We start from the raw sequence: 57,671 nt of genomic DNA, 5'->3' as shown, positions 1-57,671 counted from the left end.
CACCGCTTGGGCAGGAGAAAAGTACAGTAATGACGAAATCGCTCAGCAGCATGACTTTTATGATGCTGGCTGCTATTGCACAGGCCTATGGTCATCATCAAGCCTTGCAGCAGCTAGAGACAGTTTTACAGTCTAATGCAGCCATCGTTACACTGGCAGACAATGCGGCACGCAAATGGGTAGAATCCAATTCTTTTACGAAGACAATCTATTTAGGAATGGGTTCTATGTATGGTTTGGCGCTGGAGGCTTGTTTGAAGCTAAAAGAAATGACATATACATGGACGGAAGCTTATGGCACACTTGAATTTCGTCATGGTCCCAAATCGATAGTGGATGCAGATACGCAAGTCATCTTGCTTTTATCGGAACAGGCTCGTCATTATGAACTAAAAGTTGCCAAAGAAATGAAGCAGTACGGAGCTACTATAGTTCTCGTTGCAGCACAGGAAAGCGAAGATACACAATTTGCAGACTACGTAATAAATATCGGTCATGCCGAACTGATGGATGAGGCAAGATCCGTTTTGTATTTGCCATTTGTGCAGTACAATGGGTATTATACAGCGGTTGCACGCGGATTAAACCCAGATGATCCTCGCAACTTGACGCAATTTGTATCACTTTAGATCATAAATCGAAGCAAGACCAGAATAGGAGAGAACAGGAAGAATGAATGACTCTATGTCTAAGGGCGAACTCCGCCGTCATCAGATCATGCAGGAATTGAAACAGCACGGCCGCATTTCAATTGCAGAAATCATTACGCAATTTGATTGCTCTGAGGCGACGGCAAGAAGAGACTTGGACCTGCTAGAGCGAAACGGTGAGCTTATTCGCACGATTGGCGGTGCATTATATGAAAGTGGCAGCTCTGTTCGGGAAGTGACATTTCAGGAGAAAAAGAACATGCTTTGGCTGGAGAAAGAAGCTATTGCCAAACGTGCTGTAGATTATATTGAAGAAGGCGACAGTATTTGTTTAACAGGCGGCACTACGACGTATTTAATTGCCAAGCTATTAAAGCAGCGGCGAGGGATTACGGTTGTAACTAACGCGGTTAATATTGCGATGGAGCTTTCTGACAGTGAGGGACTACAAGTTGTTGTGATTGGTGGTGTAATGCGCAACAATTCGTTTGAGCTGTGTGGACCACTTGCTGAGCGGACAATCGAGCATTTGAACATCGAGAAGTTGTTTATGGGGATAGATGGATTCTCCATAACGAAAGGGATAACCACTTACTCGGAGTTGGAAGCACAGACCGCACGTATGTTGATGAGACAGGCTGAAGCTACTTATGCGGTGTTTGACCATACGAAGGTTGGACGCACCTCTTTGTTTTCAGTTGCAGGTGTGGGGGAGTTAACGGGAATAGTTACGGATCGTAGTTTGCCGGCAGAAATGAACACAAAGCTGGTGGCGGATGGCGTGCAGTTAGCTTACGCAGTTATGTGATTACAGAATGCCATACTAGACTAAATACATTACTGGATGAAGGCGAGATGGATTAGGTCATTATGTGCTGTCATAAATGAGTAGATTTGAATGAGCAGCGTTAAACATTTAATAGGCACCATTTTAGCCACTCTAGTAAGTAATGTTGAATACGTAGTTTTCAATACGAAGCTACAGTATGTGCATCATTAACGAGTAGCAGCAAGTATTATAGTTGTGACATTCGAGTGTGAGTAATTAATATGGTTAATTTGGTTAAATAATCGTCGGTGAAGAAGTGCAGCCCATCTAGTGCAGTGATTAGATGAGCGCGCGGTTACTTGAATGTGTACGCTGTGGGAAGCGTAGTGCGGGCAGGATGAATAATGAGGGTTACGTGTGATACTTAGGGAACCGATGACACCAGTAGATACCTAGTGAAAACGATGAATAACTATCAATATCGTTGGATAACGATGGACAACGATGGACAATGATGGACATGAGAGAGAATGCTGGGATAAGGCGGGAAAGCGATCTTATTTTCTATCTGTGAGGAAAAACTGCGGGGGTTAAGCGAGCATTCCAGTCTTAAAGGTAGCTGATGTCACAATCATAACGTGTGCATGGGTGCAAATGAAGAACATAAGGCGGAAAAATGAGCTTAACCAACTGACACCCACGGCAATTGCGAGCAATAAGCTCGAATTTCGGCCTTAAGTTATGATAAATCCGGTAAGTTATAAACCGGTTAGGTAAATTATAAACTCGTTCGAAAAGTTATAAACCTATGCGGTAATCTAAGCGGTAATTTCGAACCGTATCTAAGCTTAATGTGTCTAAATTGCAACAGTGAGTGACGGAAAGTCGATAAATATAATCGACAACTGAATCCCATTTCGCTTCAAGTGCGTAATACAGGGTAATGAATCGTATGAATTGCACGCAACAGGAGCATCTTAGGAGTAAGTAAAGTCCGCACTGCTGTTGTGTAACTTAGCACATACTGGCAATACTTCTGTAGCCGCCTTGCTCGCTTGCATCCGCCGATTCAGCATGTTAGAATGAGTGATGAATTTTACACTGCAAGATAGCGTGTTACTAGTACGACTAGGCATGAGCTAAGCGGCTGTTCACGGGGTGGACGGCATGCTTCAGCGCATGCCTTTTTTGGTTTTGTTGTGTAGCCGCAGAAGAGAGCTTATGGCCAACATTAGATACAGCGTTGCGGACAATAATATGGACTAATCGAGGAGGAATTCTCATGTTTGGATTTGGGAAAAAGAAAAAATCGATTTCAATTACAGCACCTATTACAGGTAAAGTAGTACCATTGGAGCAAGTTCCAGACCCGGCTTTTGCTCAAAAAATTATCGGTGACGGCATTGCGATCGAGCCTGAGCAAGGCAGCTTGGTTGCACCTTTTGATGGCCACGTCATTCATTTGATCGACACACATCACTCCTTGGTGCTTGGACATGAGTCTGGCTTGGAGCTGCTGGTTCATATTGGAGTAAACACAGTTTCACTGCAAGGTAAACCGTTCACAACCTATGTGAAATCAGGTGACAAAGTGAAAAAAGGCGACAAGCTGATTGATTTTGATATCGCTCAAATTAAAGAAGCAGGATTGCCTGTCATTACACCGATCATCGTAGCAAACGGTGACATTGTAGCTGAGCTGAAAGTGAACCAAGGCCAAGCAACGGCCAACTCATCTGAATTGATGGAAATTACTTTGAAATAAATGATGCCTCACAAATGATGAACTAAGCAAATGAATGAATTGAGCAATGAATGAAGTAAGTAAATGATTGAACTGACCAAACAAATGAACTGACCAAATGCATGAAACTACACAAACAAATGAGTTCACACATAAATGAAGCGAAGCTGTACAAATGAATGAAACCGCAGCAATCATTAAAACTTCAAAAGTTAACAAAAGACATGCGGTTTCACACCTTACTAAAGAATAGGAGCAAACGATCATGGAAAAACAATTTACAATTAAAAACCCACAAGGTATTCACGCACGCCCGGCTGGCGCTATCATGAAAAAAGCAAGCGAATTTGCTAATGCACAAATTTCCTTGGAATTTAACGGACGCAAAGTTAGCGCCAAAAGTATTACTGGCGTATTGACACTAGGTATGAAAGCAGGCGATTCCGTTACCGTTATTACCGAAGGCGAGCAAGCGGCAGAAGCACTTGAAGCTGTAGGAAGCATCATTGAGTCTGTACTTGACTAATTTATGATGTGATTCAAATAGACGGGGGACTTGCGTCCTTTCGTCGATATCAGGCTTTACATGGAATTTTAGACTATAGAGATAAAAACCTTACTATATACGCGTTATGTATTATATCTTCTAAAGGAGTGGAGAAACCGACATGCAACTTAAAGGGATCGCAGCGGCATCTGGCTATGCAATTGGACCGGCATTTATTATGCAAGAGCAAACAACTGTAGTTGAACGCAAACAGATTGCAGCAGCAGACGTGGATGCGGAAGCAACACGCTTGCAACAGGCTGTAAATCAAGCAATGGCGGAATTAGAGCAGATCAAGGAAGATACCGCAGCGAAGCTTGGCGAGCACCATGCGGAGATCTTTGCGACGCATATTCTGGTGCTTCAAGATGAGGAATTTATCGGGCAAGCAATTGAAAAGGTACGTTCAGAGGCTGTAAATGCGGAATTTGCATTGCAGGAAGTGACCCAACAATTGATCGATATATTTACAAGTATGGACAATGAATATATGCGCGAGCGTGCATCCGATTTCCGTGATGTGAGCCAGCGAGTTCTCAGTGTGTTGACCGGCAAGAGAAACGCATCGCTTAGCGATTTTCATGAAGCAGTTGTGTTGTTTGCGCACGATTTGACGCCGTCCGATACCGCTACACTTGATCGCAGCAAAGTGGCTGGTTTTGCTACCAATATCGGTGGGCGCACCTCGCACTCTGCCATTATGGCGCGTTCCATGGAGATCCCAGCTGTTGTCGGTCTTCAATCCGCTACCGAAACGGTGAAAGACGGAGATATGATTATTTTGGATGGGGCAAAAGGGATAATCCTGGTCAATCCAGATGCTGAAACGTTATCGACGTATGAACAGATGAAAGCCAAGTTTGAGAAACGTCAAGAAGAAATGAAGCTGTACAAAGAAAAGCCTTCAATCACGGCTGATGGCCATGAAGTAGAGCTTGTTGCTAATATTGGCAATCCACAAGACGCGCTTGGCGCCCGCAACAACGGTGCTGAGGGTGTAGGCTTGTTCCGTACAGAATTCCTTTATATGGGGCGCGACAGCTTCCCAACCGAGGAAGAACAGTACCATAGCTACTCGACAGTAGTGGAAACGTTAGGAGCGGATAAGCCAGTCGTCATTCGCACGCTGGATATCGGTGGTGACAAAGAGCTGCCGTATTTGGAGCTGCCGAAGGAAATGAATCCATTCCTGGGCTACCGTGCCATTCGGATCTGCTTGGATCGTAAAGATCTGTTTAAGACACAACTACGGGCTATTCTACGTGCAAGTGCACACGGCAACATTAAGCTGATGTATCCGATGATTTCTACGCTTGCTGAACTGCGTGCGGCTAATGAAATTTTGAAGGAAACACAAGCAGAACTGGATGCCGAAGGCATTGCTTACAACAAAAACATGGAGGTCGGCATGATGATCGAGGTACCGGCTGCCGCTATCATTGCGGATCAGCTGGCTAAGGAAGTTGATTTCTTCTCGATTGGCACAAACGACCTTGTTCAATATACGATGGCTGCGGATCGCATGAATGAGAAGGTATCCCATCTTACACAGCCATTTAACCCAGCTGTGCTTCGTTTGATTCGTATGGTCATTGATGCAGCGCATAAGGAAGGCAAATGGGCTGGTATGTGTGGCGAGATGGCCGGCAACTTGACGGCTATTCCAGTCTTGCTTGGTCTTGGCCTCGATGAGTTCAGCATGAGTGCAAGCTCTGTTTTGCCTGCGCGTGTGTTGATCAATCGTCTGAATCGCGATGAACTGAAGCAGTTGGCTGAAGAGGCATTGATGATGGAGCATGAAGAGGATATTCAACGACTCGTTCACGAGCGTGTACCTGCGGTTCAAGAACTGATGCTGTAGCACATATAGAAGGAAGGGCGCCTATAAGCCCTTCCTCTATCACGTTTTTGACGCAAGTTATTTTAAAATTGGGTAGTTCAAAAATGGTTATTTTAGAGAAGAAGCTATATTTGGACAGGAAACAGAATATAATCATATTATGAGTTGACTTTCGAAAATGCTTGACTTAAAATGGGGTTACGTTTCGGCTGAACGCCAAGAAGCGAAAACGTTTCCACAACCAACTTCTCTTTGCATTACTCATGAGGAAGGAGCTTTATGTTGTCGGACGAGCGTCGCTTTGAGATTATACGTGCATTAAGCAACAATGTCGTATTGGCAAACGATGTGTGGTCGAACAAAGAAACTATTCTCATGGGCAAGGGAATCGGGTTTGGTGCGAAGCCAAGCGCTTCCATAGAGCATTCCGATGCTCGCATTGAGAAGAAGTTCTCGCTGGCTAGTGAGCAGCATTTATCACAGTATCAGATGATTCTGGAGCAGATTGACGCCGAAGTTATTATGGTGTCCGAGCGAATTATTTCCTTGGTATCCGAACAACTGACACCTGATCTGAATGAGCACATTCATTTGGCTCTTCCAAGCCACATTGAATATGCCTTATACCGAATCCGACATGATATTTCGATAGAGAATCCGTTTCTTTGGGAAATACGCACGTTGAATCCTAAGGAGTATGAAGTAGCAACCCAAGCAGCTGAGTTAATCGGTTCTGCATTTGGAATTGTCATTCCGGAAGACGAGATTGGCTTCCTGACCATTCATATTCAATCTGCTGTGGCTCATGTTCCCGTAGGTAATGTGGTGCAGTACAATCACTTGCTGAAAGAACTGGTCGTTCTCATTGAAGAGCGACGAGGCAGCCAGATCCCTAAGGATAGTATTGATTACTTGCGATTAATAACCCATTTACGATTTGCGATTGAACGGATTCGCCAAGGTGAACATTCACGTAATCCATTTCGGGATAAGCTGATGGATATGGTGCCGTATGAATTTGGAGTAGCGAAGGAATGCGGGGCATTAATGGCGAAGACGTTGAATATGAATGTATCAGATGATGAGGTTGCATACATTGCGATGCACCTGTACCGATTGTTTCAGAAGGATTTTGAATAATTCCACGTTACAAGCGTGTTACTAGTACGACTAGGCATGAGCTTGCGGGAATGTGTGACCTATATCCATAACGGGTATAGGTAATTACACACATGCTGCAGGCTCATGCTTTTTTTGTTCTGATACAAGAAGTAACCGCTTCATCAAGGACCTGTTCTTAGACCTCGACGGTCCCATCTTTAGAAAGTGTTAACGCTTTAATTATCATCCCTAACGGTGATGACAGGTTATCGAATAATTCTTTAACCTTTTATCCATACTTTACTTATTCACATGAAGGAGGAACATGTCATGCTAGCCTTTTTGCAAAAAATTGGTCGAGCATTGATGCTTCCGGTAGCAACTCTTCCGGCGGCGGCAATTTTACTTCGATTCGGCGCTATTGACTACGTGAAAGATTTTCACATGGGCGCTGCAGGCGAGTTTTTGAACCATTATGTAGCTCCATTTTTACTTGCAGGTGGGGATACCATCTTTAAACAATTACCGCTCATATTTGCAGTAGCTATTGCAATAGGATTAGCGGGAGATGCAGTTGCTGCACTAGCGGCAGTGCTTGCTCATATTATTCTTATGAAAATATTGGAGATCACTCCTGGTATTTTCAGCTTCATTCCGGATGACTTGAAATTGGATATGGGTGTATTAGGTGGTATATTAGCAGGGTGCTTGGCTGCCTTTATGTACAATAGGTATCATAATATCAAGTTGCCTGATTGGTTAGGATTCTTTGGCGGAAAACGATTTGTTCCGATGGTTACATCCGTTTCCATTATTATTATCGGTCTTGCTTTTGCGATTGTTTGGGGTCCTGTACAACAAGCGATTGATTCATTCGGTAACTGGGTTGTTGGTTTAGGTGCAATTGGTTCTGGTGGCTTTATGGTAGCTAACCGTTTGTTAATTCCAACGGGCTTGCATCATATCTTGAACAACATTGCGTGGTTCCAATTGGGTACATTTACAGATGCTGCAGGTGAAGTTGTGAAAGGCGATATTACTCGCTTCTTCGCAGGAGACAAATCAGCAGGTATGTTTATGACAGGCTTCTTCCCGATTATGATGTTTGCTTTGCCAGGTGCAGCGCTTGCCATTATTCACACTGCGCGTCCTGAAAAACGTAAAGCTGTAGCATCGATCTTTATGGGGGTTGCATTTGCTTCATTCCTGACAGGTGTAACAGAACCAATCGAGTTTGCGTTTATGTTTGCGGCTCCTGTATTGTTCGTAGTGCATGCTGTATTGTCCGGCCTCTCTGGTGTAATTACTGCTTTGTGGGGAATCAAGCACGGCTTTGGCTTCTCGGCCGGATTCATTGACTATGCGCTTAACTTCCCGCTTGCGACTAAGCCATTGCTGCTGATCCCAATCGGACTTGTATATTTCGTAGTTTACTACTTCTTATTCCGCTTCCTTATCGTGAAGCTGAACCTGAAGACACCTGGACGCGAAGTCGAAACAGAAGAGTCCAGTGCGGCAACAGCTAGTGCAGCTAATAGCACACTTAAAGAAAAAGCTGTTAAAGTATTGGAAAATATCGGCGGCAAAGATAACATCATTACAAACGAAGCTTGTATTACTCGTCTTCGTCTGACGCTGAAAGATGACAGCTTGGTTAACGAGTCTGGATTGAAGGCGTTGGGAGCAGCAGGTATTATGCGATTAGGCAAAGGTAACGTACAAGTGGTATTCGGTACCCAGTCTGAGCTGCTTAAAGAAGAAATTAAGAAGCTCTAACTTTAAACGTGTCTAACGTGAGAAGTGTGACAAAGCTTCATGAATAGAACACCCCGCAATGGGTTCGTTATTCCGTTGAATAACGCACATCCGTTGCGGGGTGTTTTGTTATAGATCCTAATGTTCACCTGTAAAAAACAAAACATTATTGAGTCTAATGACTCATATCGTTATAATTAGAATGGTACAGTATTCCTATTTCCATTTTCAAAAGAAGACATAATCAAGGACATTCATGTGCGGACGGGGGAATCGGAAGCATGCTGAAGTACCGCCTGATTGTATGGTGTAATTGTATAGGGGCTTTACTGTTTATTGCGTGCAGCTTACTTATAGACCTGAAGCAGGTGTGGCAGGTGATCGTAAGCTGGCTGATGGGAGCCGCTTGTATTAGTGTCGCTGTGTATTATACAGACAAGATGAATGAACAAGGATAGTTGATGATTCACAGGATTACAGGTAAGCGATTGCAGCTAACTGTTAGCGTTATCCCGAACTTAAATACCCCCGTATTCGCTAATTGCGAATACGGGGGTATTGTTGTTAAGCTCCTACGTGATCACGAAGATGAGCTAGCTTTGGGCCATTCGACGGAAGCTCTCATGTGAAGCTTCAATCGTCTTGGCGATATCCTCATCGGTATGCGCAGTGGTGAGGAACCAGGCTTCGTATTTGGACGGAGCCAAATTAATACCCTGATTCAGCATGTGTCGGAAGTAAGCGGCAAACGCTTCTGTATCCGTGTCCTGAGCATGCTCATAATTGGTAACCGGATGGTTACAGAAGTGTGTTGAAAAGGAGCCGCGAATCCGGTTAATCGTCAGCGGAATGCCGTAACGAGCAGCCCCTTCTTGGATGCCAGCAGTCAAGCGGATAGCAAGCTCTTCCATACGTTCATATACGCCTTCGCCTTGCAGCACTTCCAAACAAGCAATACCTGCCGCAATGGAGGCTGGATTGCCTGCCATTGTGCCTGCCTGATAAGCAGGCCCGAGCGGCGCGACTTGCTCCATAACGTGCTTGCGTCCACCGTAGGCACCAATTGGCAGTCCTCCACCAATAATTTTGCCAAGTGCAGTCAAGTCAGGCTCAATAGCAGCATGATCCGAAAAGACACTGTATGTCTGTGTCGATCCATAATGGAAGCGGAAGGCGCTAATAACTTCATCGTAGATGACCAATGCGCCATATTCACGTGTTAGCTTGCATAGTCCTTCCAAATATCCTTCATGGGGCATTACCATACCAAAGTTGCCAACAATAGGCTCAACCATTACGGCGGCAACATCCTCTCCCCAATGTTCGAGCGCAGCCTTGAGGCTAGGGAGATCGTTAAATGGCACCGTGATGACTTCTTGGGCGATGCTGGCAGGAATGCCGGCACTATCTGGTATACCAAGTGTCGAAGGGCCGGAGCCAGCCGCCACAAGTACTAAATCCGAATGGCCGTGGTAACAGCCGGCAAACTTAATAATCTTGTTGCGCTTCGTATAGGCACGGGCAACACGAATCGTTGTCATGACCGCTTCAGTTCCAGAATTGACGAAGCGTACTTTGTCCATTGAAGGGATAGCGGATTTGAGCATCCGCGCCAGTTGAATTTCCAGTTCCGTAGGCGTGCCGTACAGCGTACCATTTTCAGCCGCTCGTGTAATCGCCTGTGTAATGTGCGGATGGGCATGCCCAGTAATAATCGGGCCGTAGGCCGCGAGATAATCAATATATGTATTGCCGTCCACATCCCAGAAATGGGCGCCTTGCGCGCGTTTCATAAAGACAGGCGCACCACCGCCTACTGCTTTAAACGAGCGGGAAGGGCTGTTTACCCCGCCTACGATATGTTCAAGTGCTTCTTCGTATAATTGTGCGGAGCGTTCGCGAGGTTGCATCATCAAGTTTCTCCATCTCCTTATGGTGGTCGTTGAATGATTAACTTGCTGGTCTGAGCCAGATGGCTGCAAACCTGAATCCTACAAGTAACGTCAACGAGTTAAATTGTTATAGGTTATGTCAGAGGTATTCCCACTTTCGAGTATTCGCTGCTATTAGTGGGGGGCGACAGAGGTTGCAGCACCATTCTCTTCAAGCAATTGCCTAATGTACATCCGCAGCTCCTCTTCACTCTTTACCCCGAGCACTGCGGCGTTATGAATACGTTTTTCCACTATTAAATCTGTCGGCGGAAGCTGCTGACTGGGCCCCACATCGATTTGCATTCCAAGCACCCCAAGCTTGATCATGTCATCAGCTGTTAAGTTAGTCTCCACGTAGGGTGACATTTTGTGAATCAAGCTCGGAAATGTCAAAATTGACCAAGCGGATTTCATCTTCTGGGCGACTGCGGAGAGCATTTCACGCTGACGCTTCGTACGCGAGTAATCGGACAATGCATCGTGCCGGAAGCGAACGTATTGGAGCGCGCTGCTGCCGTCAAGCAGCTGCCTGCCTTTTTTAAGATGAATATCGTACTGGTGTTTGTCAGCTTTGCTTGTGTAGTCCATATCTTTCTCGACGTCCATCTCAATGCCTCCCAGAGCATCGATAAGCGCAATAAAGCCCTCAAAGTCGGTATAGACATAATATTGAATATCGAGACCTGTCCATCTGCCGATCGTCTGCATCACAAGCTGGGGACCACCCGCCTGAAGCACAGTGTTGGCGCGATCTTGCCCTATGTTCGGAATATCCACGACAGTATCTCGCATGACAGACATCAGGTGAGCTTTCTTCGTTAACGGATCAATGGAAGCTATAATCATGGAATCGGTGCGCGGGCTGTCCGTCTTCTGAAGACCGCGTGTATCGGCACCCAATAACAAAATGTTAACACGCTCTTCGCCTTCCCACTTTGGTGGTTCAGGAGCAGGCTTCGTGCCCATTGTGGCAACGCTTGAGGTCGGGAACCGAGTGTGCTGTTGATCCTTGCTCAAGCTGTTCAAGCTGTCATAAAGCCACCATACATACGAACCTGTACCCGCTATAAGTATCAAGGTAAAGGTGAGTAAAAGAGGTTTCCATTTCCTGTAGATCCATTTCATGTTATAGTCTCCGTCCTTTCCGCAGTCGGAAATAAGGAAGCGGGTACCAGATGTCGGTTCCGATGCATTCATACCAGGTCGATATCATGATATATTAGACATTGTGGGTTAACCCCATAACCATATCTCTCCTATTATACGAGTTTTGAACCGTGATTATCAATGAAATGGGTATACTGACGGAAGAGAATTGGCAAGACATTAAGGGGAGAAAGGTGGACACAACTTAAATGAATGCAATCGAAGTGGAACTGCTGCGCAAGACGTTTCAGGTACAGCGGAACCGTGAGGGCTTAAAGGGTGCTTTTAAGGATCTATTTAAGCGTGAATATAACGAAGTGGCTGCCGTAAAGGATATCTCGTTTTCGATTCCTCAAGGAGAAATTTGTGGGTATATCGGAGAGAATGGGGCAGGCAAATCAACGACGATCAAGATGCTTACGGGCATACTGGTACCTACGTCAGGATCAATTCATGTGCAGGGATACGTGCCTCATAAGGAGAGGGAGGCTTTTGTGAAGCACATTGGCGTTGTGTTCGGACAACGCAGCCAATTATGGTGGGACATCGGTGTGATCGAGTCATTCCGGCTGCTGCGCAAAGTGTATCGCGTATCAGAAGAAGACTTTAAGCGCAGATTGGATGAATTAATTGAGCGGCTGCAATTGCAGGATCTGCTGCATCGACCTGTCCGCAAGCTTAGTCTTGGACAGCGAATGCGCTGTGAGCTGGTAGCGGCATTGCTGCACCAACCGGAAGTATTGTTTTTGGATGAGCCTACGATCGGTCTTGATATTGTCGTGAAGACCGAAATTCGGGAATTTTTACTACATTTGAACAAGGAATACGGCACGACGATTTTATTGACGACACATGATCTGCAAGATATTGAAGCCTTATGCTCGCGGGTTATAATGTTGGATGATGGCAATATCATCTATGACGGCGGATTGGATACGTTACGAGCGACGTGGGGCAAAGGCAGGGAAGTAAGACTGGAGTTTGCGAAGCCGATGACAGCCGAAATGTTGACGGCGCTCACTTCTGGCATGGCGGTAAATTGGGAGCAGACCTCAAGCATGCAAGCTAGCGTATTTGTGCCTACAGACAGCAACGTATCGGATGTGATCGCACGAATCGTTAGTCAGACGGCGATTAGCGATCTAAGTATTCATGAGACGAATACAGATGATATTGTGCGTGAGATTTACAAGACAGGCTCTGCCAGCGCACCTGCCATTGAAATGTTGCAGCAGTCGGCCACAGCCGCTGCACAGGCGGCAGAGGTGTCTTCGGACATTTCACAGTCGCCACAGTCGCTCACAGCAGCATCTCAACCGCACGAATCAAGCCATACGCCAGCACAATCGGAGCAAAAGCAAGCCAAGAATGAAGCCGCCACTGCAAATGCCAAAGCGGGGGCTGAGTCATGATGAGCACTTATGTGGAACTAATCCGGATGCGTTTCCTAACTATGCTCGCTTACAGGGTTAACTATTATTCCGGTATTTTAATTTATACGCTTAACATTGGAGTGTATTATTTTACGTGGCAGGCAATATACGGAGGACAAGGAACGTTAGCAGGCTTCACCGCTGATCAGATGACGACTTATATTGCCGTTTCCTGGATGGCACGGGCGTTTTACTTTAACAATTTGGATCGTGAAATTGCAGGTGAAATTCGTGACGGCAGCGTGGCGATTCAATTTATAAGACCGTACAACTACATTGTTGTCAAAATGATGCAAGGTCTTGGAGAGGGATGCTTCCGGCTGCTGTTGTTTATGACTCCTGGCTTAGTTATTGCTTGTTTGTTGTTTCCGGTCAAGCTGCCTCATGATCCGAAGCTATGGGCTACATTTGCATGGATGCTGTTTATGAGCTTCTTGATTAATTCACAGATTAATATTATTACGGGACTTTCCGCGTTCTTTATTGAAAATAATGAAGGAATGATGCGTATGAAGCGGGTTGTAGTGGACCTGTTTTCAGGTGTTATCGTTCCGATTTCATTTTTCCCAGGCTGGCTGAAAGGATTAAATGAATGGCTGCCTTTTCAAGCTATAACGTATCTGCCAAGCTCCGTATTTACGGGACGTGTCCCAAATGGAGACATATTAGGTGTTATGGCGGTACAAGTCGTCTGGCTGGTCATTCTTACGTTACCGATTATTGTGTTATGGCGCTCGGCCCGCCATCGTTTGTTCGTGCAAGGGGGGTAGACGACGATGTATTATATGGGACTTGTAGGAGAATATTTGAAAAATTACGCCAAAACGCGTCTGACCTATCGGGCAGACTTCTGGATTGAGGTCTTGTCGGATTTACTTTTTCAGGCGACTAACCTGATCTTTATTTTTGTCGTTTTTATGCACACGCCGACGCTAGCAGGCTGGACAAGAGATGAGATGGTATTTGTATATGGATACTTTATGATTCCCTACGGTTTGTTTATTTGCTTCTTTAATTTGTGGGGGTTCAGTGAGCGTTACATTGTTAAAGGCGAGATGGATCGCATCCTGACGCGGCCTGCCTATAACCTGTTTCAGATTTTGCTCGAAAATGTTGACCCGCCCGCAGTTATCGGCTCCTTTATCGGAACGGTGATGATGGGCATTTGTTGGGTGCGGCTTGGATTGCCATTCGGGCTGCTTGAGGTAGGGGTTCTGCTTGTTATGATTGTCGGCTCAGTTATGATTTATTTTGGTATATACATTGCGCTTACGTCTATCTCTTTCTACTCAGATGCACCAACAGGCATTTTGCCGCTTGTATACAATATTCAGAGCTATGGCCGATATCCGATGACTATTTATAACCGCTTCATTCAGGTGCTGCTAACTTGGATACTACCCTTTGCTTTTGTTGGTATTATCCCCGCTTCTTATTTTATAACAGGTAAAGGAATGAAGCAGTTGGCGCTTTATACACCGCTTGTTGGCATCGTCGCATTTGCAATTGGATTAACGTTATGGAATATTGGCATCAAAAAATATCGTGGTGCAGGCTCTTAATTCGTAAAAATTATATAGGAGAAGAGGGTGTCTGACATGTCGTAGGGGCAGGGGGCATCCTCTTTTATGTTGCTTTAGCCTCATTTGTTGGTCGGCAAGATATACATATGTTAAGCTAAAAGGACTTCATCCGTTATACATAGGAATAAAATGCGAAATGAAAAAGGAAATGAGAGGTGCTGACCATGTCAGAGACTTTGCAAATAGGACAACTTGTTCCAGACTTTACCTTGCCAGGCTCATCCGACCAAAATGTCAGTTTAAGCAACTATCGAGGACGGAAGGTCGTCTTGTATTTTTATCCGAAAAATAATACGCCGGCCTGTACGCAGGAGTCCTGTGATTTTCGTGACTTTCATGGCGACTTTGAAAAATGGAATACGACTGTTATCGGAATTAGCCCTGATCCGTTAAAGTCGCATGCCAAATTTGCAGGCAAGTATGAACTGCCGTTTCTATTGCTGTCTGACGAGGAACATCAGGTAGCTGAACAATTTGGTGTGTGGCAATTAAAGAAGCTGTACGGTAAGGAATACTTCGGGATAGTACGCTCCACCTTTCTCATTGACGAAGAAGGCAAGTTGAAACAAGCATGGCGCAATGTAAAAGTGAAGGGACATATCGAGGCGGTGTTGGAGGCTGTTCAAGAATAAGAACAGTTCCATGAGCCGGCTTGTTGCTCAAAGCTTGCTTAAAGCAACAATTGTAAGCGTGTGAGCGCTGAAAAAAGGAACAGCCCCTTCATCCCTTAATAGAGGAAGAGGGGCTGTTCTTTATGAATAGGCTGGCTGTATAGGTAGAGCCTATTCCTTACTTGGTAATCGTTTGGCCTGAAATACGTCCAAACGTAATAATGTCTGCAATCGCGTTGCCGCCAAGGCGGTTGGCGCCGTGAACGACACCTGTTACTTCACCTGCTGCGTATAAGCCAGCAATAATTTTGCCGGATTCGTCCAACACGCGTGTATCCTTGTCGATGACAAGACCACCCATCGTATGGTGCACTGAAGGCACTGCCTTTTGAATGTAGTAAGGGCCTTGTTCAAGGGACACCAGTCCGCTGCGGTGTTTAAAGTCCAAGTCTTTGCCTGTTTTTGCATATGCATTGACTTTGTTCACCGTATTTTGTAGTGTTTTCGGATCAATCTTGAAAAATTCAGCTGCTTCCTCAATTGTGTTTGCTTTATAGAGGAGGCCATCTTTTACTAATTGATCATATTCGTCTTGGTGAGCTTCGATCGTTTTGCCGATATCGGCTATACGCTGGTTCCATAACTGATAGGCATACTTGCCTTCTTGCGCAAGAATTGCTTTTGAAATAACGTCCCGACGTTCTAACTCTTCGACGAATCGTTGACCGCCTTGATTAATCAAAATAGCGCCGTCGAAACGTGAGTCAGCAACAAGTGAGATGACACCTGTCTTTGGATTACAAATCGGGTAGGTTTGGATATTTTCCATATTTGTAATGCCGGCTTTAATTTCCTGTGCCATTACGATACCATCGCCAGTAGTACCTGGTGTATCTGTGGACATGTAGCTTTCGTCAAGGACCGGATTGTATTTTTTACGCATTTCCACGTTTGAACCGAAGCCACCTGTAGCGATAACAACGCCTTTATTAGCATGGAACGTAATCTTTTGACCATCTTTGCTAGTTGCCTCAACTGCGTTTACTCGGCCGTTTGCATCTGTTAACAGCTTCTCTGCTTTCATGGAAGTTTTGACAGGAATTTGCAGCTCGTCGGTTTTGGCTTTTAGCTTCTTAATTAATTCCGCACCTGTATGGCCTACAGGAATTAAGGCGCGCTTGCGACTGTGACCGCCAAATTGGAACAGGTGATCTGGCAGAAATTCAACCTTAATCTCGTCACGCAGCCATTCAGCGGAAGCAAGGGCTTGCTCAGCCAAAATTTTGACCATTTCAGGTTTACCCAGATTGTCTCCACCCTTCAAGGTGTCTTGATAGAACAATTCAGGTGTATCGTCTTTAATGCCTAAAGATTGTTGCACCCAAGTGTTTGGTGCGTTCATCTCTCCACCCGATATAAGGGTGTTGCCACCAACTGTTGGCATTTTTTCTAAAATAACAACGCTTGCGCCCGCCTTTTTCACTTCAATCGCAGAGCTGAAGCCTGCGCCGCCCGCGCCTATAACCACAACATCAAAGGTCTGTTCCGTTTCCTCTTTGCTTTTGCTGCTTCCAACGGCAGTAACTGCTGCTAGTGTCAGGCCAGACTTGGTAATAGCATCTTGAATCGCTTCTAAATAACCTTTGCTGGTGGCGGTAGATCCGCTAATCGCATCCACGGTGGCGCTGTTGGCTTGAATTACGCTATCTTTTAATTGTGTATATACTGGCTCGGCCAGCACCTCATTTTCTTTTTGCTCTAACACGTCGACATTTGTAATTTTTCCGTCTGCAAAGGTCACTTCAACCTTAATATCACCGTGTTTGCCATTACCGACACCAATTTCTTTTACGGTTCCTTCTGATTTCGAAGCCGTTTTGTCAGTTGACCCGCAAGCTGACAGCGAGAAGACTAGACATAAAATGAGAACGACAGATAATAGTTTGGTAGTTTGTGTACGCATAATTCCTCCTGAAAGTTGGGATGATGGGTTTGCCTGTGGAGATGGGTGTATATAGTGAATTTATTCACTAAATAGACCGCGTGCACTCTATCTATAAAATGTAAAGCAGGAGTGCTTCACAGGCTGTTCCTAGTTGATTAACTTGTGAAAAGTATTACAAAGTTAAGTATAGAAGAGATGGCGGCAAAAGTATTTGCACAGACTGTCCTTTTTTTATCCTTTTCGGGCTAGTGATTCACCTCATTTGATCTAAACGACGAACGTGTTGTAATACAACTATGAGATCCTTACAACGAAAAATAACGTATTATGTCGGCGGATGCTTTGTTTTGTTGTTTATAGCTTTACTTGTAACGATTCATTTGGAGATGGAAAGCACTGTGATTCCGCTTAATAAGAGCTTGACCCAACAAATCGTTAACGCACGCAGCGATCAGATCGCTTATTGGTTTGAGCAGCGGGTCGGGGAGGTAGAGTTGCTCGCTTCGCTTGCGTCTGAGCATAAATGGGGGAAGGAGGAACTGCTGCACGAAATCGGGCAGCTAGTGGAGACGAAGCGGGAGGCGTATGAGTCTATTCGAGTTGTAGATCGCTCAGGCAATTCTTGCTCGTTGAACGATAAACCCTTTTCTATTGTAGGAAGACCTTATTACCAGAAACTGCTCTATTCAGAGCAATCGTATGTGATTAGTGATGTGATCCAGTCACATGCCAATCAAGCGGACATTGTGGTCATTTTGCACCGTGTCAAACCGCTCGCTGATGATGAGGTGGCTTATATTGCGGCGGCTGTTCCTATCGGAAAGATGCAAGAAATCGCACAGGACATTTATGTATATGATGGGATGGGCAAGCTGTTGGTTGGAGATCAGCTAGGTGCCAAGCGAAACGAAGCACCAAAGGGAGCCGAGCAGATGGCGCTGTTCACTGCTGCGATCAGAAACGTTCCAGGCTGGACGCTGACATTTCAATTGCCAAAGTCACAGTTGTCACAAGGAATGAAGCAAACACAACGCTCGGCACTGCTGACGGGTAGTGTGATCGGTATCTTTTTACTCGTGTTGTTAGTGCTGCTTGCCGCTTCCATCGTGAAGCCAATTAGAGCTTTGCAGCGTGTAATGAAGCAAGTCGAGGATGGGGACCAAGAGGTGAGATCTAATGAACAGCGTAAGGACGAGATTGGTGAATTAGGCAGGAGCTTTAATCAGATGCTTGTGAAGTTGTACCAGTATGAGCATGAAAAAAAGGAAATGGAGTTAAGGCTGATCCAAGAGCAGATTAAGCCTCATTTCCTGTACAACACACTGGATACGATTCAATGGATGGCAGCCGATCATGGTGCAGATGACGTTGTGGAGATGGTAGAGGCGCTCAGCACCTATTTTCGTCTAGGGCTGGGCAATGGGAGCCAGTACGTTACGTTGGAACAGGAATTTCATCATGTGGAAAGTTATTTGCATATTCAATGTGTGCGCTATGAAGAAATATTGGAGTATGAACTGTTCTATGACGAGTGCATTGGTCACTACCCCATTATTCGTTTTCTGTTGCAGCCGCTAGTCGAGAATGCGATATACCACGGCATCAAGCCGTTAGTTAATCGGAAGAGTAAAATCTCAATTCGAGCGTATAAGAAAGAACAGTGTCTTCTGTTGGAGGTAGCTAACAACGGAATCGACATTCCAGAAGCATCGCTTGCCAGCATTCAAGAGGCGCTGTTGGCGGGCGTGCCGCAGAAGGGGGTTCTCGGTTTCGGCTTGTATAGTGTGGATCATCGACTACGACTGGCATACGGTGAGCCTTACGGCTTGCACATTCAAAGCGGCAAAGGGAGTACGCAGATGCTGCTCACGCTGCCATTGGAGGGAAGACACCATGTGGAACGTTATGATCATTGACGACGAATCGATTATTCGTAAAGGGTTAAAGCAGTATGTGCAGGAAAGTCATCTGCCCTTTCAGGTTTCAGCCGAAGCCCGAAATGCCGAGGATGCGTTAGCACTGATGGAATCTATCGCACCGCATGTGCTGTTTGTTGATATTAATTTGCCTGAAGTAAACGGACTGGATTTGCTGCGTTTAATTCGCTGCCGCTACGGCGAGGTGGTGGCTGTCATCGTGAGCGGCTACGATACGTTTGAATATGCACGGCAGGCTTTGCAACTGCATGCTTATGACTATGTGCTCAAGCCGGTGCCGAAGAGCGATTTAAAGCGGCTGCTTGTTAGGCTGGACCAGCATTTGAGCGGTTTATATCCTAATTTGTCAGAGCCACCAGCACGTGCTGCCTATCAGGAGACCGCTTCACATAGAGAGGATGGCTCTGTACTTATGGTGAAAGTGACGGATTATATTAACGGCCATTATCAGGACCCCGAGCTGACGGTCTCGAAAGTAGCAGCCTTGTTTCATATGAATCATACCTACTTGAGCAAACGAATGAAGCAAGAGCTGGGAGCTTCGTTTCTCGAATACGTCACAGAACTACGGCTATCGAAGGCCAAGGAACTGCTGGATCATACGATGCACAATATTAAGATCGGTGACCTCGCAATTAAGGTAGGGTACACAAATCAGTATTATTTTAGCCGCTTGTTTAAAAATCGAATTGGCATGTGTCCGCTGGAGTATAAGAAGCAGAGTGGAAGGTAAGGGGCGGAAGTGAGTAGCTATAGTTGCATGTAGCAGACACAACTTTCTTGCTGGATTCTATTTTGTTATGTAGCGAAGGCATGTCATCGGGAGTACTGCCAACAATTCTTGTTTTGTTGGCAGTACTCCTTTAATGTTCGTATTGTATGGTTAGTTCCTTGAGCTTATGTTGTATTTGTTCGCGCACGACTTGGGGGCGCTTCACATTCGCTTCCAAGCCTAAGCCAAGAAAAAAATGCACTGCCCATGATATATACGATGTACTCATCTTTGTGCGAATCTTTCCTGAGCCGTCCTCATGTATCTCCACACCTTGCGTCAGCCATAAATCTGATCGGCATCGTCGCACCCCCTCTGGGGTCAAATCCACTTCAAGCTCCAGCGTATCACTTTCATCCATTCGCATGATCCAGGTCTGAATGTGCTCCTCATCTGTATTTAACCTTTTACTTTGATCAGCCTCATCAGAGAAATCTTTCACGCGATCCACGCGAAACACTCGATAATCCTCTGCCAAAAAGCAGTAAGCTTGGCAGTACCATAACCCGTTCATCGTGTATAAGCCGAGGGGGTGAATCATTCTTTCCCGACGAGAAGCCGCTTCGTATATGATCGTGACGACGCGCTGATCCAATGCAGCCTCAAGCAGCTCCTTCAAGAACGGAACATCCATCTCATGTGGCGGTATCCAGAATACGAGCCGTTGTTGCATACGTTCGATTTTTTGCTTTAGGTCACTCGACAGGTAGTGATAAAACTTGTGCAATGCGGTCGCCACTTCATTTTTGAAGGGGAGAGACTTGTAATTGTGTAATGATTGACAGGCAAAAAACAATGCAATTGCCTCATGCTCTGTGAAACTGATGGGCGGCAGCACTTTCTCCCGCAGCACACGATATCCCCCTCCAGGGCCTGCCTGGGAATAAAAAGGTACACCCAGTTCACCCAGTTCCATCAAATCGCGCATCATCGTCCGCCGTGAAACGCCGCATTCATCTGCCATTTCTTGTATTGTAAATTGCTTTCGCTCATTGACTAGCATTATAAGTTGAATGAGTCGCTGCGCTTTGTGCATAGGTCGTGTGCTCCTTATTCATAAAAAAATAAATAGTGCCATTACTTGTCACTATTATCTCGTATGCTTAATTTCGAAGTCAATTCAAACAAAAGGATGGAGAGGGATCATAAATGGAGCAGAGAAATCAGCAGTACGTAATGGAATTGGTGTTATTCGAGTTGAAGGAAGGGACGGATAAACTCCGTTTTTGCGAGGCAGCTACGGCACTAAGTGAGGTGTTGGAAACTAGAGTAGCGGGGTTTAAAGGGAGAACATTGCTGCATACGTCAGATGAAATCCAGTGGACGGACATTATTTATTGGACCGATATGGATAAGGCATTAGCTGCAATGGGGCAGCTCAAGTCTGAACCAGCTTTTCACCATTTTGTGTCCATGATTGATGGGCTTGAAATCATACAACGGCATTTAATTCCGACTAATTTGAGTATGTAAGGAAAAGACCTAGGGAAGTTGACCAGTTTACATCAGACGGATTGCTACATAACGGCTGTGGCAGCCCACTTGCGTACGAATGTTAATAGGGAAAAGGCTCTTGGGGTGTGTAAATTAATACTTATTTGATATGGAGGCATTAATATGAGTCATGTATCTGTCATTGGTTTAGGAGCAATGGGCACATCCATTGCACGAGTGCTGCTTCAAAATAGTCATCACGTAACGGTATGGAATCGGACGAGTGCAAAGGCGGACCCGCTCATCAAGGAAGGTGCTGTTCTGGCACACAGTGCTGCATCTGCTATAAGCGCAAGCCCTGTGTCGATCATCTGTGTTTCTGACTACAACACTTCATACAGTATTTTAGATACAGAGGAGGCCAAATCGGCTCTCGCAGGTCGCATACTTGTCCAGTTGAGCACAGGCAGTCCTCAGCAAGCACGTGACAATGAAACGTGGGCTAAAGAGCAAGATGCGGATTATCTCGATGGAGCGATAGCGGCTTCACCACCCCAGATGGGCAAGGTGGACGCTACAATCTTCACATCAGGCTCCACTACCGCTTTTCAACAGAGTGAGTCTGTTCTTAAATGTCTGGCTGGGAATGTGCCTTATTTTGGTGAGCAAGTTAGCGCAGCGTCTTCCACAGAATTAGCGTTTCTCTCTTACTTATTTGGTTCGTACCTCGGCTTTTTCCATGCGGCACGTATCCTTGAATCAGATGGACTTCGCGTAGATGCTTTTGGGTCCATGATTGCTCATGTCTCGCAAGTTGTCGGTGATGTTATCAAATACGAGAGCGAAGTGATTCAAACTGAAACTTATGATCAGCCAAACAGTTCCATAAATATGTGTATGACAACAGTGGGGCTTCTTATGGAGCAAGCCCGTGAAGCTGGCATTAACGATGCATTTCCGGTTTTTGCGCAAGGGCTTTTTAAGAAGGCTTTAGATGCTGGCTACGGGCATGAGGAACTAGGTGCTCTAATTAAAGTCATGCGATAACAGACAAAAAGTATCAATACGAAGAGGGAGAACCTATTCACTCTATTAGAAATCTTGGTTGGCTTTGAGCCTGTTCCAAGGTTTCTTTTTTCATAGAGGGCCTCTTGAGACGAGAATAAGTTGTTTAACATAAATAACCTAAATCTAGTAAAATGGAGTCAGTATACCGCAAGCAGACAATTGTTCTGACCCAAGTCAAATTAATAAATACGACAGAAATGGAAAGAGGGTAAGCGCATGGATTACATGAAACTAATGGTTAGCCGATGCTGTTCCACCCCAGTACATATCAATCGAGCAGCGCCAATAGAACACGAGCAGCCTGAAATGGCAGTAGGACTTTCAAGCCCTTCCAGGCTGTTAGATTGTATTCGCGCTATTAGTAAAGGTAAGGTGACACCCTCATACAAGTAAGCAAGGTCTCATTAGCGCTCAGCTTTTCGATTGGCGGCAAACAGCAGCAGAAACGAAAACGCGATCATACAACCTGACCAGGCCCAAGCCTTTCCAGTGTGGCCTGCGTCAACAGCGAAGTAGATCGCGGTGGGGACCGTTTGCGAAACGTTCGGGATGTTGCCTGCCACCATTAACGTTGCGCCGAACTCACCGATACTTCGTGTAAAGCCAAGCACGTATGCAGTAACCAGCGATCGTGCTGCGAGCGGCATAGTTATGAAACGAAGCACCTGCCATTCATTGGCGCCTTCGGCACGTGCGGCTTGCTCGATCAAAGGATCTACATCGTTGAAGCCAGACTTTAACGTCTGATAGACAAGCGGGAAAGAGACAATGACTGCGGTTAATACGGCACCAGTCCAATGAAACACGAGTGGATGCCCAAGCACCGCTTCAATAAGGCGTCCTACGGAACTGGTACGGCCAAACAGCATTAACAGTATAAAGCCAACTACGGTAGGCGGGAGCACAAGCGGCAGCATAAAAAACGTCTCCAACAGCGTCTTGCCCCGAAACTGGCGTGCACTCAGGAGCCAAGCAGCGGCAATACCTAGCAGCATAACGATCAAGCTTGCAACTAACGTAATTCGAAGTGATAATAAGACGGGATTCCAAAATTCCATGCGGTCTAATCCTTTCGAGAAGAGCAGAGGCTATTGCGATGAAGTTGCGGTTCGGAACCCTTGGCTTTTAAATAGATGCTGGGTTTCAGCTCCATTCATATAGTCGAACCATTTTTGAGCTGCGGTGGCATTTTTGCTGTTTTTAATAATTGCAATCGGGTAGATGATAGGTTCATGCTGATCCGATTTTACGGGATATGCAATAACCGCCTTATTTGTTGTTAGTGCATCCGTTCGATAGACAAAACCAGCTTCAGCGTTCCCTGTGCTCACATAAGAGAGAACTTGTCGTACATCCTTCGTATACACATATTTGTTATTTAACACATCCCAGAGACCTGCGCTCTTTAACGTCTGTTCGGCATACATGCCAGCAGGAACACTTTCCGGTGCCCCAATCGCAATACGGCTAATTTCAGGCTGCTTCAACATGTCCAAGCTAGACCAAGCGGCAGTGCTGCTGCTAGGCACGATCACCACCAAATCGTTGTAGAGCAATGCTTTCTTCATCTTTTCTTCCACGAGACCTGCTTTCACAAGCGCATTCATGGGCTTAGTACCTGCGGATATAAATACATCAACTGGTGAGCCCTGCTCGATTTGCTTTTGCAGCGCACCGGAGGAGCCATAATTGATTTGCACATCAATATCCTTATGCTTGCTCTGAAAAGCAAGTTTGACCTCAGCCATCACATCCTGCAAGCTGGCCGCCGCCGACACGATAAGCTTAGTTGGCTCTGTGGCCTGTACACTTGTCTTATCAACTCCACAGCCTGTAAGCAGCAAAACGCAGGCAATCATCAAGTTTATGATGAGTATTGTAGTCGTTTGCAGCTTCCGTTTTTTACAAATGAACATCTTGTAAATCTCCTTCCTCATGACTGTTATGTTGGTATGGTAATATAAACATAAATGTATATATCAAACATAACTTGTAATCTACATACTATATTATAAAGGATGCGAACAAAAGAGGATAATGAATGTAAATAGCAGGATACCAGTCATGTTTTCCACGGCATGTCCATATAATCTAGTAATTGCTTTATATTACGGCAACATTGCATATAAGCAAAGTCTGAAGCCAGATAACATAGAGGAGGACATATAAAATGAGCGGGAAAAAGCGGCGAATGAACACACGATTGTTAGCGATCATAGGTATGATTGCCCTTTTAATAGGGGGCGAAATTATTTTAGGAATACGTACAGCGGGTGAAGAAATCGCGTATGCGGCTGCACAGCCGCAAGGAAAAGTGTATGTTGCATCAGCGGCAAATCAAGTCCCACATCATAAATCCGACATTGCTTCGCTCATCCTCAAAGACCGTGCAACGCCTATACCTGAGGCTGACCATTCGTCACTAACGATGCAGCACGAAGCAAAGGCGGCGGGAGTGGCTTCAGCTTTTTTACCTGTAAGCAAGCAGAGCAAACACGTGTATTTGACGTTTGATGATGGGCCTAGCGTGCATACACCTGAAGTGCTAGACATTTTGAAAAGAGAGAACGTAAAAGGAACGTTCTATTTGCTAGGGCAGCAAGTGAAGCAATATCCAAAAGTGCTAAAGCGAATCGCAGATGAAGGACATGCTATCGGCAATCATTCTTATAATCATAACTATCGTGAATTATATTCAGATTTCCGTGGATTTTGGAGCCAGATTCGGAAGACAGGACAAGTGATTCAAGAGGTAGTCGGTTATGAGCCACCGTTAGTACGCGCACCGGGCGGAACATTTTTGAACTTTAACAAGCAATATTTTGATCTGATGGGACGAGCAGGTTATGTCATGATGGACTGGACGGTTGATAGCGGGGATTCCAAACGGGTAGGTGTGCCCGCCAAAGAGATCGTAGCGGACGTTAAGAAAGGAACGTTAAGTGCCAATACGGTTGTGCTCATGCACGATGGAACAGGACACGGCGAAACAGTAAAGGCTTTGCCAGAAATTATTCGATATTATAAAGCGAAAGGCTATAGCTTTGAGGTGATGACTCCGGAAATGAAGCCGGTACAATTCCGCATTTCCGATCGTGAACGATGGGAGCGAAAGCCAGTATCCCAAACTTGGATTCATGCGAATATTGATCCAGTGCAGGTAGCCGCAGGTAAGTCGGTGAATGAGCCTGCGAATCAGCCGCAGCCATCCACAGCAGGAAAGACAACGAAGCCTCCTGTTCAGAAGGCTGACCCGCTGATCATGCAATTAAAGGTAACGACCGACAACGGCGAGGTGGAGCTTGCATCAGACCAGTTCCGATCTTATAAGGACATCACTTATGTTCCTGTACGTTTACTGATCGAGAAGTTGGGAGGTACAGTTACTTTTGATGAAACGAAAGAAGTGCTGCTGATGAACGTGAACGGTTTGGAGTGGGCCATTGACTGGAAGACGGGTAAGCCGATGCAGCTCGAAGTAGACGGCACGCGTACGATGCTGTCTTGGGAGACTCAAATGAAAGATAACTTGTTATGGGTGCCATTACGGCAAGCCTTGGAAGTCTCTCATTTGCAGTTTTTGTCGTATGAGCTAAAAGTGGTGGAGCCAAACAAGTCTAGCTCGCAAACAGATGAAAATACCGAAGAAGACGTAATCCAAACAGCAGAAAGAGGCAAGCCTTAACAAGCAAGGGAGGTATTCATTTTATCGTAATAGGTTTGTAGGTTTGAAATCTATTCTATTGGGCGACACTATTTGATAGGGCGACCCGGGATCGGTTCAGGTGACGTGTGATGCGTACGTGAATATCGTCCTGGGTCTTTGTTGTATCGTGATTGTGGTCGGATAAGAATGGAGGGACCTAATAGTATGTATAACCATGAATCTACTTATTCCAAAGAAGTATGGACTTCTACCTTTGTACAATATGGTTGGGAACAAATGCAGCAGCGTCTAAACGAAGTCATAATCGGCAAGCCGGAACCTGTCAGATTGGCTTGCCTGACGATGCTCGCAGGCGGCCATCTCCTGCTGGAAGATGTGCCAGGCGTAGGCAAGACGCTGCTGGCGCGAGCGCTGGCTCAGCTCGCTGACGGCACGTTTCGCCGCATACAGATGACGCCCGATATGATGCCAGCAGACATTACGGGCAGCATGGTATTGGACCCTGCGACGGGAGTGCTCCGCTATAGCGAAGGGCCGCTTGCTGCTAACGTTGTATTGGCAGACGAATTGAATCGGGCGCCGGCACGCACGCAAGCGGCTTTGCTGGAGGCGATGGAAGAACGGGCGGTTACAGTAGACGGCGTGACTCGACCGCTGCCGGAACCGTTTATGATTGTGGCGACGCAAAATCCGCTCGCCTTTGAAGGCACCTATCGTTTGCCGGAGGCGGAACTAGATCGTTTTATGACTCGTTTATCTTTGGGTTATCCAGACGTGCAGGGCGAGGCTGACATGCTTGTGCGCGAACAGAACCGGATGGAGCGTGTGGCACGTCCACGGATACAGCCTGTATTTACGCCGGAAGAATGGGCGCTGTTGATTAGACGCATTCGTTGCATTCACGTGGATGATACGTTGTGTCGTTATATGGCGGACATCGCGCAAGCTACACGGACACATGATCAGATTGTGCTCGGGGTTAGTCCACGCGGTACAGTAGCCCTGATGCAGGCCGCTCAGGCGCAGGCCTTTTTGTCGGGTAGAACTTATGTTATACCGGACGACGTAAAAATAATTGCAGCGCCTGTTCTGGCGCATCGGCTGGTGTTAAAGCACGCCGCTTCTTCAGATCACGCAGCTCACGTCATAAGGGATACGATTTCCAGCATTCCCATTCCAAGCTTTACGATCGAAGGGAATCGAGATGGAGCAGCCCGCAAGCGAGGGGGCACGACAAGAGGGATACGCCGGAGTTCACGAGTAGCAATTCGGATGGATTCTAATCCAGGTACAACTGTAGGAGCAAGTAGCAGTTCAACCGTTGACACGATCCAAAGTACAGGCGATGACTTCAGCACGGAATGTGACGCACAAATAAGGATAACCTCAAACCGTCATCGCAGCGGCGGGCGTTCGTTTATGCAGGAAACGGCTCGCCAGACCGTTACAAGTCACGCTAAGACACGAGGAAACGGCTCCAGTTGGCTCGGGGGCTTGTTCCGATGAGAAGCCCATGCAGTCAAACGCAGTCGTGGGCAGTACGTATTGTGTTGACAGCAGCGGTGGGCATAGTTCTACTCAGCTATGGCTGGTCGCAGCTGCACGCAGCGGCGGCATTTATTGGTGTAATGGTGACGGTATATACGCTTTATGGTTTTTGGTTTAAGTGGTTTCTTTATGCAGACCCTGTGCACATCACGATAAAGATGAATGAAGAGGGTAACGGAATGGTTCACCGTCAATTGGCATGGTGCACCACGTTGTCGTCTACCAGAAGACTCCCTTGGCTTTATGTTCGTGTGGAAGAGGTCTGGGAGTTGGTAAGCGATGAGGGGAGACTAACGGAGGGATATCCCAATCGGTTCATGAGGTTTACGCAAGCGACAAGGAAGATATACGATCCTTTACGAATGCATGAACGAACGTATGATGAACAAGCAGTCGTCAAGACTCCTGCGACGGCTTGCCCAACGAATACACATTTAACAACTAAAAGGTATTGGCGCAGTACGAAGCTGATCCATCCAAATGGGCGCAAAAGCTTTACCTACTCACAATCACTGTCGCAGTTGCCTAGAGGGATATATCGATATGTACGTACAGAGTTATACACGGGTGATATATGGGGTTGGTTTACGAAGAAGATCAGCAGCCATAATGTCCGATTGCCGGCTAGTGACATTTTTATTATGCCGGGTGCAGGAAAGTGGCAAGAATGGAATAAGCCTCTCCCCGTATCCTTTATACCATCTCATCACAGCCGCATAGAAAAGAATACAGCATCATCGTATAGTCGGGAAGGTGTCCCGACACCGGAGCTTCGTTCCTATCAGTCAGGCGATCCTTGGCGTTCTATTCATTGGCGGTCATATGCGAAGCATAGACAGTTGAATGTTATCGTTCCGTGTGATGAAGTCCAGAGGCAGCTCACCATCGTACTGGATGAGAGTTGGCAGGAGGTAGCTGCTTATGATGGGGTGGAGCAGCAGCAATTATTGGAGGAAGCGCTGGATGCGGCGGCGGAATGGTGCTCGTTAGGGTGGAAGGAAGCTGTTTTGGTCAAATTAGTGTGGCTTAGTCAGGGCGAAGTGCAGGTGGGAATGGAGGCAATAAGCCGCGCACTTGCTTCAGCAAGCTCGGCTGTATTGTCTACGAATGACATACATACAGACAGCGATCAGCAATGTTCAACCTTATTTGTGAATACTATTGGCAGGTCAAACGACAAAAAGGCACTACACCATCAGTTCCAAGGCAACGACGTTGTGGTCATCAGCCATTTAGAGGTGGCGGACGGAGCACCACGAGTGCTAACACAATTACGTGGATGCCGAATTGCGGTATGGGTGACCTTAACCGATTATGCGGATGGCAAGCAGTCAAGTTCAATGGCTGCTGATGAGTTATCTTCGCTCCCGCTGCGAAAGGAGAAATCGGATTATGCAGCCTCTTCACATTAAACGGGGCTATGCCTTATCAAAGCTGCATGTCGAGTCCTATGAAAAAGAGGCGATAGAACACAATCGGGTGCAATTGTGGCAGCAGGTGACATGTACAGTGCTCCTGTGCGGCTTGTTTATGGAATGGCTCATTCCGCTCCAATCTGACGGGGGGGAGGAGAGCTTGCTTCATATTTTGCCAATTGCTTGCACGATTGTGGGCAGTCTTATGGCAGGTGTATTTCTTGCCTCAACAATGCTGCTTGTGCTCGTCCGAGCCGGTATTGTGGTGTTATCCAGCGCATGGGTACTCGGTGCAGCGGTAGATGGAGTGCAAACAGATGTAACCGATGTGAGCTTGAATTTTATAAATCATGTACATGCAGTCAGCAACGGGATTGTGAGGCTGTATACAGGGATAGCCGTTGACATGCAGCAGCTTGTGGCGGGCTTGACCCAGTGGAAATGGGCGCCAATCGGAGCAGAAATGCGAACGCTTCTGCTTATAGCGGGGATTTCTATTCTGTGCGCGCTTATCCAATCCTTGCTGTTAACCCAGCAATCCATTTTGTTGTTTAGTGGGGCTACATTCGCTTATTTAGTTATTCTTCAAATGACATTAGGCGCCGACAATGGTTATGGATTCGTCCGTACGTTAGCGTGGAGTGCGGCGCTCGTTTCCTGTTTGCAATTACAACGACAGGCGAGACGGGATCAGACGTATGCGAGCAGGGCGTGGCCAGTTCGGTGGTGGATGGCTACGGTACTGTTTAGTACGGTACTGGTTGCCACATTTGCGATATGGGCGCAAGCAGCACAGTGGAATAAGCCCCAATCATGGCCAGCGCTAACGAGTTGGGTGCAAGAAGCAACAGATACCGCTGCACAAGCGATCCGTGAGACTGCTGGCAGACCCCAAGCGGGAAACGCAGGCTTGGCAGGTGGAGCAGCTAGAACAGGGTATGGCACAGATGATTCTGAACTAGGTGCCCCCGTATCCGATGATGGCAAGATTGTATTTCGAGCGCACACGCCGGCATCTACGTATTGGCGGGTGGAGTCCAAGAGTATCTATACCGGTCGCGGCTGGGAAGTGCCGGATGAAGCAGCTTCATTAAGCCGAGAGATACTCGATCCATCGGGATCTATCAGCAACGAGTCTTCCGAGGCAGCGGATAAGCAAGCGACAAAGCTTGGGTGGTCAACACCGGTTGTACAATCTATCCAGCTTGAAGCAGGCGAGGCGCTGCGGATGCCACTTGTATTTGGTGGACGTCCTGAACGGCTCCAAGGCTGGGGCAGTGATGATACGAGTGAATACACAAATGGTGCAGCAAGTGCTAACACAAGTGTCGAAACAGGTGTCGAAACTAGTGCTGACACGTCAGCACAAGCCTTCGAAGTTGGTAATCATCTGCCCAAGCTAATATATGAGCGGGCGTGGGAGCGATATCGTGTAGCCGATCGTGACCAAACGGGCGAGTTTTCCTCAGCCGGACCGTTGACATATTCATACGAGACCCGGATATTTCAAATGGAAGGGAAGAAGTGGAGTCAACTGGAAGATGTCGCTGATCCCCATGAGATTATCGCGACATACACGAGTCTACCGCAGTCACTACCTGACAGAGTTCGCAAGCTGGCTAAAGAGCTGATGTCACCAGCAGTGTCACGGTACGAGCAGGTCAAAAAAGTTCAGCATTACTTGTTAAGCCATTACCCGTACACCAAAGCGGAGACTGCCGTCCCCCCAGATGGTGCTGATTTTGTGGACCAATTTTTGTTCGAGCAGCGTCAAGGCTACTGCAATCACTTTTCTACGGCTATGGCTGTCCTGCTGCGTGCAGAAGGGATTCCTGCACGATGGGTAAAAGGGTTTGCTCCAGGACAAGTCGAAGCATCGGGGCAATATGTGGTGCGAGCGTCAGCCGCACACTCATGGGTAGAAGTATATTTCCCGCAGATCGGTTGGGTCGCATTTGAAGCGACACCGCCGACTAGTGCTCAAGCTGCCGATACAGCAACCACCCTGCATGAAAGCACGGGAATGGATAACGATGTCGTACAGGCGTCTATTGACGGAGCATGGGCGCGGCTTGCAGCGGAACAACGGGTGTTAACGCTAAAAGAGCTATCCGATTCCAGACTTTCTTCCTCATCCGAGCATGTATGGATGCACGTATGGTCCCGTTTTTGGGAAGACACGTGGCAGCAGCTCCAGCAATGGGGGCAAGCAGCAGTTTGGAGTGTGGACACGATGTCCCAGCAGGCTGTGACTGAATGGGCACGTATAACAAGCGGAGTTTATTGGCGAGACCTATTAATGGATGAACAAGTAGGACAGGACGGGGCGATTAAAAAAGGTACAATTGCAAGTCAATTGTGGGACGATATTCCGATGATTGGCAGCCTTCTGCTCCTTGTTACACTACTGGCCTTGCTCATTAGTATTCGTTATTTCGTCAGAGGATTGAGGCATAATGCCCCGCTGCGAAAGCTAAAAAGGCTTGTTTCGGCCCAACAGCAATATTATGATGCGAAGCGGGTGCCGTTAATGGGCAAGCTTGCTTGGCAACTGATTGAGCGCCGCTGTGGCCAGCGTCCTCATGGTATGACGCTTGACGAGTATTTGAAAGGGTTGTCACAATTGTCACTGCATAAAGACACGGTACAATTACTGCAATTGTTTGCCAAAGACTGCAACGCGATGTTATATGCTAAGCATCAAGGGGAACGCATTCACCGCACACGGTTTGTCGATGGCTGTGCAGAGGTATTGGAATGGCTGCGCGCGGACAAAAGACAGAGCCGCAGCCAGTAGTAGATGACGTCATGCTTAGAAACAGTTTTATTTCTGAGCTGGCGTCTTTGTATTGGATAGCGCAGTAAAGGAAGCAGGCGCCTGTCCCACGGTCATACGCTCGATAAAATGATAGGGGAGCTTATGCTTCTCTGTCCGGGGCACGTCTGCGTGCAGTTGGCGGTAAAAAATCGTAAAAGCGAGACAACCGATATCGTAGCTGGAATGGTCAAATGTTGACAATTCAAGCACACGCGCAATCGGAATATTATCAAAACCGATGACAGAAAGCTGTTCAGGCACCTTAATGCCTAGTTTTGCTGCTCCGAGCAGAATGCCCGCGGCAGATTGGTCGCCAGCAACAACAAGCGCTGTAGGGCGTGTGTGCATATTGCTAATAGCACGAATCACTTCTTCCCCATGATCGTATTGGTAGCAGTTCGAGAAGGTCCATTCTGGAACTAGAGGTACTTGAATTTCCTGTAGTGCTTCCTCATAGGCTCGTATGCGATTTAAACTGTTAAAGCTGTCTGGTCTTCCGATCGTATATCCAATGTGACGATGTCCTTTATCGATCAACATGTTCATGATATAACGGGTAATTTCGTAATAATCTACGTATATAGAAGAAAGAACAGAGGATTCTGTATACTCACAGACTACAATTGGGCCGTATGCAGCGTAAGGTTCAATGGTTGACCAATTCGTTTGCTTCGAACAAATGATAACACCGTCTACTTGTTTGTCTCGCAGCAGCTCAAGAGCGCGGATTTCCTCCTCTGGTTTGTAATCCGTCTGGCATAACACGATATGATAATGATGTTGTAGTGCAAAATAGGAAATTCCCTCGAGCATGCCCGCGAAGTAAGGATGATTGGCAAATGGCAACAAAACCGCCACCATACGGGTCTCACCTTTAGCCAAATTGACCGCATTGCGGTTAGGCTTGTATTGCAACTGCTCAATGGCTTTCCATACAGCGCTGCGTTTGTCTTCAGAGACATAAGGATGTCCATTTAATACTCGCGATACCGTTGTAATCGAGACGCCTGCTGCAAGGGCGATCTGTTTGATGTTAGCCATCATCATACCTCCTGAGTTCCCACTACTTTGTATTTTACGCTTCTTTAAGAAGAAATAAAAAGGTTGACCTGAAATGCGTTTCATAAGGTAAGCTGAAGGAGCACCATGATCGACAGGCCGTGTTATCGGCGTTACCGAAAGCAGAGAATCGGATGTACATGCTGAGGGCGTCACGTTACACGGCCAGCAAGGTGCTGCTGGCAGATTAGGAGCAGACGACCTTGTAACAGATAGAACGCAGGAGGGGGATAATATGAGTTACCGTATTGTATTTTTTGATATTGATGGGACGTTGTTGGATGACCAGAAGCAGATTCCAGCGTCTACACGTGATGCAATTAAGCATTTGCAGGAGCAAGGAATTGAGACCGCAATCGCTACTGGTCGAACACCTGCAACGTTTGCACATATAAGAGAGACGTTAAATATCCATTCCTATGTGAGTTTAAATGGAGGATATGTGGTGCGTAATGATCGTGTTGTCGCCCATACCCCAATGCCGATAGATTTACTGGATCGGCTTCAAGCAGTAGCTGAGCCGAACGGGCACGCTCTCGGCTGGATCGGTACGGAGGAAATGTCGATCACCCGGGAGCACCCGCTAGTGGACGCTTGTCTAGGCGTGCATGATATCGAGGCGCCTCCCGTTCAACCGGACTTGTACAAGAACTGTGATATTTATCAAGGATTGTTGTTCTGTAAGGAGGCGGAGCTGGCCAGTTATGTGGAACAACTGCCAGAGCTGCAATTTATTCGATGGCACGACAATGCACTTGATGTACAACTGCAAGGCATTTCCAAAGCTATTGGTATTCAGCATTATTTAGAGGATGCCAAGCTTGAGGCAGCGCATAGCGTTGCATTTGGTGACGGATTAAATGACTTGGAGATGCTGCAATATGTAGGCGTTGGCGTAGCTATGGGCAATGCCAAAGAAGAAGTGAAGCGTGTGGCTCATCGCGTCACATTATCCGCCTCAGATGGCGGCATAGCAGCGGCGCTTCAGGAACTAGGATTATACGCCCCGCAAGGGGCATGGAACTAACAGGGGAAAGAACAAGAGATCGTAAAGCAATTGTTACATTAAACACATTAAAAGATCATATCATTAACTAATCATTAACTAAATTCTGGAACTTTCTGCACTCTTTATTTAAGGAGGCGAAGTTCCTTTTTTTATTTTATGCAGATGAAGTGTATGAGGAGATATCTATGTACGCTTGTCTGTGCATGAAGTCTTCAAGTAAACTAGTCGTAGACAGATAGCTGTTCTGTGGAATCGGATGAATCGACATGGAGGAACGATATGCTGCAGAAGTTCGGATTTTCCCAATATGAAAGTAAAGTATATGAAGCGCTGGTCACTCATGCGGAACCGATGGATGCTACAACAATTGTTAAGCATTCGGGCGTGCCTAAGGCCAAAATTTATGAGGTGATTGCCAAGCTCGTTGAGAAGGGGATCGTATCAGATGCTGTATCGGGCAAGAAGCGTACTTATGCGGCAATACCGATGCAGATTGTTATAGATAAGCTCACTCATGAATTTGAACGTGACATCGCAGAGCTGAGAAGAGCGGGGGCGCGACGAACCTATGCAGACGATCAGGTATGGAGCCTGAAGACAAACAGTTCCATTCAAGCTTACTGCCGACAGTTGATTGATCAGGCGGAGCGATCTATTGTGTTATCGATGTGGGTGGACGAGTTTAAGGAGTTTGCTCCGCTGCTGGAGCAAAAGGAGCTGCAAGGCGTAGACGTTGAAGTGTTAGTTACAGGCGGCAACCCGGGGGCTGTCAAACTGACAAAGATGAACGTACTTGAGCCAACGGATGGACATGAGATGATATTGGAGCAGTTTAAGCTCATTATTGCAGATGGCAATCAGGTGCTGTTTGCTGGTATGGAAGATGGCAATTGGCAGGCCATGCGTACGATGGCGCAGCCGTTCGTAAAGTTCTTTACAGAGTTCTTCCACCATGATGTGGCGCTGGCCATCATATCGCGGAAGTATGCGACAGAATTGATGCAGGATGCAGAAATGAAAGCACTGCTTATGAGATTAAGGTACTAAGTTAGGCCCGTAACGCAAGCCAAAGCAAGGCTCGCTGCTTTACACGAATGTAAAGTGGTGAGCCTTGTTTACTTCTGTCGCTCTATCCCGTAACGCTGACGAAGGGTATCGATGACTGCGTATACTTGCTCTCGCTCTGGCAGCCATAGCTTGGTGGCTGCTTCGGCAATGCCAGGGCTGGATTGCCGTTCGCGTATAACTTGCTTCACGGCTTCAACAAAAGCTTGCGTCGCGTTGCTCCCAAGCGAAGTCAATTGTTCCAGACTGCCTGTCTTGTTGTCTGTCACGATAGGATGATCGGCTTGCGTTGCACCCGCTGCTGCGCGATCATAGAAAGATCGGACCAACTCGGCGCTTGCTTTGCCTGAGCCTTGGCATATAACGAAGGCCTGCACGACAAAAGCTTGCGCCTGACGTCGCTGTGCGATTCCGCAAAACTTGATGCCACCTATACTCAGATCGAAATCGCCCGGGCAGTAGGCGCCATCAATTTCACCTTTATCAACGGTGCAGCCTGTGCTTTGTAAAGCAAGCTGAATCAATCGGTACATCCGTTCATAATCTGAACGGAAGCATTTGTCCCCTAAGCCTTCCTTCGGCATTATCAACGAAATGTTAACGACGCCCAAGTCGAGGGGGACGGCCGCTCCGCCTGTACTGCGCACAGCAGTCGAATAGCCAAGCGATTCCAGCCAATCTTGTGCTGCGGCAGCTTGTGGAAGTCGGCTGTCGCGCAGTCCCATCACAAAGCCGCGCGGATGGCGCCACAAGTGGCACACTGCTGGACCGCCGCTGCCTGTATGTTTGCATAGCAATTCATCTAGCGCAAACGGATATAGAATGTCCTGCGCCTCATCTTGCTGTGTGCGATCCAACAACAGCAAATTGTTGAGCCCGTCTTCCCCCGTTAATGAAATGGCACATGCTGTCATCTTTGCTTCCTCCTGTATCTAATCATTCCTGTCATGGATTCAATGACTCGCTAGCTTGTGAACCTGTACTTTTATCGTAGCATGAAAGTGATTGTTCTACCTATCGCAATTTTAAAGAAGCAAAGATAAAAGACACGAATCGTCGGTTCTGTCCTGTCGAGCACACCCATTGGCGCAAAAAAATGACCTCGCATCCCACCTTGACGTGGAATTCGAGGTCATTTTGGTACTTATTTCAGCTGTCTTGGTCGTGTGACCACGTTGAGGACAGCCCTTCTCTAGCGGGCACAATACATCAAATTACACTTGCTCCGCAATCGAACCAACAGCCGAAGCGGCCGGGCGCTTTGCGGCCGCCAAGTTGGCCGCGACTGGCTTGCGGCTGATCGAGAAGGCTGCGCAGCCTAATGCGAGCAGGGCGATCAGACCGCCTACCCAAGGGTTGTTAGCGACAGAGCTATTCTCGATCACCATGCCGCCAATAAAGGAGCCAGTAGCAATACCTAGATGCATAACCGAGTTATTCAGGCTCAACTGAATTTCAACGGTATCTGGCGCATGCTTAATGAGATAGGATTGCTGCGCAGGCGACAACGCCCAACTGAGGCCGCCCCAGATCATCATAGCTGCCATAAATACGTAGATCGACGCTTGGGCAGCAAGCAGCATCATAAACATCGCACCGGAGAAACAAGTAACGATCAGCAAAATCGTTTTATTCACACCCCATTTATCTGACAGTAAGCCTCCAAGCCCACCACCGGATACGGCTGCGATCCCAAACATGAAATAAACCACACTCATCATCGTAGGACTAATATCAAAGTTGGATTGTACAAATGGTGCAAGATAAGCATATAGCGTCAAATGGCCCGTCAGCATAATAAAGGAAATGAGCTGACCGCTTACGAGCTTGCTGCTGCGCAGCGTAGCCAACTGTTTGCGAAGCGGTACCGCTGGACTTGGCTCGGTTCGCTGTAGGAACAAGGCGATGCAGATCATAGCCACTAGGCTTAACGCCACGATGAGAAGGAATGGCGCTCTCCATCCATATGCGTTGCCGATAACCATTCCGATAGGCACGCCTAGCACAAGTGAGCCGCTAATCCCCATATAAATGACGCCAATTGCTCTTCCGCGATGGGATTCAGGAACAAGTTGGGACGCCATCGTAATGGACAACACGATGATGACAGAGCCGCTCATCGCTGATAAGGCGCGGGCAGACAGCGTAAGCGCATAGCTTGAGCTGAAGGCAACAATCAAATTGGCGAGTACAAAGACGGCAAGCGCGTATAAATACAGCTTTTTGCGTTCCATTTTCGCTGTAAGATTCATCAATATTGGGGCTGAAAGAGCAAACGCGACGGAAAATATGGTTATAAATTGGCCTGCAGCGCTAACGGAAATGTGTAAATCCGCTGCAATCAGGTCGAGTATACCTCCGACGATCAGCTCTACCGTGCCGACGACAAAGGCGGAAACGGCCAATAAATAAACACGTAAATTCAAACAGACACACCCTTCCTTAATCATAAAAAGTTACTACTATTATAGTAACCTATAGTTTGTTTCGCAACATAAATATGAAAAAATAGGATAAACCTGAGCTGGCAAGTATTGTTTCGCAGACAATCCACGTACTTTGATCTGCATAGTAAGCGCCATTGCAGGACATGTTAACAGCAGATTTCGTATGTCATGAACATGTGTACAGTCAGGGGTTGAAACGATATGTTTAAATCATTGTTTGGAGTTTTGCAAAAAGTCGGAAAAGCGCTTATGCTGCCGGTTGCGATTTTGCCAGCTGCGGGAATTTTGCTTGGTGTCGGCAACGCCCTTGGCAATCCTGACTTAATTGAACGAATACCAGCGCTAGGCGGGACAGCATGGAGTACGATTGCCAGTGTCATGGAGCAGTCAGGCGGGATCGTATTTGACAATCTATCGTTGTTATTTGCTGTAGGAGTTGCTATTGGTTTGGCAGGCGGCGATGGGGTAGCGGGATTGGCTGCCATTGTAGGATATTTTGTTATGAACGTTACAATGAAGGTTATTATGAAGGTGACACCCGAGTTGGTTGCACAGGACTTCTCGTACGCATCTTTGCAAGGTATTCCGACTTTGCAGACAGGTGTGTTTGGTGGCATTATTATCGGGATTACAGCAGCAACGCTGTACAAGCGATTTTTTACTATTGAACTGCCGTCGTATCTCGGATTTTTTGCGGGCAAACGATTTGTGCCCATTATTACGGCGGTTACCGCCTTGCTGATCGGGGTGCTGCTAACGTTTCTATGGCCTCCTGTGCAAAATGGCTTAAACGCGTTCTCGCACTCGCTTATTGATTCGAACCGATCGATGGCGGCATTGATCTTTGGAACTTGTGAGCGAGCGCTAATCCCTTTTGGGCTGCACCATATTTTTTATGCACCGTTCTGGTTTGAGTTTGGACAGTATATTAACAAAGCGGGAGAGTTGGTTCGTGGCGATCAGAAAATATTTTTTGCACAGCTAAAAGACGGAGTCGAGCTGACAGCAGGAACCTTTATGACAGGGAAATATCCGTTTATGATGTTTGGCTTGCCTGCCGCAGCATTAGCTATGTACCATGAAGCGCGCCCCGAAAATAAAAAGCTGGTTGCAGGCTTGCTTGGCTCTGCTGCATTGACCTCATTTCTGACGGGGATAACGGAGCCATTAGAATTTTCGTTTCTGTTTGTGGCGCCGGTGTTGTTTGCGGTGCATGTACTTTTTGCCGGCCTGTCGTTCTTAACGATGCATCTGCTAGGGGTCAAGATCGGAATGACTTTTTCAGGTGGGGTGATCGACTATTTGCTGTTTGGGGTGCTTCAAAATCGGACCCCTTATTGGCTCGTCATTCCGGCAGGATTAGTGCTGGCTTTGATCTATTATTTTGGTTTTCGGCTTGCGATTCGGAATTTTAACCTGCGAACACCCGGGCGGGAGATCGCAGTTCAAGGCGGTACTGTCGTTCAGGCATCATCAGCAGACGAATTGCCGCGAGGCATTCTGAATGCACTTGGCGGCAAAGCGAATATAGGCTCATTAGATGCATGTATTACTCGTCTAAGGGTGCAGGTGAATGAAGCAGGGCAGGTAGACAAAACAAAGCTGAAAGAGCTCGGAGCCTCTGGTGTGTTAGAAGTTGGAAACAGCATCCAAGCTATATTTGGCACACGTTCTGAGACGATTAAGCATCAGATTCATGAGCTCATTAAACGTGAAGATATGGAACTCCAGGCTGAACCCGATGCAAAAGAGACCAAGGAGGAGACAAAGTAGAAGCGCTCTTCCCTCTTGGTTTGATGGAAGCAATTGTGCCGGACTTCCTTTATAATGAGGGTATTAATGGTCATTCAGAGGAGGAGTGCGGGAATGCAGTCATTTCAATTTCACAATCCGACAAAGCTTATATTTGGACAGGGACAATTGTCTCATTTGAAGCAGGAGCTATCTGCATACAGCAGCGTACTGCTTGTTTATGGTGGGGGCAGCATCAAGCGTAATGGATTGTACACACAAGTGACGGAAATTCTCAAAGAGATGGAATTGCGTGTAACGGAATTGGCAGGTGTGGAGCCTAACCCACGACTGACGACTGTACATAAAGGTGTGGAATTATGCCGTGCCGAGCAGGTTGATTTTATACTGGCTGTCGGAGGCGGCAGTGTCATCGATTGTGCCAAGGCAATTGCTGTCGGGGCGAAGTACGAGGGGGATATGTGGGATTTCTGCTTGCGTAAAGCAGTTCCACAAGCGGGCCTTCCGCTTGGTACCGTGTTGACGATTGCGGCTACAGGCTCGGAAATGAACGGGGCTTCAGTCATTACGAATTGGGAAACGAACGAGAAGCTAGGCTGGTGGAGCACGCACGCCTATCCGAAGTTTTCGATCCTTGACCCTGTATTTACGACAACGTTACCTGAGAATCAGACGGTCTATGGTATGGTGGACATTATGTCCCATGTTTTCGAGAACTACTTCCATCACGGAACCAATACACTTGTCCAGGACGGTTGGTCCGAGACACTGTTAAAGAGTGTGATTCAGACAGCTCCTGAGCTTATTAAGAACTTAGACGATGTGGAGCTGCGCGAGACGATACTGCTGTCGGGTACGCTAGCGTTAAATGGCATGCCTAGTATGGGCGTGAGCGGTGATTGGGCGACACATAATATCGAGCATGCGGTATCTGCGGTGTACGATATTCCACATGGCGGCGGGTTGGCCATTTTATTTCCGAACTGGATGAAGCATACGTTATCCGAAAATGTGGGCCGTTATAAACAGCTTGCTGTAAATGTGTTTAACATCGACGCGGCTGGTCGTTCTGACGAAGAGGTTGCGCTTGCAGGCATTGAAGCGCTGCGCAGCTTCTGGACGTCGATCGGAGCTCCGAGCCGGTTGGCCGATTACGATATTGATGGTACGAAGCTTGAGGAGATGGCCGATAAAGCGATGCTATTTGGTCCGTTCGGCAACTTTAAGAAGTTGGATCGTGAAGATGTGCTTGCCATTTACCGTGCATCACTGTAATCGTATCCGTATAATCTCATCCATGTAGACAAGAAGCTTCATGTAAACGGTTATAAGGCAGGCTCGGTATCCGCTGTGGAACCGGGCCTGTTGTTATGCGTATGTAGTGGTGTATATGTCGATTTTTGACGAAATGAAAATTAGCGAGTAACATTTACATGCAGGGTATGCAATGCAGCAGGATGTGGTATAGTAACAAAAGTTAGGCATAGAGCGTCGTCGGTTCATTGACGTCGAGCCTTCATTTGATTAAGATATCATAATGTGCAGTTGCACGCAGCTTTACTTTCAACAAATGAGATAACTATCGCTGCATGGGCTTGATGCTTGTGTGAGCGTTGGTAATAAAGCTTGTCATTTTCATTATATTTCAAGGAGGCACGTCGTTAATGAGTAAGCATCATGAAATGATTGTTGTGCTTGACTTCGGTGGACAATACAATCAGTTAATTGCACGTCGTATTCGCGACTTGGGTGTATACAGTGAATTGATTCCGTATAACACACCAGTTGATAAGATTAAGGAAATGAATCCGAAAGGGATCGTATTCTCTGGCGGACCTTCGAGCGTGTATGAGGAAAATGCACCGCATGTAGATCCAGCTATTTATGACCTTGGACTTCCGATCTTTGGCATTTGTTACGGTATGCAATTGATGTCCCATCAGATGGAAGGCAAAGTACAACGTGCGGGTAAGCGAGAGTACGGGAAATCCGACGTTGTATTTAAAGAGAACAGCAGTCTGATCAAAGGTTTGGAAGCAAGCCAGACCGTATGGATGAGCCACGGCGACCTGGTGGTGGAACTTCCAAAAGGCTTCCAGATTGATGCCAGCACAGAGCATGCACCAATTGCAGCGATGAGCCATCCCGAGAAAAACTTCTATGCAGTTCAATTCCATCCTGAAGTGCGTCACTCTGTCAAAGGGAACGAGATGATTCACAATTTCCTGTTTGACGTCTGTAAGTGCCACGGCGACTGGACGATGGAATCCTTTATTGAAGATAAAATTGAAGAAATCCGTACAACGGTGGGCGACCGCAAAGTGTTGTGTGCATTAAGCGGCGGCGTTGATTCTTCTGTTGTAGCAATGCTGATCCACCGTGCCATTGGCGATCAATTAACTTGTATGTTTATTGATCACGGTCTGCTCCGCAAAGACGAAGCGGAAGGTGTAATGGAGACGTTTAGCGGGAAATTCGGCCTTAACGTCATCAAGATCGATGCGCGTGCACGCTTTATGGGCAAGCTGGCTGGTGTATCTGACCCAGAGCAGAAGCGCAAAATTATCGGCAACGAATTTATTTATTGCTTCGATGAAGAGTCCGCCAAACTGGGCGAATTTGACTTCTTGGCGCAAGGTACGTTGTATACAGACATCGTAGAGAGCGGAACAGCTACCGCACAAACGATCAAGTCGCACCACAACGTTGGCGGTTTGCCGGAAGATATGAAGTTTAAGCTAATCGAGCCTTTGAATGCATTGTTCAAGGACGAAGTACGTAAAGTGGGCGAAGAGCTTGGTATGCCGCATGCGATTGTATGGCGTCAGCCATTCCCAGGTCCAGGACTTGCGATTCGTGTATTGGGCGAAGTAACAGAGGACAAGCTTACGATCGTGCGCGAGTCTGATGCGATTTTGCGCGAAGAGATTGCTAAGGCCGGATTGGATCAAGAGATCTGGCAGTATTTCACAGCGCTGCCTGACATGAAGAGTGTTGGCGTTATGGGTGATGCACGTACGTATTCCTACACTGTAGGTATCCGTGCTGTTACGTCTATCGACGGCATGACAGCAGACTGGGCGCGTATCCCTTGGGACGTGCTTGAGAAAATCTCTGTTCGTATCGTTAACGAAGTGGACAATGTTAACCGTATCGTGTACGACGTAACATCAAAGCCACCAGCAACGATTGAGTGGGAATAGATGGACGAATCATGCTGTAATTCCCTATACATCATCCATACATCCTTAATGAATAAGGGGTTATAGTATAGAGAGCAATGAAGTTCTACGCAAAGCTGCAACAATAAAGCTATACAATTTATAAACATACTCTCTTCTATTTGCAATGTTTTGCAAACGGAAGGGAGTATTTTTTTGATTAAAAAGATGCTGTTACAATAGGGATTACTTGATGTTGCTCGTCTCGGAAAGACAAAGTGCCCCCCAGAATAGGGGAGCACTTCAGTATCCAACATTTCATACTAAGCCGTTTTGAGTCAATCTCTTCTCAGATAAGATAAGAACTAACCGATTTGTACAAACGTCAGTGTAGACGCATTAGTGCCAATGATATTAGGTGCAAATGAAAGTGAGACTGGCGAAGTGGCGCTACCAACTAAACCTATCGAAACAATATCACCTGCAGCAACACTAAGAATATTAGTCAGATTCAGTTGAGTTGTTCCAGTAGTATTCCCTAGATTTCCAAATGAATTCATATATGGAGTTAGTATTCCACCCCCATTGAGCTGTATTCCGAAATCTCCTGATTCTCCCGGTGCAAGGTTAACCATCGCTGATATTTGATATATCCCTGCCACATTAACAGTAACAGAACCATCTGGATTGAGGGTAAAAGCACCAGGCGTATTGATAGGGGCCGGGCTGGCAAAAGTCACTGGGATAACAGTTCCATTAGTGGGAATACCTGGTACAAATGGGCCTGCATTCGTGATGTTACCAAAGCTACCGTGAACTCCTGCGAGTGTGCCTGTTGGACCTGTAATACCTATACCCGTAGCGCCAGTCGGCCCAGTAGCCCCGACACCTGTCGCACCAGTAGCACCAGCGGCACCGTCAGCGCCAGTAGCACCCGTAGCGCCGCTCGGCCCTGTAGCGCCGCTCGGCCCTGTAGGGCCAATGGCTCCTGTAGCCCCAGTTGCACCAGCAGGTCCAGTAGCCCCAGTGACTCCAGCACCAGTCGGTCCCGTTGGTCCTACTGGTCCTCCAGACGGCCCAGTAGCGCCCGTGGCGCCTGTAGGACCTGTTAAAGAAGGAGCAGCTAGTATGTTTTCCAGTTTGGATTGGAGCAGCATTTCTTTCTTGATTAATTCCTGCAAAGTGCTTTTTACACTTGCATCAACAGCAAGTAGATCGCTAATTGTTGCTGGAACCGTGAGTCCTGGTAACGTACCGACAGCGTATTGAATCTTTTCCGCCTCGGCATTAATGACATGACCCAATCCTAACTCTTCGATTGCAATCGATGATAACAGCAAATTTAATGCGTCATCTCTTGAAATGGTAATGCTCGGGGTAATATTCGGAATATTCGCTTGAGACAATCGGATCAATCCTTCCGTTTTTTAATTGTGTCACTACCCGTATACGCTATGAATGGGGTGTATGAGGGGTTCGTTTTTTTGGAAAAATGTGCTCTCCCCTATAAATCGGGATCAACATGTGTTTACGCCATTTAAATGTCCCGATGAATGCAAGAAATATCACTTATCGAGTTACGGCTTCCTCACAGGTGGGGCTGTGTATGTTCGCTTCATACCTTCATATCCATGAAGTTGTAACCGCAACAAAGTCTGCGAAAGTCTAGAAGTGCCAAACATTACTAAGTTAGCTTTTTTGGGAAGACCTTTATGATACTGGAGGTATAATGAAGGAAAATATTGGAGTTTATATCCTTATGGCAGTATGATGCCACTATTTTGTGGCCCATACGAACAAAAACATAATATTGTAACGCCAGAAAGAATAGAATAGGACATATTTTCAATACATTGAGTATGTCAGTAGCTTTTGGGGATAAATTACGGTGGAAACAGTTTGGTTTGAATTTCGGTAGCACCGTACGAATATGAAAGGAGAAAGAGTAGGGGGAATGAAGAACAACACAAATATCAAGAAATATAAGTTTTTAGCTTCTTCGCTGTCATGAATTCCGGTTACTACTACCAAGCAAGAATAATAATAAAGTGGTATGAGTATGTGAAAGTTGCACACAAGCTAAATTTCATGCAACTATTTTACGACTATTACTTATCCAATATAGCTAAGAATCAGATTGTAAGATTTTAAAATGTAAAAATTATCATGTTTATTTTTTCCATTTTGATATATATTCTGAATTAGCTATTCATGATAAATGTAGGTATGTTGGGACATCTGTTGAATGAGATGAGGCATACATTTAAGAATAAAAGCAAATTTTATTAGAACGACTTCAAATTTGAGACTAGCGAGGCATGAGCAATCATTCTATTTACTCTGGTAATAGCAGATCTACAGATACTCCTATCTGGTGATAATACATCCATGAATTTTACAATCTTCTTGGTTTGAAATAAAGGGAGAGTGTGAGGATGCCTGTAAGGTTCATATTAATTGTCATTTTTTTCTTATTTTCGTTGGATGTCAGGAGGGTGATATGAAAAACGTAGAGGAAAATGAATATACTATGGTGGGATATGTTGTAAAAAATACAACAACTTCAATTTTAATTGTTTCGATTGCACCTTCGCATAATAAGCAATATGAAGCATTGTGGTTAACTACAAAGGAAAAGATAGATATAGGCAAGAAGGCAGAGGTAACTTTAGAAGAGGAAATTCATACCTCCTTTCCTGGGCAAGGAACAGCTAAGCAACTAAAAGTGCTACAAATGGAATCACCCGATACTGCTCGTTTGCCTGCTGAAGCTGCACTAAAAACGGCATTACTGCAAGTAAATGAGTGGGAAATTCCAGCTGTTAAAGAAATAATTTATCAAAACATGGATAATTACGATTTTAGATGTTAAAAAAAGCCCCATTCAAGAGAAGAAAGTTATAGTCCAACATAATCATGTATCGTAATGTGAGACTCTCCGCTTATTAGACACAATACTATTATGGGAACGATCCACAAATGATATTAGAAAGGAAGATGGTTATGGAGCTTCAAGAAATCAAACTACATTTAGAAGAAACAAGAGAAGAGTTATTAGCTATTGTGAGCGGATTAAATAAAGAACAATTAAGCGCACGCAAAGACACAAGCAGTTGGAGCATAAGCCAAATTTGTCAGCATTTAATGAAGACAGAAGAATTATATAGTGTTGCCATAAAGAGAGGATTAAAGAGCGACGAAGATTCATTTATAGAAAATAAACCATTACAATTTCTACTGGATAGGAGCAACAAAATCGATGCTCCTGACATTGCAAAACCCGCCGACATCATTATAGGCTGTCAAGAAATTAGTAACGGATTAAACCAGTCAAGAGAGAAGTTATATGAGATATTAAGCGCAGTAGAAGATCCGACACTATTGAATAGAAGACATTTTACACATCCGGTCTTTAAAGAGATGACATTAATGGAGTGGGTCAGATCGCTGTACATACATGAACAACGACATATTAAACAAATGAATGAAATTTTGGAGGGTTTGAGCAAATAACGAACATTCGCAATGTGTGATCTATTTATCATTCGTGATTTTTGTTGACAAAATTCGAGCCTATCACTAAAATAAACATGTACAACAAAAACAGAAACTCCTTTTCGTATAATCTCGGGAATTGGCCCGAGAGTCTCTACAAGGTCACCGTAAATGACTTGGCTACGAGAAGATGAACGGACACGGCCACCTTTACGATACGTTATCGATTGAGGGGGTGCTAGGTTTGCCATTTGGCTGGCTTAGCGTCCATCATCTTGTTCAGTAGCCCTGGAATCTAATTCCTTGGGCTATTTTTTGTTGTCAGGCGAATGCCCGATATATAGCAAATGACTAATTCGGTGCATGTTCGGGTACACACAATATGAGATTTCTCATGGGGAGGATGTAACACTTATGGAACGCTTCTTCAAAATTAAGGAGCATGGGTCAACGATCAGAACGGAAATTATGGCGGGTATAACAACGTTTATGACGATGGCCTACATCTTGGCTATTAACCCTGACATTTTGACAGGTTTCGGCAAGACGGGCATGGAGTGGTATCCCGTATTTCTAGCAACTGCAATTGCTGGTGGTATTTTTACGATTGCGATGGGTATTTTCGTTAATTTCCCTGTAGCACTTGCTCCTGGGATGGGGCTGAATGCATACTTTGCATCGGTCATCGTATCTACAGCAGCAACAGATCATCCGGTGACCTGGCAGATTGCTTTAACCGCAGTATTTGTGTCAGGTATTATTTTCTTCCTTTTAACGATTACGAATATTCGACAGCAGCTGATTGAAGCAGTGCCAGACGGCTTGAAGCATGCGATAACAGTAGGTATCGGTCTCTTTATTACTATCGTAGGCCTCAAAAATAGTGGATTGCTTTCTGTATCGGTTGAATCTGTTAACGATATTGGCAAGGGTGTATTTACACCGCTGAAGGGCTTTGAGACGGTATTTGGTATCGGTAGCTTCACAGATCCTCAAGTGCTCCTGACTATTATCGGTCTCGCTTTAATTTCCGTTCTAATGGTCATGAATGTGCCGGGAGCGATTTTGTTTGGTATTTTGGGAACTACCGTTATCGGCATCTTTATGGGGGTTGTTTCCTTTGACAGTCTAAATGACGTGTCCAAGACACCGTGGATTCCTGACTTGGGACAACTAAATGTGTTCGAGTTTGATTTTTCAGGCTTACTAGGTGTCGGAATTGTATCGATTATACTAACGTTTACGTTTGTGGAGTTGTTTGACACATTTGGTACCTTGATAGGCACAGCGAACCGTGCAGGCTACATGAAGAACCCGGAAGAAGGCAAGAAGCGTGTCGGTAAAGCGATGTTCGTAGATTCGATCGCTGTAGGCGGTGGCGCTGTACTGGGTACTTCTACGGTAACTGCCTTTGTTGAAAGCTCCGCAGGTGTTGCAGCAGGCGGTCGCACAGGGTTAACAGCTGTAACGACAGGTGTATGTTTCTTGTTGTCCTTGTTTATCGCTCCAATCATTGCGTTGATCCCAGGATCTGCAACAGCAGCAGCGTTAATCGTCGTAGGTGTGTTGATGATGCAGTCCGTGCGAGACATTAACTTCAATGACCTTGTCATTGGTATTCCGGCATTTTTAACAGTAGCCTTTATGCCATTTACGTACAGCATTGCTAACGGTATTTCATTCGGAATTTTGTCTTACGTATTACTTGCTTTTGTGGCGAATGTATCTGGTAAGGCAACGGAAAAGTATAAGATTCATTGGATGATGTGGATTCTGTTTGTCCTTGTACTAGCACGTTACATCATGATGGGCGGCGGACATTGATACCAATGCAGAATTATTAGGCTAGTAAGGAAGTTGAAGCGCAACAGTCAGCAATGGCTGGGGCGCTTTTTTCTGGGCGGCAGCAGTTGAGAAGGTGAGAAGTTGAGCAGTAACGTATGAGATAGGGACTAATTGTTATCGATAACCAATTTATAAAAAATGATCCGGCTGCATCAGAACAGGATTTGGTTGATCATCCAGGTGCAGTGGACGGAATTTAGAAGGTAAAACCGTATTTTATTTAATTTTTACACTTTTAGGCGGTTGAATATAGGGTTAAATTATGTTAAAGGCGAACGATGATGCAATATAATTGTAAAATTGTTCGTAAAAAACCTTGAAGTGTGCATGGAACTGTGCTATTCTTGTCCATGTTGAAAAGAACCACTCTTCTTATACAAAGTTAAGCATCTAGGGGGACATACGTTAATGAAAAAGCTGGCTTTACTACTCACCGTCGTTCTGACATTTGGTACGCTTCTCGCTGCTTGCGGGAGCGGCAAGGAAGAAGGCAGCAGCAAGCCGACAGAACTTGTCATCTCAACTTGGGGATTTGCTGAAGATGCTATGCGTAAAAATGTGTATGAGCCATTTGAGAAAGAATATAACGTAAAGATTGTAACGGAGATCGGTAACAATACGGATCGCTTAAATAAAGTTCGCCAAGGCAGCTCTAAAGTAGACTTGATCTACTTGTCCGACTATTATGCGCTGCAAGGTATTGAAGAGGGCTTGTTTGAGAAGATTGACCACAAAAACATCCCTAACATTGAAAACTTGTATGAGATTGCAAAGGCGCCGCTGGGCAAAGAGTATGGCCCTGCCCATACCGTAGCGCAGCTCGGACTAGTTGTGAACGGTGATCAAGTGAAGACGCCAGTCGAGTCATGGAGTGATTTGTGGAAAGCAGAGTTTAAAAACAAGCTCGCTTTGCCAAACATCACGATTACGACTGGGCCAATGTTGATGGATATTGCAGCGAAGCACGCAGGTAATCAAGAGATGAACACGGATGCAGCATTTAAAGCATTAAAGGAAATTAATCCTGGTGTCGTCAAATATTACTCGAAGTCTGCTGATTTGGTTAATATGTTTGCTCAAGGCGAAGTGGTTGTAGCGCCGATGCAGGATACGTTCTACGGAAGTGTATCGGAGGCAGTTCCTTCAGCGAAGTACATCACGCCAAAAGAGGGCGCGTATGCACTGTTGAATACAGTTAATGTCGTTAAGGGATCAAAAAATAAAGAGTTGGCAGAAAAGTTCATTAACTGGCACTTAAGCCAACAAGTCCAACAGGCTAATGCCGAGCAGCGTGTTGATTCTCCAACGAACAAGTTGGTTAAGCTGACAGACGAGCAAGCCAAAGGGATGACGTATGGGGCTGAAGTTGTTGAAAAATTGAAGCTGCTCGACCTTCGTAAAGTAAATCAAGAAATGAGCGGCTGGATCGATCGCTGGAACCGTGAAATGGAGTAGCTAGCAATTTGGAGGGAGGGCGGCGTAAGCACCCCTCCCTTTTCTGTGGCCTTGGCCTAACTAGATGAATCATAATACGATGTGCGGCGTGGGGAAGCGATAGCATTGGATCAAGTTCCTTATAAAAGGAGGTCTTAACATAGGATGGACAAACTTGAGAGAGTAAGACCCGTTATTATGGATGTGGATACGGGAGTTGATGACGCACTTGCCATTATGATGGCTGTAAAAAGTGATGCCCTGAGGCTGCTTGGCATCACAACTGTTAGCGGTAACGTCTCCTTGTCTCAAGCAACATTAAATACACGCAAAATACTGTTTGCGCTAAACCAAGAACGGCTCAACAGGGGTGAAATCGCGTATGAAGACATACCCGTTATCCCTGGTGCAGATCGTCCGCTACTCAGGCCTTTATTTTTTGAACATCACGTTCATGGTCGTGATGGACTTGGCGGTGCATTATCTAACGTAGAACTTCCTCCATTGTCTGAGGAACTGCCGCATGCTGCTGCTTTTATTATCGAGCAAGCTAAAGCATACAAGGGCGAGCTGGAGCTTATTATGACAGCACCGCTGACGAATCTGGCGATAGCCGTTCGGATGTGTCCAGAGCTGCCGCAGCTGATCAAGCGGGTAGTCATGATGGGTGGCGTTGTTCGTTCATTCGGCAATGTGACGCCGACGGCGGAGTACAACATCTATGTTGATCCTGAAGCAGCACGTATGGTGCTGGAAGCGGGTTTTGATCTGACGATGGTTGGGCTTGATGTGACACGCCAAGCCTTGCTGAGCGAGCAGCATCTGCAAGAGATGGACGGGACCGAGCTTGGACCGATCGTGCGCCAATGCACAAAGGATTATATGGACCGTTATCGGGAGCGAAATGGCATTAACGCCTGTGCGCTGCATGATCCGTTAGCGGTAGGGGCAGCAATCGATCCAACACTTGTCGTCACCCAAAAGCTGTACGTAGATGTAGAAACAAAGAGTGAGTTGTGCGACGGGCAGACGGTATGCGACTTCCAAAATCGTCTGGGGCATATTCCGAACGTAAACGTGTGCCTTGACGTAGATAGCGAACGGTTCATCCACCAATTTATTAATTTGATTAAGCAATAAGTATATTTGAGGACTGCGCATTATCTATGTTCGTAGTTAGAGAGGTATTTGAGCAATAACAAGGCAAATGCCGATTAACGAGATATTTTGACAACGGGAGAAGGTCAACGATGAAGAAAGTGTATTTATGGCTCTTAATGCTTCCGGGACTGTTGTTCCTGACTTTATTTATGATCGTTCCGATTTTTATGACGATTGGTTCGACTTTTTTTCAGGATGGTGGGTTTACGATTCAAGGGTACGTGAAGCTGCTAGGTGACCCTTATATTTTGAAAATACTAGGAACGACACTCCAAGTAAGTGTGATCACTACGATTGTCTGTATTGTGCTCGGATTCCCGACCGCCTATTATATCTCGAAGACCAAGGCCAGAACAAAAGGCATCCTGCTGGCGCTGGCCCTATTCCCGCTATTGACTAGTGCCATTGTACGCTCCTTTAGCTGGATGGTTATTCTCGGGAAAAATGGTATCGTCAACAACATCTTGACGGGCATCGGCCTTATCGATGAACCTCTCAAAATTTTATATACGCCAACCGCGATGGTTATTGGTCTCATTCATCTGTTTTTGCCGCTTATGATTATTTCGTTGGTAGGAGTAATGGAAAATATCGATGGAGATTTGCTGCGCGCTTCCGAAAGTCTGGGGGCATCACGGCTTAAAGGCTTTATGAACATTATTGTGCCGCTATGTGTTCCTGGTTTAATTGTTGGCAGTATTTTGGTCTTTGTCGGAAGCTTGACCGCTTATACGACACCGCAGCTTCTGGGCGGTAAACAACGTGTTGTCGCTACTTTCCTTTATCAAAATGCGATGACCTTGAATGACTGGTATATGGCTTCCATCATTGCCACGGTAATGATCGTTGTAACCTTTGTCATTATTGGCTTGATGAATAAGCTCGCACGCAAATTAAATCCGAAGGGGTAACGAACATGAAGGAGAAGCATCGCGGACTTGCCGTCTTTACGGCGCTAGTGTTTATTTTCCTCCTGGGACCGCTAGTTATCATTATGGCTACGTCGTTCGGGGACAGCACGATACTTAAATTCCCGCCGGAAGGGTTCTCCCTCCGATGGTATCAAAATATTTTTGATGTAGATATGTTTATGGAAACATTTAAAGTCACAATTGTGGTTGCACTGATCGGTAATCTAATTGCACTTCTGCTCGGTGTGCCAGCCGCATACGCGCTAAGTCGCGGCGAATTCCGTGGGAAGGGACTGTTAAATTCCATTTTTATATCACCGATTCTTATTCCAGGTGTCGTACTTGGCTTTACGATGTTAAAGTATTTGGTTGTGAAATTTGATCTGCCGATCTATTCCAGCCTGCTTATAGGGCACGTGGTGCTAATGCTGCCGTTTATTATTCGTGTGATCGCATCAAGCTTATCGAACTTTGACTACGCAATTGAGGAAGCTTCCATGAGTCTGGGCGCTTCGCGACTGAAAACCTTCTTTACGGTTGTGCTGCCTAATATTCGTTCCGGCCTGATTGCCGGAGTGCTGCTTGCGTTTTTAGAGTCGTTTAACAATGTAGATATTTCAGTATTTATGACGGGTCCAGGGGTTAGTACACTGCCTATTCAAATGCTGACCTACGTGGAAAATTATTTTGATCCGACCATTGCGGCCATTTCGGTGCTCTTAATGGTAGTGACAGGCGTATTGATGATATTGATCGAACGTTTGATGGGATTGTCCTACTTTACGAAGAAATAAAAGACAGATCGGCTGGAATACAAAGTCTCTACAAAGTTTCTATGACACCATAACGGCTGACAAACGGAGGGAATACAACGTGGAACTGTTATCACTTCAAAATATATCGGTAGCTTATGAGAAAAATTTAATTCTGGAAAACTTCAATTTAAATATCGAGAAGGGAGAGCTTATCTCCTTACTCGGCCCTTCTGGATGCGGCAAGACGACAACACTTCGCCTAATTGCGGGATTTTTGGAAGCCAAGGACGGCAAGTTTATGTTTGAAGGGAAGGATTACACACGTGTGCCGGTCAATAAGCGCAATTTCGGGTTTGTGTTCCAAAGCTATGCCCTGTTTCCGCACATGACGGTATTTGATAACGTTGCTTATGGATTACGTCTGCGTAAGGCAAATAAGGAAGAGATAGACAAAAAAGTCCACGCCATGCTTGAGGTTGTCAGCCTGCAAGGGTTCGAGAAGCGCTACCCGGGCGAATTATCAGGTGGTCAGCGCCAGCGTGTCGCGATTGCCCGTGCGCTTGTGATCCAGCCTGATTTGCTGCTGTTCGACGAGCCGCTCAGCAACTTGGACGCGAACTTGCGTGTAAATATGCGTGTGGAGATTCGCCGCATCCAGAAGCAGTTGGGTATTACGACGGTGTACGTTTCTCATGACCAAGAAGAGTGTTTCTCTATTTCGGACAAGGTGGCGATTATGAACAAAGGTGTTATCGAGCAATTAGACGCGCCAGCCACTATTTATAAATATCCAACAACAGAGTTCGTCGCTCGTTTTATCGGGTTTAACAACTTTATAGCTATTCAACAGATGAGTCAGGATGGGGCACAAGTGTCGCTCTTGGGTGAACAGGGTACGAAAATTAAGCTCGTTCATCGTTCGGGGCATCCAATCACGGACAGCATGAAAGCGGCGATTCGTCCTGATGATTTGCTTGTCGTGACAGACAGCGAACTTGCGGATGGAGTTGGCGGATTAACGATGGATGAGCTGGATGCGGGGTATAACGTGATTACGGGAAAGGTGAAGATCAGTACTTTCCTCGGTCGCAGCTATCAATATGAAGTAGAGACCCCGCTTGGTGAATTTACAGTGAACCGTGAGATGGAAACAGCGTTTGACCACGGTGCACAAGTGAAGCTGGTACTGCCGAAAGAGAAAGTAGTGCTCGTGCGAACGTCGGTGTAACGATGAACTTTATTTTACTTGTGAAGGGGTGCATGAGGTGAACATTGATCTGCTCATTAAGGACGTTCAAGTCTATAACGTATATATGAAACAATTTATTGAGGGTAACGTAGCTGTGCTGGATGGTCGGTTTCTGTATGTGGGTGCTCGTGGCGAAGAAACATTTACGGCCGCTGAAACTTTGGATGGACGTGGGCGTCATATGGTTCCAGGTTTGGTTGATATACACCTTCATATCGAAAGCTCTATGATCACACCTAGGACATTTTCTCATGGCATATTAAAAAATGGGGTTACCACTGTAGTGTCGGAGCCGCATGAGATGGCGAATGTATTTGGCCTTGAAGGGGTCCAGGCGATGATCGATGCTAGCCAAGGCTGCGAAGCTGACATATTATACGCGATTCCGAGCTCAGTGCCGGCGACGTCGTTAGAGACGACAGGCGGGGAAATTGATGTGGCAGATATCGACAAGCTGATGAAGCAAGATCGTGTGATCTGCCTTGGTGAGATTATGGATTCCTATGCCGTATTAAATGATCCCAATGGCAAGACGAATCGGATATTACAGCATTTTCGCGACCACTATCCACATGTAGTCATTGAAGGGCATACGCCGAAGAGGCTGGTGGATCTGGATTTGGCCCGCTTTATGTTTGCGGGGGTGGATTCGGATCATACTGAGCAAGAGGTAGAGAGTATGCTGGATCGGATGCGCAGCGGATGCTTTGTAGAGATTCAAGAGAAGGCGATGCGTCCTGACATTATGCAGGTATTAATTGAGCAGGATGTGGCGGAGCTGTTCTGTTTTGTGACAGACGACGTAATGGCCGATTCCTTTGTGGCGGACGGTCATTTGAATCATCTTGTACGTAAGGCGATTAAAATGGGGATGAGTCCTGAGCGTGCTATTTATGCTGCGACATACACATCGGCCCGTCGGATGCAGCTTCATGACCGTGGCGCGATTAGTCCAAATAAAATTGCAGACTTTGTGCTGCTATCTGATTTGAATGCATTTACGATTGATGCAGTATATAAACGCGGTACACTTGTATATGATGCAGCTCGACATACGTTGCAGCAACAGGAGCCGGGGCAATTTCCGCTGCATTTCTATGAGAGTGTGAAGCTGCACAAGCTGACGGAAGCTGACTTTATTGTCAATGTAGAAGCTGCTGATGGAATCCAGATGTGTCGGGTCATGGAAGTAGTGAACGGCACAACCAATACGAACGAGCTCCATCGCGAGGTTAACGTGATCAACCGCGAGCTGCAATGGGAGAAAAGCGGTTGCGGGCTGGTGGCGACATTTGAACGATACGGGAAAAATGGCCAGCGTGGCTACGGTCTAATTACCGGAAATACGATCAAGCGCGGCGCGATCGCAACAACGTATTCACATGATAACCACAACTTGTTGGTTGTCGGGCATAACGCCGCAGATATGGCACTGGCGGCGAATACGGTAATCGGCACGCAGGGCGGCTTCTGCGTCGTGGTGGACGGAGAAGTGCTGAAGCATGTGCCGCTGCCCGTGGGCGGTATCCTGTCCGAAGTGCCATTTGAACAGTTCGGACAGGATATAAAGGAGCTGCGTGCAGCGATGGAGTCGATCGGTTATGAGCATTATAACCCGATCATGTCGATCAGCACGCATTCCTTGCCCGTGAGTCCGTCTCTGAAATTGACGGATTATGGCTTAATTGATGTCCATGCCGGCCAAGTTGTGCCGTTGGTTGTGTAGTCAAAGTCCGTTATTGCAGGCAAGTGCAATTGTACTTGCACTGGGGAACTTGGCTTGCCGCATTCGAGCGGAGTTTCCAGTACAAAGGTTGCTTAACGAGAATTAGGCTTGCTCTGGACTGGTACTATATGCTAACATGAAAATAACTTTTAAAGAACGGAGGGTTTCCGATGATTAATATGGCAGCTATCTTCCTTTCAGGAAGAATCCGATTGAACACATTTGTCACTAACTGAATAGTGCTCAATGGCTCTGCCTGCGTGCAGAGTAATCGGGATTGGTCTGCCTATTTTTAAGGAAACCTTGTTATGACATACAAGTGCGACAAGAGGGCGAGGGACGAACCTGCCCTCTTTTGTTGTGCCTTAGAATAGTGGAATTTTCACAGGATGAACGAAATCAGTTAACTTCAATACTATACGAGTGAACGTAATTGGGATGCTTGGTACTTTGCAGCAGAAGTATGCATGTTCAAGCAGCACTATGTTTATGATTCAGTGACGTATGGTGTTGAGGTGTGAGCGCAACGAATGACAGGTTAGAGCTGGTATCAACTGATAGGAGTTGACAGCGGATGACTGTTCACAGTGGGGGCTTTGCATAGCGCCGTATAGTGTTCAGCCATAGCCTGAATGATGTTGTCATTTATCTGATGGATGTTCTTTCCGTTAATTAGGGTTTGTTCCCTTTACGGACTTGTGAAGCAGTGAATTGTGAGTGCGAACGTCACGCGCCATCATTTATTCCCGTTTACTTCCTGCACAGGCCAGAGGTCTGTGTTTTTTTGCGTATAATTTGCATACTAGAACAAGAACGGGGGATTTCATTTATGGAACAATTCATGGAGCAACAGCAGAAGGCAGTTATTGTTGGTGTTAATTTAAATCATCAAAAGGACTTTGAATATTCAATGGAGGAGTTGGCCAATTTAGCGGAAGCGTGCAACGTAGAAGTTGTAGGCACGGTGACGCAAAATTTAAGCCGTGTTAACACATCGCATTATATTGGAACAGGCAAGTTGCAGGATGTCACGGCGATGCTAGAAGAGCAAGGCGGAAACCTTGTTATTTTTAATGACGAACTTTCACCTTCACAGATTCGTAACTTGGAATCAGACTTGGATGTTAAAGTTATTGACCGTACGATTCTCATTTTAGATATTTTTGGTGAGCGGGCAAGAACAAGGGAAGCGCAACTTCAAGTTGAAGTTGCGCAGCTTCAATATATGCTGCCTCGTCTCGTCGGTCTTCGTGAATCGCTTGGGCGGCAAAGTGGTGGCGTAGGAACCAAGAATAAAGGTGTCGGGGAGAAAAAGCTCGAACTGGATCGTCGTAGAATTGAAGAGAAAATTACGATGCTGAACAAAGAGCTTGAAGTTCTGGTGGCGCATCGCCAGACGCAGCGTAAAAAGCGCAAGAAGACGGGGCTGCCGATCGTATCGTTAGTTGGTTACACGAACGCAGGCAAATCTACTGTGATGAATGCGTTAGTTGAGTTGTATACAGAGACCAAAGACAAACTTGTTTTTGAGAAAAACATGCTTTTTGCCACACTTGAAACTTCTGTACGCAGCATTGAGCTGGAGGACAATAAAAGTTTCCTGCTGACGGATACGGTAGGCTTTGTTAGTAAGCTCCCACATCATCTTGTCAAGGCATTCCGCTCGACATTGGAGGAAGTTAGTGAAGCTGATTTGCTTTTACATGTGGTCGATTGTTCGAATCCGGAGTTCGAGCAGCACATCCGTATTACAAATGAAACGTTAAAAGCGATTGGTATTGAAGAAATTCCGATGGTGTATATCTTTAATAAGGTCGATTTGAGGGAAGGTGCTGCGCCGGAGAACGTTTCAAATACAGACACGGTTTACATCTCTGCGAAGAAGAAATGGGGGATCGATGAACTGATCAGCATGATCCGTCAGCATATTTTTAAAGACTACGTGCAATGTATAATGCGAATACCCTATGATCAAGGTCAATTGGTATCGTATTTAAATGAGAACGCCCATGTGCTTGATACTAGCTATGAGTCGGATGGCACGAAGTTAAAGCTGGAGTGTAGAACTAGTGATTACATGAAGTTTGAGCATCTGGTTGTAGAGGAATAGAATAAAAGTTGTGAGCCACCATGTGATAAGTCGTGTCACATGGTGGTTTTTTATGGTGGAGCTTGTGTGGGATTTGAAGCTTGCTGGATGAGATGGATTACATAGTGGTTTGATATAGGTCGATGAGATCTGATGCGTCTGATGGTGTGTAATGGCGTGTAGTGCAAAAAAACATGTGCTGGTGAGGGGAAGAGATCCAATTCACGGCTGCGGGCGGAATAGTGCAGCGGGTATGGTATTAAGGTATAAATTATTCCTGTTTAATAAGTTGCCAGATTGCCAGTCAATAAACTTATATAGAAGCCTTGCAAAAGTATAGCCAGATATGTTATATTAATTTTCCGCCGAGGAAATGGGCGGGACAAGCAAAAAAGATGTGAGATGAGATTCAACTTACAACTTACTTTTTTTAAAAAAAGTGCTTGACCTTGTAGCGTGCAATGTGGTATATTAATTAAGTCGCCGCTGAACGGCGGTGAAGAAAAGAAAGTAACTTACAATTGTTCCTTGAAAACTGAACAACGAGCAACGTTGAATGAAGGACATGACTTCGGTCATGAAACGCATTTAACGGGAATGTTAAGAATCACGAGATTTATCTCGTCAGCAATACAAATGAGCAAGTCAAACACTTGAGTGAAATTTGATCACAATCTTTTGATTGTGTAGCGAAATTCGCTTTAATGGAGAGTTTGATCCTGGCTCAGGACGAACGCTGGCGGCGTGCCTAATACATGCAAGTCGAGCGGAGTTGATGAGGTGCTTGCACCTCTGA

45 protein-coding genes, 1 rRNA gene and 1 riboswitch (1 of these 47 running past the window's edge) are annotated in these 57,671 nt (G+C 46.1%); of the genes, 36 read left to right on the top strand and 10 right to left on the bottom strand.

Going from position 1 to position 57,671, the window contains the following annotated elements; genetic code table 11:
* The 8 genes from H509_RS0107915 to H509_RS27585 all read left to right on the top strand — a co-directional run.
* Positions 1-629: the 3' portion of an SIS domain-containing protein gene (locus tag H509_RS0107915; RefSeq protein WP_028544609.1), read on the top strand. 427 nt of this gene lie to the left of the window's left edge; only the last 629 of its 1,056 coding nucleotides appear in the window; its start codon lies beyond the left edge, outside the window; it ends in the stop codon at positions 627-629.
* Positions 630-672: 43 nt separating this feature from the next.
* Positions 673-1,458 carry a DeoR/GlpR family DNA-binding transcription regulator gene (locus H509_RS0107910; protein WP_028544608.1) on the top strand — a complete coding sequence of 262 codons (786 nt, stop codon included), beginning with the start codon at positions 673-675 and terminating at the stop codon, positions 1,456-1,458.
* A gap of 1,243 nt (positions 1,459-2,701) precedes the next feature.
* Positions 2,702-3,184 carry a PTS sugar transporter subunit IIA gene (locus tag H509_RS0107905; RefSeq protein WP_028544607.1) on the top strand — a complete coding sequence of 161 codons (483 nt, stop codon included), beginning with the start codon at positions 2,702-2,704 and terminating at the stop codon, positions 3,182-3,184.
* Between the two features lie 244 nt (positions 3,185-3,428).
* Positions 3,429-3,689 carry an HPr family phosphocarrier protein gene (locus H509_RS0107900; RefSeq protein ID WP_028544606.1) on the top strand — a complete coding sequence of 87 codons (261 nt, stop codon included), beginning with the start codon at positions 3,429-3,431 and terminating at the stop codon, positions 3,687-3,689.
* A 142-nt stretch (positions 3,690-3,831) separates the two neighbouring features.
* Positions 3,832-5,571 (top strand): phosphoenolpyruvate--protein phosphotransferase, encoded by a 1,740-nt coding sequence (gene ptsP, locus H509_RS0107895; RefSeq protein WP_028544605.1) that lies wholly within the window; start codon positions 3,832-3,834, stop codon positions 5,569-5,571.
* Between the two features lie 258 nt (positions 5,572-5,829).
* Positions 5,830-6,690, top strand: coding sequence for a PRD domain-containing protein (locus H509_RS0107890; RefSeq protein WP_036696727.1), 861 nt, complete (start codon positions 5,830-5,832; stop codon positions 6,688-6,690).
* A gap of 291 nt (positions 6,691-6,981) precedes the next feature.
* Positions 6,982-8,427 carry an N-acetylglucosamine-specific PTS transporter subunit IIBC gene (gene nagE / locus H509_RS0107885; RefSeq protein WP_028544603.1) on the top strand — a complete coding sequence of 482 codons (1,446 nt, stop codon included), beginning with the start codon at positions 6,982-6,984 and terminating at the stop codon, positions 8,425-8,427.
* A 260-nt stretch (positions 8,428-8,687) separates the two neighbouring features.
* Entirely contained in the window at positions 8,688-8,864 is a 177-nt protein-coding gene (locus H509_RS27585) for a hypothetical protein (RefSeq protein WP_157277540.1), read from the top strand.
* Between the two features lie 135 nt (positions 8,865-8,999).
* On the opposite strand, the gene H509_RS0107875 is transcribed toward H509_RS27585, so the two are convergent.
* Positions 9,000-10,319 carry a glutamate-1-semialdehyde 2,1-aminomutase gene (locus H509_RS0107875; RefSeq protein ID WP_028544602.1) on the bottom strand — a complete coding sequence of 440 codons (1,320 nt, stop codon included), beginning with the start codon at positions 10,317-10,319 and terminating at the stop codon, positions 9,000-9,002.
* A 153-nt stretch (positions 10,320-10,472) separates the two neighbouring features.
* A complete protein-coding gene (locus H509_RS0107870) occupies positions 10,473-11,465 on the bottom strand; it encodes an LCP family protein (RefSeq protein WP_051286888.1) in 993 nt (330 codons plus the stop codon).
* Between the two features lie 230 nt (positions 11,466-11,695).
* Here H509_RS0107870 and H509_RS24640 point away from each other — a divergent pair, with 230 nt between their 5' ends.
* From H509_RS24640 to bcp, 4 genes are all read left to right on the top strand, one after another.
* The gene (locus tag H509_RS24640; RefSeq protein ID WP_084159116.1) at positions 11,696-12,898 is read left to right on the top strand and encodes an ABC transporter ATP-binding protein; all 1,203 of its coding nucleotides are present in this window, start codon (positions 11,696-11,698) and stop codon (positions 12,896-12,898) included.
* Complete coding sequence (locus tag H509_RS0107860) at positions 12,895-13,689, top strand: ABC transporter permease (RefSeq protein WP_028544600.1); 795 nt, start codon at positions 12,895-12,897, stop codon at positions 13,687-13,689. Before H509_RS24640 ends, H509_RS0107860 begins: the two co-directional genes overlap by 4 nt.
* Positions 13,690-13,695: 6 nt before the next feature.
* The gene (locus H509_RS0107855) at positions 13,696-14,481 is read left to right on the top strand and encodes an ABC transporter permease (RefSeq protein WP_028544599.1); all 786 of its coding nucleotides are present in this window, start codon (positions 13,696-13,698) and stop codon (positions 14,479-14,481) included.
* Between the two features lie 185 nt (positions 14,482-14,666).
* Complete coding sequence (gene bcp / locus H509_RS0107850; RefSeq protein ID WP_036696724.1) at positions 14,667-15,134, top strand: thioredoxin-dependent thiol peroxidase; 468 nt, start codon at positions 14,667-14,669, stop codon at positions 15,132-15,134.
* Positions 15,135-15,291: 157 nt separating this feature from the next.
* Here the strand turns inward: bcp and H509_RS0107845 are convergent, their stop codons facing one another.
* On the bottom strand, positions 15,292-17,076 hold the full coding sequence (locus H509_RS0107845; protein ID WP_036696720.1) for a flavocytochrome c: 1,785 nt from the start codon (positions 17,074-17,076) through the stop codon (positions 15,292-15,294).
* Positions 17,077-17,354: 278 nt separating this feature from the next.
* Between H509_RS0107845 and H509_RS26705 the strand changes: the two genes are divergently transcribed.
* The gene (locus tag H509_RS26705) at positions 17,355-18,974 is read left to right on the top strand and encodes a sensor histidine kinase (RefSeq protein WP_084159115.1); all 1,620 of its coding nucleotides are present in this window, start codon (positions 17,355-17,357) and stop codon (positions 18,972-18,974) included.
* Positions 18,952-19,728 (top strand): response regulator transcription factor, encoded by a 777-nt coding sequence (locus H509_RS0107835; RefSeq protein WP_028544596.1) that lies wholly within the window; start codon positions 18,952-18,954, stop codon positions 19,726-19,728. Before H509_RS26705 ends, H509_RS0107835 begins: the two co-directional genes overlap by 23 nt.
* A gap of 130 nt (positions 19,729-19,858) precedes the next feature.
* Here H509_RS0107835 and H509_RS0107830 read toward each other — a convergent pair whose 3' ends face one another.
* Entirely contained in the window at positions 19,859-20,803 is a 945-nt protein-coding gene (locus H509_RS0107830) for a helix-turn-helix transcriptional regulator (RefSeq protein ID WP_028544595.1), read from the bottom strand.
* 113 nt (positions 20,804-20,916) lie between these two features.
* On the opposite strand from H509_RS0107830, the gene H509_RS0107825 reads away from it, so the two are divergent.
* Entirely contained in the window at positions 20,917-21,240 is a 324-nt protein-coding gene (locus H509_RS0107825; RefSeq protein ID WP_028544594.1) for a hypothetical protein, read from the top strand.
* A 144-nt stretch (positions 21,241-21,384) separates the two neighbouring features.
* Positions 21,385-22,248, top strand: a complete 864-nt coding sequence (locus H509_RS0107820; RefSeq protein ID WP_028544593.1) for an NAD(P)-dependent oxidoreductase — start codon at positions 21,385-21,387, stop codon at positions 22,246-22,248.
* Positions 22,249-22,673: 425 nt separating this feature from the next.
* Here H509_RS0107820 and modB read toward each other — a convergent pair whose 3' ends face one another.
* On the bottom strand, positions 22,674-23,327 hold the full coding sequence (modB, locus tag H509_RS0107815) for a molybdate ABC transporter permease subunit (protein WP_036696718.1): 654 nt from the start codon (positions 23,325-23,327) through the stop codon (positions 22,674-22,676).
* Between the two features lie 30 nt (positions 23,328-23,357).
* Positions 23,358-24,185, bottom strand: a complete 828-nt coding sequence (modA, locus tag H509_RS0107810; protein WP_157277537.1) for a molybdate ABC transporter substrate-binding protein — start codon at positions 24,183-24,185, stop codon at positions 23,358-23,360.
* Positions 24,186-24,439: 254 nt separating this feature from the next.
* Between modA and H509_RS24630 the strand changes: the two genes are divergently transcribed.
* From H509_RS24630 to H509_RS0107790, 4 genes are all read left to right on the top strand, one after another.
* On the top strand, positions 24,440-25,954 hold the full coding sequence (locus H509_RS24630) for a polysaccharide deacetylase family protein (protein ID WP_051286886.1): 1,515 nt from the start codon (positions 24,440-24,442) through the stop codon (positions 25,952-25,954).
* A 186-nt stretch (positions 25,955-26,140) separates the two neighbouring features.
* Positions 26,141-27,442 (top strand): AAA family ATPase, encoded by a 1,302-nt coding sequence (locus H509_RS24625; RefSeq protein WP_084159114.1) that lies wholly within the window; start codon positions 26,141-26,143, stop codon positions 27,440-27,442.
* Complete coding sequence (locus H509_RS0107795) at positions 27,439-28,896, top strand: DUF58 domain-containing protein (protein ID WP_028544590.1); 1,458 nt, start codon at positions 27,439-27,441, stop codon at positions 28,894-28,896. The genes H509_RS24625 and H509_RS0107795 overlap by 4 nt, the downstream gene beginning before the upstream one ends.
* A complete protein-coding gene (locus H509_RS0107790; RefSeq protein ID WP_028544589.1) occupies positions 28,877-31,696 on the top strand; it encodes a transglutaminase-like domain-containing protein in 2,820 nt (939 codons plus the stop codon). The genes H509_RS0107795 and H509_RS0107790 overlap by 20 nt, the downstream gene beginning before the upstream one ends.
* Before the next feature lie 27 nt (positions 31,697-31,723).
* Here the strand turns inward: H509_RS0107790 and H509_RS24620 are convergent, their stop codons facing one another.
* The gene (locus H509_RS24620; protein WP_051286885.1) at positions 31,724-32,758 is read right to left on the bottom strand and encodes a LacI family DNA-binding transcriptional regulator; all 1,035 of its coding nucleotides are present in this window, start codon (positions 32,756-32,758) and stop codon (positions 31,724-31,726) included.
* Positions 32,759-33,011: 253 nt separating this feature from the next.
* Between H509_RS24620 and H509_RS0107780 the strand changes: the two genes are divergently transcribed.
* Together H509_RS0107780 and H509_RS0107775 are read left to right on the top strand one after the other, a co-directional pair.
* On the top strand, positions 33,012-33,803 hold the full coding sequence (locus H509_RS0107780) for a Cof-type HAD-IIB family hydrolase (protein ID WP_028544588.1): 792 nt from the start codon (positions 33,012-33,014) through the stop codon (positions 33,801-33,803).
* A 261-nt stretch (positions 33,804-34,064) separates the two neighbouring features.
* Entirely contained in the window at positions 34,065-34,832 is a 768-nt protein-coding gene (locus H509_RS0107775) for a TrmB family transcriptional regulator (protein WP_028544587.1), read from the top strand.
* Between the two features lie 68 nt (positions 34,833-34,900).
* Here H509_RS0107775 and H509_RS0107770 read toward each other — a convergent pair whose 3' ends face one another.
* Together H509_RS0107770 and H509_RS24615 are read right to left on the bottom strand one after the other, a co-directional pair.
* Positions 34,901-35,764 carry a lipoate--protein ligase family protein gene (locus H509_RS0107770; RefSeq protein WP_028544586.1) on the bottom strand — a complete coding sequence of 288 codons (864 nt, stop codon included), beginning with the start codon at positions 35,762-35,764 and terminating at the stop codon, positions 34,901-34,903.
* Between the two features lie 300 nt (positions 35,765-36,064).
* Positions 36,065-37,276 (bottom strand): MFS transporter, encoded by a 1,212-nt coding sequence (locus tag H509_RS24615; protein ID WP_036696712.1) that lies wholly within the window; start codon positions 37,274-37,276, stop codon positions 36,065-36,067.
* Between the two features lie 222 nt (positions 37,277-37,498).
* Here H509_RS24615 and ptsG point away from each other — a divergent pair, with 222 nt between their 5' ends.
* The 3 genes from ptsG to guaA all read left to right on the top strand — a co-directional run bounded on the left by ptsG (position 37,499) and on the right by guaA (position 42,252).
* A complete protein-coding gene (gene ptsG, locus H509_RS24610) occupies positions 37,499-39,070 on the top strand; it encodes a glucose-specific PTS transporter subunit IIBC (RefSeq protein ID WP_036696709.1) in 1,572 nt (523 codons plus the stop codon).
* A gap of 93 nt (positions 39,071-39,163) precedes the next feature.
* On the top strand, positions 39,164-40,324 hold the full coding sequence (locus tag H509_RS0107755; RefSeq protein ID WP_028544585.1) for an iron-containing alcohol dehydrogenase: 1,161 nt from the start codon (positions 39,164-39,166) through the stop codon (positions 40,322-40,324).
* Between the two features lie 389 nt (positions 40,325-40,713).
* On the top strand, positions 40,714-42,252 hold the full coding sequence (guaA, locus tag H509_RS0107750; RefSeq protein ID WP_028544584.1) for a glutamine-hydrolyzing GMP synthase: 1,539 nt from the start codon (positions 40,714-40,716) through the stop codon (positions 42,250-42,252).
* A gap of 323 nt (positions 42,253-42,575) precedes the next feature.
* Here the strand turns inward: guaA and H509_RS28160 are convergent, their stop codons facing one another.
* Positions 42,576-43,616 (bottom strand): alpha-helical endospore appendage domain-containing protein, encoded by a 1,041-nt coding sequence (locus H509_RS28160; RefSeq protein ID WP_028544583.1) that lies wholly within the window; start codon positions 43,614-43,616, stop codon positions 42,576-42,578.
* Positions 43,617-44,710: 1,094 nt separating this feature from the next.
* Between H509_RS28160 and H509_RS0107740 the strand changes: the two genes are divergently transcribed.
* The 11 genes from H509_RS0107740 to H509_RS0107690 all read left to right on the top strand — a co-directional run.
* Positions 44,711-45,082, top strand: a complete 372-nt coding sequence (locus H509_RS0107740) for a DUF3221 domain-containing protein (protein ID WP_028544582.1) — start codon at positions 44,711-44,713, stop codon at positions 45,080-45,082.
* A gap of 131 nt (positions 45,083-45,213) precedes the next feature.
* Positions 45,214-45,723, top strand: coding sequence for a DinB family protein (locus H509_RS0107735; RefSeq protein ID WP_028544581.1), 510 nt, complete (start codon positions 45,214-45,216; stop codon positions 45,721-45,723).
* Between the two features lie 84 nt (positions 45,724-45,807).
* A riboswitch (purine riboswitch) is annotated at positions 45,808-45,908 on the top strand.
* Between the two features lie 211 nt (positions 45,909-46,119).
* Positions 46,120-47,529 carry an NCS2 family permease gene (locus H509_RS0107730; protein WP_028544580.1) on the top strand — a complete coding sequence of 470 codons (1,410 nt, stop codon included), beginning with the start codon at positions 46,120-46,122 and terminating at the stop codon, positions 47,527-47,529.
* A gap of 429 nt (positions 47,530-47,958) precedes the next feature.
* The gene (locus H509_RS0107725) at positions 47,959-49,005 is read left to right on the top strand and encodes an ABC transporter substrate-binding protein (RefSeq protein ID WP_028544579.1); all 1,047 of its coding nucleotides are present in this window, start codon (positions 47,959-47,961) and stop codon (positions 49,003-49,005) included.
* 144 nt (positions 49,006-49,149) lie between these two features.
* Complete coding sequence (locus H509_RS0107720; RefSeq protein ID WP_028544578.1) at positions 49,150-50,124, top strand: nucleoside hydrolase; 975 nt, start codon at positions 49,150-49,152, stop codon at positions 50,122-50,124.
* A gap of 110 nt (positions 50,125-50,234) precedes the next feature.
* Complete coding sequence (locus H509_RS0107715; RefSeq protein WP_028544577.1) at positions 50,235-51,056, top strand: ABC transporter permease; 822 nt, start codon at positions 50,235-50,237, stop codon at positions 51,054-51,056.
* Between the two features lie 5 nt (positions 51,057-51,061).
* On the top strand, positions 51,062-51,850 hold the full coding sequence (locus H509_RS0107710) for an ABC transporter permease (RefSeq protein ID WP_028544576.1): 789 nt from the start codon (positions 51,062-51,064) through the stop codon (positions 51,848-51,850).
* A 79-nt stretch (positions 51,851-51,929) separates the two neighbouring features.
* Complete coding sequence (locus tag H509_RS0107705; protein WP_028544575.1) at positions 51,930-53,039, top strand: ABC transporter ATP-binding protein; 1,110 nt, start codon at positions 51,930-51,932, stop codon at positions 53,037-53,039.
* A gap of 37 nt (positions 53,040-53,076) precedes the next feature.
* The gene (locus H509_RS0107700) at positions 53,077-54,786 is read left to right on the top strand and encodes an adenine deaminase (RefSeq protein ID WP_028544574.1); all 1,710 of its coding nucleotides are present in this window, start codon (positions 53,077-53,079) and stop codon (positions 54,784-54,786) included.
* Between the two features lie 829 nt (positions 54,787-55,615).
* Positions 55,616-56,896, top strand: a complete 1,281-nt coding sequence (gene hflX / locus H509_RS0107695; RefSeq protein ID WP_028544573.1) for a GTPase HflX — start codon at positions 55,616-55,618, stop codon at positions 56,894-56,896.
* Between the two features lie 680 nt (positions 56,897-57,576).
* A 16S ribosomal RNA gene (locus H509_RS0107690) occupies positions 57,577-57,671 on the top strand; the annotation flags it as partial.

It is taken from the genome of Paenibacillus taiwanensis DSM 18679 (assembly GCF_000425125.1).
GTDB lineage: Bacteria > Bacillota > Bacilli > Paenibacillales > Paenibacillaceae > Paenibacillus_B > Paenibacillus_B taiwanensis.
The sequence above is the reverse complement of the archived record's forward strand: the minus strand, read 5'-3'. Positions and strand labels throughout refer to the sequence as shown.

Excerpts from the sequence above, each read along its gene's own strand:
- H509_RS0107910 (WP_028544608.1), top strand. The coding sequence starts at position 673 with ATGAATGACTCTATGTCTAAGGGCGAACTCCGCCGTCATCAGATCATG.
- H509_RS0107905 (WP_028544607.1), top strand. The coding sequence starts at position 2,702 with ATGTTTGGATTTGGGAAAAAGAAAAAATCGATTTCAATTACAGCACCT.
- H509_RS0107900 (WP_028544606.1), top strand. The coding sequence starts at position 3,429 with ATGGAAAAACAATTTACAATTAAAAACCCACAAGGTATTCACGCACGC.
- ptsP (WP_028544605.1), top strand. The coding sequence starts at position 3,832 with ATGCAACTTAAAGGGATCGCAGCGGCATCTGGCTATGCAATTGGACCG.
- H509_RS0107890 (WP_036696727.1), top strand. The coding sequence starts at position 5,830 with ATGTTGTCGGACGAGCGTCGCTTTGAGATTATACGTGCATTAAGCAAC.
- nagE (WP_028544603.1), top strand. The coding sequence starts at position 6,982 with ATGCTAGCCTTTTTGCAAAAAATTGGTCGAGCATTGATGCTTCCGGTA.
- H509_RS27585 (WP_157277540.1), top strand. The coding sequence starts at position 8,688 with ATGCTGAAGTACCGCCTGATTGTATGGTGTAATTGTATAGGGGCTTTA.
- H509_RS0107875 (WP_028544602.1), bottom strand. The coding sequence starts at position 10,319 with ATGATGCAACCTCGCGAACGCTCCGCACAATTATACGAAGAAGCACTT.
- H509_RS0107870 (WP_051286888.1), bottom strand. The coding sequence starts at position 11,465 with ATGAAATGGATCTACAGGAAATGGAAACCTCTTTTACTCACCTTTACC.
- H509_RS24640 (WP_084159116.1), top strand. The coding sequence starts at position 11,696 with ATGAATGCAATCGAAGTGGAACTGCTGCGCAAGACGTTTCAGGTACAG.
- H509_RS0107860 (WP_028544600.1), top strand. The coding sequence starts at position 12,895 with ATGATGAGCACTTATGTGGAACTAATCCGGATGCGTTTCCTAACTATG.
- H509_RS0107855 (WP_028544599.1), top strand. The coding sequence starts at position 13,696 with ATGTATTATATGGGACTTGTAGGAGAATATTTGAAAAATTACGCCAAA.
- bcp (WP_036696724.1), top strand. The coding sequence starts at position 14,667 with ATGTCAGAGACTTTGCAAATAGGACAACTTGTTCCAGACTTTACCTTG.
- H509_RS0107845 (WP_036696720.1), bottom strand. The coding sequence starts at position 17,076 with ATGCGTACACAAACTACCAAACTATTATCTGTCGTTCTCATTTTATGT.
- H509_RS26705 (WP_084159115.1), top strand. The coding sequence starts at position 17,355 with ATGAGATCCTTACAACGAAAAATAACGTATTATGTCGGCGGATGCTTT.
- H509_RS0107835 (WP_028544596.1), top strand. The coding sequence starts at position 18,952 with ATGTGGAACGTTATGATCATTGACGACGAATCGATTATTCGTAAAGGG.
- H509_RS0107830 (WP_028544595.1), bottom strand. The coding sequence starts at position 20,803 with ATGCACAAAGCGCAGCGACTCATTCAACTTATAATGCTAGTCAATGAG.
- H509_RS0107825 (WP_028544594.1), top strand. The coding sequence starts at position 20,917 with ATGGAGCAGAGAAATCAGCAGTACGTAATGGAATTGGTGTTATTCGAG.
- H509_RS0107820 (WP_028544593.1), top strand. The coding sequence starts at position 21,385 with ATGAGTCATGTATCTGTCATTGGTTTAGGAGCAATGGGCACATCCATT.
- modB (WP_036696718.1), bottom strand. The coding sequence starts at position 23,327 with ATGGAATTTTGGAATCCCGTCTTATTATCACTTCGAATTACGTTAGTT.
- modA (WP_157277537.1), bottom strand. The coding sequence starts at position 24,185 with ATGTTCATTTGTAAAAAACGGAAGCTGCAAACGACTACAATACTCATC.
- H509_RS24630 (WP_051286886.1), top strand. The coding sequence starts at position 24,440 with ATGAGCGGGAAAAAGCGGCGAATGAACACACGATTGTTAGCGATCATA.
- H509_RS24625 (WP_084159114.1), top strand. The coding sequence starts at position 26,141 with ATGTATAACCATGAATCTACTTATTCCAAAGAAGTATGGACTTCTACC.
- H509_RS0107795 (WP_028544590.1), top strand. The coding sequence starts at position 27,439 with ATGAGAAGCCCATGCAGTCAAACGCAGTCGTGGGCAGTACGTATTGTG.
- H509_RS0107790 (WP_028544589.1), top strand. The coding sequence starts at position 28,877 with ATGCAGCCTCTTCACATTAAACGGGGCTATGCCTTATCAAAGCTGCAT.
- H509_RS24620 (WP_051286885.1), bottom strand. The coding sequence starts at position 32,758 with ATGGCTAACATCAAACAGATCGCCCTTGCAGCAGGCGTCTCGATTACA.
- H509_RS0107780 (WP_028544588.1), top strand. The coding sequence starts at position 33,012 with ATGAGTTACCGTATTGTATTTTTTGATATTGATGGGACGTTGTTGGAT.
- H509_RS0107775 (WP_028544587.1), top strand. The coding sequence starts at position 34,065 with ATGCTGCAGAAGTTCGGATTTTCCCAATATGAAAGTAAAGTATATGAA.
- H509_RS0107770 (WP_028544586.1), bottom strand. The coding sequence starts at position 35,764 with ATGACAGCATGTGCCATTTCATTAACGGGGGAAGACGGGCTCAACAAT.
- ptsG (WP_036696709.1), top strand. The coding sequence starts at position 37,499 with ATGTTTAAATCATTGTTTGGAGTTTTGCAAAAAGTCGGAAAAGCGCTT.
- H509_RS0107755 (WP_028544585.1), top strand. The coding sequence starts at position 39,164 with ATGCAGTCATTTCAATTTCACAATCCGACAAAGCTTATATTTGGACAG.
- guaA (WP_028544584.1), top strand. The coding sequence starts at position 40,714 with ATGAGTAAGCATCATGAAATGATTGTTGTGCTTGACTTCGGTGGACAA.
- H509_RS0107740 (WP_028544582.1), top strand. The coding sequence starts at position 44,711 with ATGAAAAACGTAGAGGAAAATGAATATACTATGGTGGGATATGTTGTA.
- H509_RS0107735 (WP_028544581.1), top strand. The coding sequence starts at position 45,214 with ATGGAGCTTCAAGAAATCAAACTACATTTAGAAGAAACAAGAGAAGAG.
- H509_RS0107730 (WP_028544580.1), top strand. The coding sequence starts at position 46,120 with ATGGAACGCTTCTTCAAAATTAAGGAGCATGGGTCAACGATCAGAACG.
- H509_RS0107725 (WP_028544579.1), top strand. The coding sequence starts at position 47,959 with ATGAAAAAGCTGGCTTTACTACTCACCGTCGTTCTGACATTTGGTACG.
- H509_RS0107720 (WP_028544578.1), top strand. The coding sequence starts at position 49,150 with ATGGACAAACTTGAGAGAGTAAGACCCGTTATTATGGATGTGGATACG.
- H509_RS0107715 (WP_028544577.1), top strand. The coding sequence starts at position 50,235 with ATGAAGAAAGTGTATTTATGGCTCTTAATGCTTCCGGGACTGTTGTTC.
- H509_RS0107710 (WP_028544576.1), top strand. The coding sequence starts at position 51,062 with ATGAAGGAGAAGCATCGCGGACTTGCCGTCTTTACGGCGCTAGTGTTT.
- hflX (WP_028544573.1), top strand. The coding sequence starts at position 55,616 with ATGGAACAATTCATGGAGCAACAGCAGAAGGCAGTTATTGTTGGTGTT.